This window comes from Christensenella hongkongensis (assembly GCF_000981035.1).
Taxonomy (GTDB): Bacteria; Bacillota; Clostridia; order Christensenellales; family Christensenellaceae; genus Christensenella; species Christensenella hongkongensis.
Map to the genome: position 1 here is coordinate 1 of NZ_LAYJ01000029.1, position 57671 is coordinate 57671.

Here is a 57671-nt window from a genome sequence, read left to right on the forward strand (position 1 = left end):
GAACATCTACATTCTACTCGAAAGGAGTTTTTTGCGCTGTAAGCTTTCTTTTTCCACCCGTTTAACGGGTGGGTTTTTGTTTCGTTCGCTTCGCTCCCTCAACTGGCTAAAGACATACTCAAAAAGCCCGGCACAGCGCCGGGCTTTTTTATATCCTTTTCTTTCCTAAAGCTCTTCGCGGAACAGCTTCATCGTCATTCGGAACAGATCTGAATTTGTGGGCGGTGTGTAAGTGATCGCATCGGCGCCGCAGTCAATCGTTTCACGGATGGTATCGTCCGTCGGCCCGCCAGTCGCGATGATCGGAATATAGGGATATTTGTTTCGTATTCCCTCAATAATCCTGCAGGTATCTCCGGCTCCGGATACATTGAGGATGTCCGCCCCGCTTTCGATGCGGCGCTCTATGTCTTCTTTTTCCGATACTACCGTGACAACCACGGGAATATCCACGCGCTTTTTGATTTTGGCAATGACGTCGTTATCCACCGCGGGCGAGAGTACCGCGCCCACAGCGCCGCGGAATTCCGTTTCGAGCGCAAGGTGTATTACCCGCTCGTCGCTCTTCTCTTCCCCGCCCACGCTGCACATAACCGGCACGTCCGCCGTGCTCATGATCGCCTGGTTAATAGAGGGCTGCGGCGTAAAGGGATACACCGCCATAATCGCATCCGCATTCGTATTTTTAATCAGCGCAACGTCTGTCGTAAACAAAAACGAACGCAGCGTCCTACCGAAAATCCTGATTCCCGGAGCCTCCCGGGTGACTTCCGGAACAGAGATGATCAGATATCTTAATTTACTTTCGTATTCTTTTTCCGGCATGATAAACTCTTTTCTTTTGTGTAATGTAGGTCTATTCATAGTATCGTATATCTACCACCAAAAAGCAACCAAAAAACAAAAAAAGCAGGCTTATACGCCTGCTTTTTTCTTTACTGCCTTATCCGCATTTGGAATAGCCGCACGAACGGCAAATATTGCAGCCGCCTTCAAATTCAAGCTGCTTTCCGCACTCCGGACATTTTGTATCGTCATGCTGTGCTTCCTCGTCCTGCATTACAAGCGGCGCCACCTTCTCGCCCTGCATCTGCGCCACAGTCTGCAATACCCTGCCAATCGCATCCGGGCAGGACAAGACCTTCACGTCGCCGCCCTTCCTGAGCGTGGAATGGCACCTGATTCCGCGCAGCTGTTCCACAACGGATTCCACATCCATCCCGCTTCTCAGGGCCGTTGAAATCAGCCTGCTTGTCGCTTCAGACTGAGACGGGCAGCCTCCTGCGCGTCCCAGGTTCGTAAATACCTCGCAAATACCGTTTTCATCGTAATTCACCGTGATGTAGAGGTTGCCGCAGCCAATCTTCACCTTTTGCGTAATGCCCTGCGTTACCTCCGGGCGCTGGCGGGGCGAAACGCCGACGACGCCTGCCGTTTCTTTGGAAACCGCTTGCGCTTTCGCATCGCCTTCCGCTTTGTTTACCTTGCCGATGTTAAGCACCTGTGCGTCCCTTGAACCATCGCGGTAAATTGTTACACCCTTCAGGCCCAGGTCGTAAGCAAGCTCATAAACCTTGCGAACATCCTCCTTTGTCGCCTCGCGAGGGAAGTTGACCGTCTTAGATACCGCATTGTCCGTATATTTCTGGAACGCCGCCTGCATACGCACGTGTGAATCCGGCGTAATGTCGTGCGCCGTCACAAAAACATCCCTGATGTCCTGCGGGATTTCCTCCATATGCGCTATGGTTCCCTCTTTGGCAATCTTTGACATCAGCTCCTTGCTGTACAGTCCGCGCTCTTCCATCACTTGCTCGAAATAAGGATGCGTCTCCAAAAGCTCGTCGTTATCCATAACGTTCCTGATATAAGAAAGCCCAAAAATCGGCTCGATCCCGGAAGACGCGCCGCAAATGATCGAAATTGTACCTGTCGGCGCAATCGTGGTCACAGTTGCGTTGCGCTGTACGAGCCCCTGGCTTTTAAAAATGCTTTCATCGTAGGTTGGGAAGGTTCCCCGCTGCTTTGCAAGCTCACAGGATTCCTCGCGCGCAGTATCGCGCAGGAATTTCATCACCTTTTCCGCCAGCTCAATCGCTTCGCTGGAGTTATATGGTATTTTAAGCTTATAGAGGATATCCGCAAAGCCCATCAAGCCAAGGCCTATTTTACGGGTGGAAAGCGTCATGTCGCGTATTTCCTGCAACGGATAATTGTTTACCGCGATCACGTTATCAAGAAAATGCACCGCATTTTTGATCGTTTTCCTGAATTCGTCATAATCGAGCTCGTATTCGCCGCCTTTTTTCACCATCAGGGCGTCGAGATTGATCGATCCGAGGTTACAGCTTTCGTAGGGCAGAAGCGGTTGCTCTCCGCATGGATTGGTGCTTTCCACTTCCCCAAGCTTTGGCACCGGGTTATCGCGGTTGATCCTGTCAAGGAACACAATCCCCGGTTCGCCGTTTGTCCATGCCATTGTAACGATTAAATCAAATACTTCGGGGGCGTATAATTTTTTGACTTCCTTTTTGCTGTGCGGATCAATCAGTGAATATTCACGTTTTTCGTTCACAGCCTTCATGAATTCCTCAGTGATCCCAACGCTGATGTTAAAGTTCGTAATTTCAGTTGTATTTTTTTTGCACTGGATAAAATCGATAATATCAGGATGGTCCACCCGCAGGATGCCCATATTGGCGCCACGCCGCGTTCCGCCCTGCTTAACCGCCTCCGTAGCCGAATTAAAGACCTTCATAAAGCTCACCGGGCCGCTTGCAACGCCGCCCGTCGAATTCACAGAAGAGCCCGCCCCGCGTAACCGGGAAAAGGAAAAGCCTGTTCCTCCGCCGCTTTTGTGGATAAGCGCCGCATTTTTCACCGCGTCGAAAATATCCTCCATACTGTCTGCGATTGGCAGCACAAAACAGGCGGAAAGCTGCCCCAGCGGCCTTCCCGCGTTCATAAGAGTCGGCGAGTTCGGCATGAATTTCAGGCTGGACATCATTTCATAAAAAATGTCCTGCGTTTGTTTCACATCCGCGTCAAGGTCGTATTCCTTATCCGCCTGTGCAATCGCCTGCGCAACGCGCTTAAATAAATCATCTGGTTTTTCTGTCGGCTTTCCGTCCGCGTCCTTCTTCAGGTAGCGTCTTTCCAGTACGGTAACCGCATTTTTGCTTAACATCAAAAAATCCCCCTGCGCAATATATTTAGTATTCCATTATAAATTAGAACACTACATATAGTACACCAGTGGGATTTAAAATACCAGTTCTTTTTTATTAAAATTCAATGGAAAAATTACATAATTTGTGCAAAGCGTTCAAAAACCTCTACGTTACGCGCATCTCCACTCGAAAAAAATTTTATATTCCCTTTTTGGGAACAATCGTTTAAAAGCCCGGCGCCTTCAAGCACCGTACGCACGTGGTTCGCCGTGCCGTACTTCCCGTCAAATATTTCGCAGACGCCGCCGCAGATTTTATTTGCCACATCGTGGATTTTATCGCTGATAAACGAATAATGCGTGCAACCCACAACAACGCCCGAAAACTCCGTTCCCCTGTATGGCAACAGCTTTTCGCAGAGATATGCCTTGATGTGCGGATCGCAAAGATTTCCTTCCTCGATCAGCTCCGCAAGCCCCTCGCATTCGATATTCACGATTTGATCCTGCGCTCCCAGCTTTTCCAAAAGATGGCGGTACCGTTTCTGGTGAAGCGTCGCAGGCGTTGCAAGCACTGCCGTCCTGTTGTCCGGATACTTTTCCACTGCCGGCTTTACCGCAGGCTCGATACTGATAACCGGTATTTGATAGCGTTCGCGCATTGTCTGCACGGTGATGCTCGTTGCAGTATTGCATGCGATGACGATCATTTTAATCCCCTGCTCCATTAAAAAATCGCCGCAGGCAAGCGATAGCTCCTTGATCTCTTCCTCTGTTTTGGTTCCATAAGGCGCATTTGCACTGTCGCCATAATAAATATAATGCTCGTTTGGAAGGAGTTTCCTGATCTCGGTGAGCACACTGATACCACCCGCACCCGAGTCGAACACTCCCAACGGCAATTCTTTGTCCTGCATCATATAACTTCCTGTTCCAATCATCTGGTTTCAATGGTTTCCATTATATAACAACCACCTGCGATAGTAAAGCGGGCAAAAATCTCCCCCTATGCCCGTACGCCGCATTTTACCAGAACGCGCCGATATTTCAGCGATTCTTTTTTCCCACCCTTTTTTCTGCTAAAAATAGCTTGCAATGGGTATTGTAATATGGTAGAATAGCTTTTGTTGAATTAAAAAATACGGGGGTGAAAGAATGCCTAATATCAAATCAGCAAAAAAACGCGTTAAGGTTATCGCTAAAAAGACGCTGCACAACAAAATGATCAAGTCTGCTCTTAAGACAGACCTGAAAAAATTTGACGCTGCGGTAGCGGAAGACGCTGCAAACAAGGAAGAGCTCTTCAAGATTGCAGTTGGCGCGGTTGATAAGGCTGCTTTAAAAGGTACGATCCATAAAAACAAAGCAAATCGTACCAAAGCACAACTGGCAAAAAAATTAAACAGCAAAGCTGAATAATTGATTTGCATTCCCCCATTATCATATGATAATCAAAAGACTGGTTTCACCCATCAGTCTTTTTTGTTTGCCCAAAACAAAGCGGGCTTTATTCCGTTTTATTTCAGGAATTCATATAAATATCCACAAGCAGCGCATACAGGTCTGTTTTGAGGATCACAACTCCCTGCTTGGCGTCAAAATCCATCTGTGCCAGCTTATTGATCGCCCGCCGCAGCCGTGGCGCGGGAAAAGACTTGCACTGGCTGAGCGCCCTTTTGGCGGCAAATTCCCACGTTCCTGTCGCCTCCATAATATGTGATATCGTTTTGCTGTCCGAAAATTTTGCGTCCCGGCACGCGCGCGCCACAAGCATCTGCCTGAAATTATTTGAAAGCAGCGTCAAAAAGCCGATTGGGTTCGCATCCTCCGACAGCATCTTTTCAATCAACGCGTAAGCTTCCTTCGCGTGGCCCGCCACCATCATATCGTGTATTTTATACACGTTGTACTGCATGGATTTAATCGTGTATTTTTCAATATCCTGCGCGGTGATATCCCCCCTGCACACGCAGGCCAGCTTTGCAAGCTCATTTTGTATGACGGACAGGTCCCCGTCCGCGAGCGTACTGATCGTCTGCGCATTTTTCGCTGAAATCAAAAGATTCTTCTGCTTTGCCAACTTGACTATATAAGAGACCAGCTCGCTGTCCTTCATTGCCGCACACTCCACAAACATCCCGTTTTTCATTACAAACTTTACAAACGCTTTCCTTTTATCCGCCTTTCCCTGCTGCACAATTACAAAGACGTTTGACGCGGGCATATTGGCGTGTTCGTAAGGCGCGGTGAGGTCTCCCCCCGCCGCCGCCGAAAGAACATCCGTATTTTTGAGTACGACCACCCTGCGTTCCCCCATAAAGGGCAGCGTTTCAATCGACCGTATGACTTCCTTTGGATCGGGACGCTGCTCAAATACCGACAGGTTCAACTCCGGCATTTCTACGTTGAGATGCTTCATAATTGTAGAAAACGCCTGCTGTTTGACCGCCTCGTCCTCTCCTGCCAGTAATATATAGTTTTTGATTTGTCCGTTTTTGATCTGTGTTACCGCTTCGCTTGCTTTCATGCCCTGCTCATTTCATTGTTTTGATATCCGGCCTGTTCCTGTCGTCAAAGCTGATGATTACCGCACCGCTTTGCGCAGTCGTTTTTACATCTACGTTGCATTGCTCCAGTAAGTCCATCGCCAATTCATCCGGCAGGCCCTTGCTGTTATCCCCTTTAACGGAGACGACCGCACATTCCGGCTTCAGCCTTTCGAGCAGCTCCTTTGTAACAGAATTTTCCGCTGCGCCGCCCGCGGGCTTAAATAGCTTCACTTGCCCGGTTTGCTGCGCTAAATCCTGCGCTGCGTTTTGTGCAAACAGAAAAATGTCTTCTCCCTTTCGCGAAAGCGTAAGGGACGTATGTTTTCCGTCTTCTCCTGTTACACGCAGGCCCGTTGTTTTGCTTAGTTCTATTCTATCACATAATTTGTATTCTTTCACCGGATAATCTGCATCGTATTCCTTTGGCTCATAGCCCTGTGGAACAAAGAGCGTTCCAATGCGTTTTTCCTTCGCAAGCTGCTTTAAGTTTTTTGTCTTTGTATTCGTTACGATCACCGCATCGAAAAAAAGATTGTTCTCCTGCGCATATTCATCGATTTTGGAATACTGCAGGTTTCCTCCGTTATCAATCAGATAATCGTTCCCATCGGCGGCAATATGAATCGCGTCGCCGGTTCCCACATCCAGCACCGTCACGCAAAGCTCAGGCGCGTTCGCCGCAAAAGCTGCTCCTGTTAACAAAACTGCGCCCGCAACCAACGCGGCAATCACCGCCTTTGTTTTTCGTTTCACAAGTACGTAATCCGAACAGAGAAAAATTACCGCCATCACCACAAAACACATCCATACCGGAAAACCGTTTACCTCGATATAGCCAAAAGCGCTTTGCGAAATCAACCCGTTGATCCAGGTGAGCGCCCTTACTGCAAGTTCCGCCGGAAATGCAAGCACATATCCCGCCGGCAGCCAAAGGAGCGAGGCCAGCGTCCCGATTCCGGCAAATACCACGATCATTCCCGCAAGCGGTATTGCGAACAAATTTGCAACCGGCGCGGCGAGCGCAATATTATTAAAATAATATGCCGTCATGGGAAATACGGCGGCCGTTGCCGAAAGCGAGGTTGAAACCGGGGAATCCAGCCTTACCCTGTCAAAACAGATTTTGCGCAGCAGGCGCAGGAAGGGCGGATTCAGGCACAATATTCCAAATACCACGCCATACGACATCGTTAGCCCCGCACCAAACAGTTGCGCCGTATTGAAAAGAAGAGTCATTACAAGGGCAGCTGAAAGAAAGGTAAGCGTATCCCTGTCCTTCAGTTTCCATCTGCCGATTACCACGAAAATTGTCATCAGTACGGCGCGCAGGATTGACGGGGCAAAGCCCGTGATGGTCGCATAAAACAGCAACAGGCAGATCAGGATCGAAAACCGCAGCCTGCGTTCTGCACGAAGCTTCTTTAAAAGAAAATTGATCGCGTAGGAAATGACTGCAATATGCAACCCTGAAATTGCAAGAATGTGCGCGATGCCTGTTCTGGAAAAGCTGTCGCGAAGCTCCTGCGGCAGTTCGTCCTTCACGCCCAGAAACATCGCCTTTACGACCGGCGCGCTTTGTTCAGAAAAAATCATATCCATATTTTCCGCAAGCTTTTCCCGCAGCAAAAGCGGATATTGATACCATGCAATGCTGTTCCCCATAACCTCTGCGTCGTTTTGGAAAACGCTGAACCCGGCTCCTTTTCCGGCGAGGTACATTTGTTCGTCAAATGTTCCGGGGTTTCGCGGCGCAGACGGCTGTTCAATTTTACATGTAAAGCTTATCGTATCGCCATAATCAAGCTCCTGTCCTGAGTACAGCAGCACTTTTTTCCCAAAATGCTTTTCTCCGACCGATACGTCCGTAAGAGTATACGTATGTGTTTCTGCGCTCATTTTTGCGCGGTCTGATACAAACGCCTGCACCGTGTATTCCCTGTTTGATTCTATGCCTGTAAAGTCGGTATAAAACTGAACCTGGAACAGAAATGCTCCCAGGAAAAATGCAATCAGGTACAACGCCCAAAACATACGCCTGCCCTGCCTGAAAAAGAATAGCAAAAAAATACCGGCGCTCAACAAAAGCGCTGGTAATAAAATAATTTCCGGAATATCTGCATAATATGCAATGGCAATTCCAACAATAAAGAAAAACGCAAAAAACGTAACCGGCCTTTGATTCAGGACTCGCTTCATCTTTCCCCCAAACAAATCTTATCCTTTTACGGTTGATAAATGAATGCCGCGCATAACGCAGATACAATCATGTACCCTGTATGGCGTTTTTTGGCAAATGCCGTTTACGCAACCATTTACAGGCTTTAATATCTTTATTATCGAGACTTTCAGACCAGAGCGCGGCTTTTAGACGCCCTATACCTCGTACTGCGCAAACTCCTGTACAACCAGTGACTCTGCAAATTCTCCCTTTGCCTCTTTGAGGATTTCCCCTTCGTCATAGGAAGGATTGATGTGCGTAAGCCAAAGCCGCTTCACACCTGCCTTTTTTGCCGTAACGCCCGCTTCCCTTACATACATATGCGGAAGAGAACCCGTATCCTCCTGAGAGCTGAGAAACCCACTGTCGCAAAGCAGCGCGTCAACTCCGCCGCAAAACTCCGTCAGCTTTTCGCTGTAACGGGAGTCCCCTGTAAATACAAACGTTTTGCCTTCGCTCTCCACCTTTACCGCATAGCATTCCACGGGATGTATCGTCCGGCAAAATGAAAGCTTGATATCAGTGTCCGTCCACTGCAGGCTCAGGTCTTCAGAAATCCCCGTAATCTCAAATTTTTTACTGCTGTGCAAAACACCGTATTCCGTTTCGGGCGTGCATGGCATAAAAACCGGCGGCATATGATCTGTCCGAAGATACCGCAGGATAAACATATCGCTGCAATGATCCGAATGCAAATGCGTCAGGATAATGCCGTCAAGCTCTTCGAGCGCACAATATTCCTGCACACGCGAAAGGCTGCCGCTTCCCGCATCGATCAACAGCTTTTTTCCGCCGCATTCAAGGAGATACGAGGTGGTTGCCCCGCCTGCCCCGGGATACGGCCCATATTTTCCCAAAACCGTCAGTTTCATATCGCGCTCCTCAAAGCAAATTTTTTACGCATCATAAGCATCGGATGATAAAGCACAATAGCAAGCGCCGCACCACACCCAGCCTGTATCAGGTTTGGGACCAGCGTCAGTATCGCGCCGCCAATACCCATCAGCAGAGTCTCATAGCCAAAATATCCAAACGCCATTACAAGCGCCGCAACGACGCACGCAATAATATACTGTTTCACCGAGTTGCTCTTTTTGGTCATCGCCCCCACAATAAGCGCCATACAGGCTTTGATCACAATGGTGGCCGGAACGTAAATCTGCGAGCCCACCGTAAGATCCGCAAGCCCGCTTCCAATGCCTGCGGCAATCGCAGCATACGGCCCTCCAAGAATAAACGCGGAGCAGTAAACGATCACATCCCCCAAATTGAAGTAAGCTCCCCTGATGGCCGGTACGGGGATCACCAACACAATCGTCACCACATAGACGAGCGCCATAATAACTGCCGTTGTCGTAATTTTTCTTGTCTTTGTACTCATCTTTCCCTCTCCATGCAAAAGCCCTGGTCAAAAAGCCTGCAGGCCTTTCTATTCGTTGCTTACAATGATCCCAGGATTCCGAAGAAGCGGATCCAGCACATTGATGCTCCCACCGCCAAGACTTTCCACACGCTCACCGTCCAGCAGGAATTGCACGCGCTTAATTCCTTCGATATTGGTCATCGTGTTAACGATAGAATAGATCATCATTACTTCCTCATCCCGGTTGATTCCCTTTATCTTTTCAGAAACCGAGCTTTTGAAATCCACAACCGCTATATCCCCGGCCAGATAGACCGTATTGACATCGTCCATGCTGATGCCCGATAAAAACGCAGGGCTGATTTCCTTTTTGTCCGTTACCACAGGCCCTTTCATAAGCTCTGCGAGCAGCTCGCGCGGATATCCTGCCGCGCTTTGCGATACCATACGTTCTACGCCGGTCAGCTTCGAATAGGCTGAATTGGGAAAATAAAGCTGGATGCTGTTTCCAAGAAGGCTGTCCGCATCCTGTTCCGTATAAACCTTCTGCTCTGCCTGCCTCGGCTCGCCTCCCACATAAATTTCTACACCGTCAAGGTCCGGCATAAACCCGGTTATGGTTTTGGCAAGCGCTTTTGCCGCAAGGTCTTCTCCGTCTTTAAATTGCTCTGTGAGCGCCACAGGCGGTTTGCTGAAATCAAGCCGCGCAATCCGCCTGCCGTCTTCCGTCTGCTCAATGGAGGCTCCCAACAGCTCCATGAGGGATTTATCGATCACAGGAATATGCTGGTACGTATTTTCCGGCCCCCGCATCAACGCCGTTACCACAGACTCCAGCATTTCTTCAGGCGTATTTTCTTTGAACATAATAGAGCGCTCCTCCGGCACCAGATACTGCTCTGTGTTGTCAAGGAAATAAAGCGCCACGTTCATAGTCGGCGTTTCCGACCTTGCGTTCGACCTGTATTTGTTGATTTCCTCAGCAAGCCCGTTTTTCGTCTTTTGCAGAACGCCGACAGGCACTCCCTCAAGCCCTTGCTGCACGCCGTTCACAAACACGTTCACATAATCCACACCGGAATAATCCGCTATCGTCGCCGCGATCGCAATCTTCACCTTGGCAATCTGCACTTCATCTTTTTCTTCCGTCGTGCTTAAATATACATTCACAAGATCCGGCAATATTTCAATTCCATCATATGCAAATCCTTCGGCAATAGGCTGCAGGTCCTCTCCCTGCGGCCCATTGATCAACTCCTCTATGATCCTGCGCTCAGCCCGCTCTCCCTGCTCCACAGAAATACTGCGCGTTTCCGCCGCAAGCAGCTCCGCCTTGGATTTATCGACAAAATACAACACCGGATTGATGACGATGCTCGGTTCGAGCGCCACCTCCTGCTGCTTTTCCGTAATCTGATATGCCGTTGTTTGATTTGTATCCTCGCGCACAATGGAGCAGCCGCCAAGCAGCAGCACTCCTGCGAGCAGGAAGCACAATATTTTTTTCATATTTTCCTCTATGACAAGAAATTCTTCTTAAACGCAGTATAGGTAATTTTCCATACGTCGTTTTCCAATACAAGCTTGACAGGCACGTTGGAAAGCGTCTTAGCGTCTCCATCCTTAAGCTTCACAGAGTAGCTCGCCATCACTACCTCCGTTACCCCGTCAGCGCTTTCCACTTCGTCTCCAATCGTAAAGTCTTCCCCGATGGTCAGCTTTGCCGTGTTGAGCTCACTCTTGAAATCGTCAAGAGAAGGCTTATCCTGCCCATACAGGTTTTTGTAGGCAATGTAATTGTAAAGCGTATCCCATGATTTTGTCTGGATGCACTCCATAATCTCGCGCAGCGTATTTTGACCGGTAAGCTCAAGCTCTCCATTGCGTTCGAACGCGTCGGATGCGCCGGTTCCGTCAAACCCCGCCTCTTCCAGCGTAATCGGCCTGCCGGAACCCGAGCCGGAATCGTCTATCCTGATTTGCACGCGCGAATAATTCCCCTGCTCTATCAGCGTATTGACAATCGAAAAGACCGCGAGCTTTTTGCGCGTTTTTTCATACGTTTCATTTTCCTGTGCGGAGTTGTCTTCCGGCGGCTCCAAAAATTCCTTGCTCAGCGTCACAAACAGGAAATTGCTTTCCGATTGCACGCCCACCACCTTTGTATTCGGATTGATCACCGGCGTGAAGTCCGCGCGCGCCGCAGACGGGCCGCTGATCAGTTCCTTAACGATCGAGGTTTCCACGCTTTCGTTGATCGGCACGGAAAATACGCGCACTTCCCCAATGAGCAGCTCGTCCTGCATATATCCAAAGTAAAGGCGCGCCGTGCTTTTGTCCTGGCTGACGCCCTCCGGCAATGGATTGATCTGCACAGTAGAATCCTGAGACGCCGATGCAGACGCTTCAGGCGTTTTTCCTGAGCAGCCAAAAAGGCCAAAGCACAGGATGCCGCACAGCATCAGGCAAAGCAGCCCTTTCCAACCGTATTTTTTCATAAGCTATCCTCCGTATTCTGCACAACCGGCACCGCCAGTATAAAGGTAGAACCGCGGCCTTCCTCGCTTTGGACCTCTACCCTTCCTCCGTGCATCAGCGCAATTCTCCTGACAATATGCAGCCCAAGGCCCGTACCGCCCGTTTCGCGCGAGCGTGCCTTGTCTACCCTGTAAAAACGTTCAAAAATATGCTCCAGATGCTCTTCGCTCATGCCCACGCCATCGTCTTCGATGATGAAATACGCTTCGTTTCCATGACGTTTGGTGGTCACTTTCACGTGCCCGCCGTCGCCCGTATATTTGATTGCATTTTCGATCAGGTTGTTGAGCGCCTGACGCATTTTGAGCGGATCGCACTCGATTTCGAAATCATCTGCATAATCCGTCCTCAGCGTGATATGGCGCTCCTTTGCAATCGGCATCAATGCGTCCACGCATTTTTTCACCAGTGCCGAAACCATTATTTTATCCACATTGATCATCACGATATCGCTGTCCATTTTGGAGAGCAGCAGAAGGTCTGTGATGAGCCTGTTCATGCGGTCTATCTCGCCGTTGATATCCGACAAAAACTCCTTGTAAACCTCCTCGGGAACGTTATCCTGGTACAGCATAGACTCTACGAGTATTTTCATGGACGCAAGCGGCGTTTTCAGCTCATGCGACGCATCGGACACAAACTCGCTCCTCTGCTGGTCCATATTTTGTATTTTGCCGCACATCATGTCAAAGGTCTGCGCCATTTCTGAAATCTCGCTCTTACCTTTGATATTAGCGCGCTGCGACAGATCGCCGTTTGATATTTTGATGGCTACGTCCGTCAGTTTTTTAATCGGCTTCGTAATAAGCCCTGACGACAGGATACTCGAGGCAATAATAACGCCGCACGCAAACAGGAAAATCCAGAACGTACTTAGCTGCAACCCGTTGGTCGCGTCCACCACGTCCTGAATACTCGTAGCATACAGAACCGTCCCTATTATTTTTCCATTATTGATGATTGCCGATGTGCAGTAAGCCGCCCAATAGTCCCCGCTTTGCGAGGGCGTTTTATGAAACCCGTAGGACGACGAGTTCTGCCCGTACAGGATATCGTTTACCTCGCGCAGGGAAAGCTTGACGCCATTAAGCTGCGAATAACTGTCCGCCTCCACAATGCCGGATTCATTCAGGATAAAAATCTGTCCGCCCGATTCCGTGCCGTTCCTTTTGATGATTTCATACATGGAATTGGCGTCGGAATCCGAAAGATACGGCGCTACCTGCACCGCGGTATTGTTTGCAACGGTTTTTAAATTGTTGATACGCTGAGTGACCAGGTAATTTTCCACGAGGGAAGAAACCGCCACAGACACAATGCTGAACACGATTGCAATGATCACCAGATATATAACGGCAAGCTGCCACCTGATTGAATAAAGCAGCCTGTTTGATCGTGAAGTAATAGCCTACACCCCTCTTCCGGCTCCCGCTGTTTCTTTCAAAAGCAGCATACATAAGCTACTTTTCAGTATACCCTGATATCGGTAAAAACTCAATAACGGAGTTCCTTTCTTTCATCCGGCGAAAAAGAAAAAAGGCTTGACCGGATCAGCCAAGCCTTTCATACTATCCGTGTTGGTCAGACGATCGAAAAACCGCCGTCGACAAAAATCGTTTGCCCGGTTACGTAGCTCGACGCATCCGACGAAAGATAAAGTATCGTTCCGTTCAGTTCCCGCGCCTGTGCCGGGCGGCCAGCAGGATCGAGCATATCATAAAGATTCATGAACTGCTCGTTCGCAAACAACGTATCCTGCGTCATTTCCGTGGGAAACAGGCCGGGGCCAATCGCGTTAACTGTAATTCCATCCTGCATATAGGATGCGGCAAGCCCTTTTGTAAGTCCGAGTACGCCCGCCTTGGACGCATTATATACATGTCTTACAAGCTGTGGTGCTTTATCCGCCACGATTGCATTAATCGATGCGATATTAACGATTTTCCCATATTTTTTCTCACGCATATGCGGGATGACATATTTTGTCGTCAGGTATATGCCCTTCAGGTTTGTATTCATCGCCTTATCCCATTCTTCAGCCGAAAGGGTTTCCACGCTTCCCGGAATTGCGATTCCCGCGGCATTAAGCAGTATTTCGACGCTGCCAAATTGCTCCAATGCTTTTCCCATGGCTTCTTTTACATCTTTTTCATTCGATACGTCGCATTCCAGCGCAAGGGCGTCGCCCTCCGTCTCTTCACGAATCCTTTTTGCCGTTTCTTCCAATTTTTCCTTGCGCCGCGCAAGCAGCACAACGTTTGCGCCCTCTTCCGCGTAGCACATACATGCGTATTTTCCCAGCCCGGAGCTCGCGCCCGTTACCACCGCCGTCTTTCCCTTGATTTGAAACAAATCCAAACATCCCATAGCTTATTGCCTCCTGATTATTCAAATATATTACAACTCTAGTAACCTTGGCATTTTGTCTCTAAACCTTTTTCTCTGTTTGCCACAGAAGAGGCAGGTTTAAAAAACGATATATGAGACGAATAAAAAGCGAGGTACCATGATGAAAGCAATGAGAATCAGCGAATTCAACAAAAATGCAAAATTACAGATGGGGGATGTGCAAATCCCGGAGGTGCGCTCTCTGGATGTGCTCGCGGAAATCCATGCGGCAAGCGTCAATCCCCTTGACATTAAGATACGAAACGGCCTTCGCGCGGGGTATCCCCTCCCTCTCACAATGGGCAGTGATTTTGCGGGTATCGTCGTAAAGACCGGCGATGGTGAAACCAAATTCAAAACCGGAGACAGGGTGTACGGGAGGCCGAATCAAAAAAGGATTGGAACGTTCGCGGAATATATCGCGGCAGATCAAAACGATATTGCCCTTATCCCTGAAAACCTCAGCCTGGAACAAGCGGCGGCGGTTCCCCTTGTGGGCCTCACATCCTATCAGATGCTGACAGAAGTACTGCAAATAAAGCCGGGACAAAAACTGTTGATCCATGCGGGTTCCGGTGGAATCGGTTCGTTTGCGATCCAGCTCGCAAAGGCCTTGGGCGCATTTGTCGCAACAACGACCAGCACGCCGAACGTAGAATGGGTAAAAGCCTTGGGCGCGGATATAGTAATTGATTACAGGCAACAGAAATTCGAAGAAGAATTACGGGATTACAACGCCGTATTCGATACGCTTGGCGGACAAAGCCTGATCGATTCCTTCCAGGTCGTTCAAAAAGGAGGAAAAATCGGTTCGTTGATCGGCCTTTCGGGCGACGGTGCGGAACAAAGGCTCAAAGAGTTACAGTCTGAAACCGGAGTCAGCTATCAATATTACTATATGCGGCCTGACGGCAAACAGCTTTCCAGAATCACGCAATACATCGAACAGGGGCAGATAAAGCCGGTTATCGACCGCATCTTCCCCTTTGAGGAGGCGCAACAGGCAATCGAATATTCCGAATCCGGGCACGCAAAGGGAAAAATTATACTGAAAATAAAATAGCATATGGCAATCATATGAATGATAGCCATACGCTATTGAACCACGATACCGTCAAATCGACCTGTTTCCGGGCTTTCCGGCTATTTGTTCGTGAAGTAATACCCCACGCCCCATTTGGTCAAAATATATTCCGGTTTTGCCGGGTTTTGCTCGATTTTTTCGCGCAAACGGCGGATATGCACGTCCACCGTACGCAAATCGCCCTGATGTTTCCATACGAGCTCCAGTAAGGTATTTCTGTCAAACACCTTTCCACGGTTTGTAATAAACAGGTTCAAAAGGTCAAATTCCTTTGCCGTCAGGTTAATATCCTCTCCTTTGATCTCCACGCTGCGGTTAATGAGGTTCACCTTCATGTCCTTCACTACAATCGTCTGTGTGTCGCCCACCTGCTTTTGCGCTCCCGCGCGACGCAGGATCGTCTTGATCCGCGCCTTGAGCTCAAGCATATTAAAGGGCTTTGTCATATAATCATCCGCGCCAAATTCAAGCCCCATGATTTTATCCATATCTTCGCCCTTGGCGGTCAGCATTATGATCGGCACCTCGGACATACTGCGGATCTTCTGGCAGACTTCCATGCCGTCGATTTTGGGCAGCATCAGGTCAAGCAAAATGAGGTCGTGCTTATTGGGATCAAAAATCTCCAGCGCCTCTTCCCCGTCATACGCGACATCGATCGCATATCCTTCCTGCTGCTCCAGGTTAAAACGCAGTCCTTTGACCAAAGTCGGTTCGTCATCAACGATCAGAATATTCTTCGCCATACGATTGCTCCTTCATTAGACATCATTTTAATTATACCATACATAGCCGCATTTTTGTAACATCTTTTCGCCGGGAGATTCTTCTCAGGCAAACGGCTCTTTCCCGGGCCGGCGGATACAAATTTCATCCACCACGCCATTGGTGTTACGGTGCTCGAGCAGATACAGCACAAGGTCTGAAATATCTTCGGGCAGCGTAAGTCCGCTTGCGTCAAGGTCAGGCCTTGTTTCCTTCACCATTTCCGTATAGACTCCCCCGGGGGAAATCACATGAACGCGGATATTCTCGCTATTGAGTTCGTTTGCCATCGTCTTGGAAAGGCCGTAAAGCGCATGCTTGGAGGCAGTATAGGCCGCCTGGTATGGATAACCTTTGTGCGCCACAACCGAGCAGATATTCACAATCGTTCCGCATCCGGATTCCCTTAAGTACGCAAGCGCGTATTTGCTCAACAAAAAAGGCGCGCGCACATTGGTCGCCATAATCGTATCAAAAAGGTCGGTTGGTATTTGCTCAAAAGGCATATTATGCGCAAGGCCTGCGTTGTTTACAACAAAGTCGATCCCGCCGAGCTGTTCTTTTGCAGCCTGTACTGCGCCCGCAATATATTCCTCTTCCAGAAGATCGCCCGGACATATGGCAAACTTACCGTTCCCGCTGCCTTGTTCCGTGGTTTTTTTCAATTTTTCCTCGCTGCGTCCGCAAAGCATGACATGAACGCCCTGTCCTTCCAGCATCAACGCGATGCTCCGGCCAATTCCGCCGCCCGCACCCGTCACAATCGCACGTTTTCCACGCAAATCCATTTTCATCGGGATACCTCAACCCTCTTTCTTTTTGCTTATTTTACCATCCTGAATATACAAAACGTTGCCATATTTCCAACGCTTTTGCATTGCACGCAAAACCTGTATGTATTATATTTTACCATAGTCTCCTGCTAAAGTCACCGGAACAATGGACGCATTTCCCCCCGCAATCCGTCACTTTTTTACAATCCTGCCGCATCTTGTAGTATAATTAAAATATATATTATCAGGACATCCAAAAGGGAGAATTATTGTGATCGATATTAACCTGCTCCACGATGCCGCATACCGTGAGCATTTTTCAGAAGGACAATCCATACCGCAGGACTCAGACGCCCGTAAAATGTATATTGTGGTCTGCGGTTCTGTGGGTGTGTTTAACGCAGAAAACGACAAAAATGAAGACACATTAACTGCCGGGGATTCGTTTGGCGAGCAGCTTTTATTCACTGGAACCAGTCAACAAAAATTCCGTGCGCTGGACGCCGTCACCGTATATGCAATCGCCGCAGATACGTTCGGTGCAATCGCCCGCACAAATCCAATGCTGTTATATATGCTGCTGCGCGATGCCTATGGGCTGAAGGAAACGCCGCTACCCGCCGGAATAGAACGGCCTGCAGCGGGGAAGCAGGCCACGGTTCCCGCAAACGAAATACCTGCGGCTGCCCCGCAGGCACATGCGCCTTCAAATGAAACCGGAAAAACATTTAAGCTCTCCCCTGAGGCGCTCAAAATACGCGAGTCCCTTCTCCAAAAAAAGGATGAAATAAAAAAGGACGCTTCTGCAAATATACAGCAAACGTCCGCCCAAAGCGCCGCAAATATTATTTTGGAAAAGCACGGGGCGGCCCCCGCCTTGTTTCCTCCGGGATTCCGCGGATATGCAGGGATCGAAAAGCCGGAATATAAAAAATACCTGTTTGAAAAAGAATTTAAATGCCCGAACTGCTCGCAAGCCTTCCGTGGCTATAAAGTGTTTTTGTCCAAATTAGTGCCTTCCTCCCCGATGCGGTACGATCTTCGCAAACGTTACAAGGGATTTCAAGCGGAATGGTATGATATTCTCACCTGCCCGCATTGCTATTTCAGTATGCTGTTTGATTATTTTATCGAACCGGTGCGTTTCCAGAAGGAAAAAATCCAGGAGGCTTTAGCCGCCGCCAAAAATGAAACCGCATTGGATTTCACTGCCGAGCGTGATCTCGACTTCGTTTTTGCCGCCCATTACCTCGCGCTTCTTTGCTCCCCGGCCTTTCCTTCCAAACAAAAACAGCTCGACCTGAAGCTCTGGGCTAACCTGAGCTGGCTTTATGAAGAAGCCGGGGACGAAGAACCGGAGCGCGCCGCCGCCTTAAAAGCCGCTGAAACGGGCGAAGCCCTTTATATGTCCGGTAATTTGAATAAGCTTCAGGAACAGGTTGTATCCCTGCAAATCGCCGGTATGCTGTATCGCACCGGCGAGCTTGAGAAAACGTCCCGCTGGCTGTTCCAGGCCAAAACCGCTAAAACCGGAAAGGGCATTTATACAAACCTCGCAGAAGACCTGTGGGAGATCATCCGGGATGAAAAACATTCCTAAACCGCGTCCGCTACGTCGCCGCCGAGGAGGGATACCACATCGATAATTTTGTCAAAAAACTGTCTTCGTGTCTGCCCTCCCCGCAATAGCTCCGTAAAAATCTTCCCGTCGCGCAAAAAAAGAATACGGCTGCAATAGCTTGCGGCAAATGCGTCGTGCGTCACCATCAGGATGGTCGCACGCAATCTTTTGTTCATGCCCGCAAAGCTTTCCAGCATCGTGCGCGCCGCTTTGGAATCGAGCGCTCCCGTCGGCTCGTCCGCAAGTACCAGCGACGGTTCCGTCACCATAGCCCTTGCCGCCGCGATCCGTTGTTTTTGCCCGCCGGACATCTCCGGCGGATACTTATGCAGGATATCGCTGATTTCAAGCGCATCGGCTACCTGAGCAACCCGCACCCTAAGCTCCTTAAACGGAACATTTCCAATCGTCAGCGCAAGCGCTATATTTTCATATCCGGAAAGCGTATCGAGTAAATTGAACTCCTGAAAAACGAACCCCAGTTTTTCCCTGCGAAATTTTGAAAGCGCCCCGCTTCGCAATGCCGTAATATCAGTCCCACCGATATAGATATGGCCTGTCGTTACGGAATCGATCGTCGAAATGCAATTCAGCAAAGTCGTTTTCCCGCTCCCCGACGGGCCCATGATTCCCAGAAACTCATGTTCCTCTACAGTCAGGCTGACGCCGTCCAGAGCCTTTGTGATGTTTCCCCTGCTTCCGTATATCTTTTCAATGTCCCTGACTTCCAGCAAATGCTCCATCCGTCCCTACTCCCAAATCTGATTTATATTCTTTTATAGTCGGGAATGATTTCAAGCGTGCGCGTTTCGTCCATCCCCGCGCTGACCAAAAAGAATGCCCCTATCACTACCATTACCGCATATAATACTTTTTTCATAAAAATCACTCCCTTTCTTTTAACTGATGCTTTTATTATAATCCCTATTTCTTAACGGCTGTTAAGCAAATCCTTACAAAATTCTTACAATATCCGAAAATCCCTTCCAATGCGAATAAAAAACAAAATAGCGCTTGACTTGGAGTCCGCTCCAGATGGTATGCTTGCAGTAGAACGACGGCGCTGCGGCTGTATCCGGTGAAAAACATAATCACCCTGCTGCGCCGCTGTGTTATACTATAAGAAACAGGAGGCTGAATCTCATGACGATTACAGAAGTCAGTAAAAAATATGCCCTTTCGGCAGATACGCTCCGCTATTACGAACGGATCGGCCTTGTTCCCCCGGTCCACCGCACCAGCGGCGGAATCAGGGATTATACGGACGAGGACTGCAACTGGGTTGGATTTATCAAATGTATGCGCGGGGCGGGGCTTCCCATCGAGGTGCTGATCGATTACGTTGCGCTTTTTGCACAGGGGGATTCCACAATCGACGCAAGGAAAGATCTCCTTACGGAGCAGCGGCGGCTGCTCGCCGAGCGTATCGCAGATATGCAGGCAACGCTTGAGCGTCTGGATAAAAAAATCAAGTCCTACGAAGAAACGATTGTCCCTGCGGAAAAAAGGCTGCGGGATGGAACCGATTCCTGAACAGGCAAAGCATGGCGCATGATTCATATTTCATTCCGTTGCCTGTTCATAGCGATTGGAGTATAACGATTCAAAACCATTTTGTTTTACTGAATACAAAATACAGGAAAAGGAGCTTTGCATGAAGCGGCACATTGTTTTCAGCGATATTGACGGAACATTACTTACCTCCACGCGGAGTATATCTCCCCTTACAATGCAGGCAATCACCAGCCTTCGCAATACACAAATTCCATTTGTGATCGTTTCAGCAAGAAGCCCATCGGCAATCTACCCGATTTTGCGCGAATATGATTTTAACTGCCCGATTATTTCTTACAGCGGCAGCCTGATGCTGGATGCAGACAGGAATGTCCTTTACGATGCCGGAATGACCAAAGAATATGCGGCGAAAATCATACAATTTGTAAAAAACCGGCAGTTCGACTTAAGCTGGAGCGCCTTTTCCATGGATGAATGGCTCGTTGAAGACACAGACGATCCCCGTATTATACGCGAAGAATATTATGTAAAGGCACGGGCGAAACGCGGCACGGTCAACGCTCTTGAGGACGGGGCGAACGTCAATAAAATCCTGTGTATCTGCAATCCCGGCCACATTTTAGAAATTGAACAGGAAATAGGTGCGGCGTTCCCCGATTGTTCCATTGCGAAATCGTCCGACATACTTCTGGAAATTATGGGAAAAGGTATTACGAAGGCGCATGCGGTGCACAGGCTATGCTCTATGTGGGGCTACGACATAAAAGACGCCATCGCGTTTGGTGATAACTATAACGACGAGGAAATGCTTAAGGCGGTGGGATACGGCTTCCTGATGGAAAACGCTCCCCATGCGCTGAAAGAAAGAATAGCAAATCATACTTTGGATAACGACCACGACGGTATCTATCATGCCCTGAAAAAAATGAATCTGATAAAGGATTGAGGCGGCGCCGGAGTATCCCTTCCCGGCAAAACACCCGGGAAGGTCAAACGCCGCTTTTCGTTCCGGCTGTGGTCACGCCTTAATACTGGAAGAGACGGAGCATAACGCTCCGCCTCTTTTACTTTACCTGTTTACCGTTCTTTCTTTTTGACCGGGAACAACACCGCTGTTTCCAGCTCCTCAGGGCTCAGCGCCATCTCTTCATCCTTCAGAAAACGCTCGATTGCCGGGCCGCACACCTCGTACTCATTCTGGTTTTCAAACCAGTTTTGTATTGCTTCATACGCATAGCGTACCGTTTCATATGGGCCAACGTGCGTGACCGCCGCAAACGTACCCGCCGGCAGCGTTTTTACGCCGTCGCCATCCTGAGCGACCTCTACCTGCGCCTCCACGTCCATCGCATCGTAAGAGAATTCGTCTCCCATATACATCTGCTGCGTCACTCCGGTGCGCGTAAACCCGCGATCCTTCATCTCCTTCAAAAGCTCCTGAAACAGCTCGTGCGTTTCGCTCACACTGATTGTTTTCCTCAGGCAAAACACCTTTTGCGGCGGTGCATTCATCACAATTACATGATATTTTTCCATCATAATACCGGTTCCCTCCATTTCGGCAATGTCGGCTTCCATCTGGCGTAATTTTTTGCGCAGCGCGTCAAGCTCTCCCTGCAGCCTCAGCCGCCGCGTATGGATACGCACGGCAAGCTCCTCCTGCGGCAGGGGCAGAAGCCCGCGAATCTCCGCAAGCGAAAATCCGTAGCCTTTCAGCGTCTCGATCTGCTCCGCAACCGCAAGCTGTGCAGGATCATAATACCGATAGCCGTTTTCCGCCACATATGCCGGGCACAGCAGGCCCATGAGGTCATAGTGCCGCAGCATCCGTGCGGAAAGTCCGCCCAGCTTTGCAAATCCGCCAATGGTAAGCATGAATAATCTCCTTCTCAGAACCGGTTCTTTTCTAAGAATACACCTTCACACAGTGTCAAGGTCAAGCATTTATTTTTCGCGGATGATTTTTTTACTGCTGAAATACGTAATCGCAAAATAGATACCGTAAATCACCGCTATGAGCGCAAGTCCCCAGATTACGTCCTGATATACGTTTTCGTACCACATCATATTGATCATGCTCATGATTCCCTGTATCCCAAAGATCGCGTGGACTGCCGCAACGGCGAGCGGTATCAGGAAATAGACCGCGATCTGTTTCAGGAGAGACCGGTTAATCAGCTTTTCATCCGTACCAAGCTTGCGCAGGGTAGCATACCGCCTTTTGTTGTCGTTTGCCGCGGAAAGCTGCTGCAGCGCAAGGATGACCGCCGCAGTCACAAGGAACGTAATGCCCAGGTAAATGCCCACAAATGAAATCGTCACGCGCAGTCCAACGCTCGAATCCTGCTGGCTGAGCGCGGTTGTAAAATAACTGTACGGACGGTCAGGATTTGCTTTTACCAACTCGTTTTGTTTGTCCCAAACCGCCTGGTTTGCCGCCTCGCGGTCAGCGCCCTGCGGGAATATCCCGTTTACAACGGCATCACCGAGCGTAAAACCGGAAACATCCTCATCCGGGTAAACAAGCGTGATCGGGGCAGCTGTCGAGGCCCCTGTGATACGCGTATTCACAACGCCGACAGCATTGCCCGGGACCGTATATTCCTTTCCATTGGAATGGATTGTTTTTCCGTCGTGTGAAAATTTTTGTAATTTCTCACCCATCGCCTCGTTATACGTAAACGCTCCGAGCTCGTTCCCGGAAAGCTCCACCTCCGGTTCTCCGATCATTTTCAAAAAGCTGTTGAACTGGGAAACCGGCACCGCCTCCGCAAATACCTCTTCTCCCATAACCTGCGCTATTTCGCTCATCTGGGACACCTCAAGGTAATCTCCAAACTGCTTCAGGATATCCACGTCGCTTTCGTAGCGCGCATATTCCGAGGTCTGCCCGTAAAGCTCGTCCATAGGGATCCCATAATTTTCAAGCGCCCGAAGACCGCTCCCCTCGCTTTGTACCGCCTCTGCCTTCATCCTGTATTCCGTATCGAACCGCAGCTCGCGGTAGGCCTCTTTGTTGACCGCGGCAGATACGCCGGAGCTTGCCCCCAGCGTTACGATCGTTACAAACAGCATGATGCAAATGAGCGCCATTGACGTATGCGTGGAATTGATCTTGCTTGTTAGCTGGCGCGTCACAAACAGGTTGAGGCCCTTAAAATACCGTTTCTTGTTGCTCGAGGCAATCTTATAAACGAATCCGGACAGCCCTGCGAACAGCAGGAAGGTTCCGGGTATGCCAAACAGCATCACAAACGGCAGGTACATAATCAGCATTCCCTTGATGATCAGGTAATATGCAATGATAATCAGCACGATGCCCGCTATGGTAAGCGCCACCGACACGCCTGTTTTACGGCTGATCACCTTTTCGTTTTCCTCTTCGGCATGCAGCAGCCTGATCACCTTTTGCTTGGATACGCGCACCGCGTTGAAGATCATTACGCACACAAACATCGCGCCAAAGTAAATGACAGACTGCGTCATCGCCTTTGCCGAGAATACAAACACATATTCCTTGAGCTGTACCTCAAACATCCTTGCCGTAATGAGCGACATTCCCTGCGAGAAGAGCACGCCCAGCAGCAGTCCCACGGCAAGCGCGATTACCCCTACCAGCAGCGTTTCCACCATGAAGATCGCGGCCACCCGCCCTTTTCCCATACCAAGCACAAGATATACGCCAAGCTCTTTATTCCTGCGCTTGATGAGGAAGTTGTTTGCATACAGGATCAGAATGCCAAGCGTAATCGCTACGAACGTAGAAAACACCTTAATGCTTTCCAGCATCACCTGTGCGGAAGTCGCTTTACTTGAATTCAGGTCCATAATCGCCTGCTGCGCATCCAGCGAGTTAAACGCATAAAAAAACATGACCGCAAACATCAGCGTAATAAAATAGACCGTATAATCGCCGAAGCTTTTACGTACGTTCCTGAAAGCTAATTTAAACAGCATCGGCTACGTCACCTCCCAGAAGGGAAACCACTTCGATGATCTTGCTGAAGAAATCCTTGCGGCTGTCCGCCCCGCGCAAAAGCTCTGTAAAAATCTTGCCGTCGCGCAAAAACAGAATCCTGCTGCAATAGCTCGCTGCGAATGCGTCGTGCGTTACCATAAGCAGCGTCGCCCCCAGTCTTTGGTTCATATTCACAAAGTTTTCAAGCAGCATCCGCGAGGATTTGGAATCGAGCGCCCCCGTCGGCTCGTCCGCCAGGATGAGCGAAGGATTTGTAATAATTGCGCGCGCGGCGGCTACACGCTGCTTTTGCCCGCCCGACATTTCGCACGGATATTTATAGAGCACGTCATTGATCTCGAGCGTCTGTGCGATATTTTTGATGCGTTCCTTAATCTGCTTATAGCCCACGCCGCAAATCGTCAGCGCGAGCGCGATATTTTCATACCCCGACAATGTATCAAGCAGGTTGAAATCCTGGAAAATAAATCCAAGCTGTTCCCTGCGGAATCCGGCCAGCCGCCCGGCTTTCAGCTCTGTGATATCCGTGCCGCCGATCATAATATGGCCGCTCGTCACGTTGTCGATTGTGGAAATACAATTCAGCAGCGTCGTTTTTCCGCTTCCGGACGGGCCCATAATGCCAAGGAATTCGCCCTTTCCAACGTCAAAATTCACGTCGTTTAAGGCGCGCGTCATGTTCCCCTTTCCGCCGTATATTTTTTCTACATTCCTGACTTTGAGTAGTGTCTCCATTTTTGCCTCCCAATAAATGCTCATTGCAAACTCCATTTGATAAAATAGCGGTTTTCCTCCACCGCAATTTTATTATACAAAGCAGCCCGCATTGCATCTATCGCTCTAGCTTACGCAAACCTTACATTTTTGTAAGGCGGCAAAAATCTATTCGCAGATGCTGCCTTTTTCCGTAACGTCATATATCCGTCATCGAGCTTTTGGGGAATGTAATACTGATCGCAGTCCCCTCTCCTTCCGTAGAAGAGACGGCGATACCGTGCCCCAGCCGGTCGCATAATTTCGCGCAAAGATAAAGCCCCATGCCGGTCGATTTTTCCTTCTTTCGCCCATTGCTTCCGGTGAACCCTTTTTCAAAGATACGCCCAACCTCCGCCGCCGGTATCCCTATTCCGTTATCGCTGATACTGAGCACCACGGAATTTGGGTTCTCCTTTGCGGTAATTATGATTTGAGCGTCCGCTTTATCGCTGTATTTGATTGCATTCCCCAGAATCTGGTTCAAAATGAATTCGATCCATTTTGCGTCCGTATATACGATGATATCCGGCAATTCCGCTTCAAAACGGATCTTCCTTCCAATTAATTGTTTTGCGTTTCTCCTTGCCGCGGCATAAACGATCTCCCTGAGGTTTGCCTTGCGCACCATGTAATCCTTTTCCACAGCGTTGCTCCGCGCATAAAACAGCACCTGCTCTACAAGGTTCTCCAGTGCGGAAAGGTCTTCGCCAAGCCCGTCCGCCCCTGCAAAGCCGTCGCTGTTTTCCAGAATCAGCCGCGAGGACGCAATCGGCGTCTTGATTTCGTGCACCCACATTTCAATATATTCCTGGTATTCTTTTTGCGCCTTACTGTATTTCCTGATTTCCTCAAGCATTGCCTTATTCGACGTCTTCAGCGCATCGTAAAGGATCATTCCTTCCCTGAAATCCGGCCTTTCCACCATTTCCGCAATGAGGTTCTTGCGTTCAAGCGAATCAAGCATTTCAATAAAATTTTCATAAAACGCCTTTCGCTTCCTGTATTCCACAATTAATGGCACGACCATGCAGGCAAGGAAAATACATCCAAAAAACACAATGATCATCGTTCCTACGGAAAGCAGGTAAAACAAAAGTATCACCGCCACAAGCAGGAATGCGTCAAACAATAAAAAAACCGCTTTATCCCTCAGGTATTCCATCCATCTCATTTTAACAAATAACCCTGTCCCCTCTTTGTTTCGATCACATCCTTAAGGCCAGCCTCTTCAAGCTTTTTCCGCAGGCGGTTCACATTTACATTCAGCGTGTTTTCGTCCACAAACATATCGCTGCTCCACAGATCCGTCATCAGGTCGTCGCGCGAAACAATACTGCCCGGGTGCTGCGCGAGAGTGCTCAATATACGCAGTTCATTTTTGGTAAGCTCGATTTCCTGTCCGCCATACTCCACTACGCTGCGCGAATTATTCAGCAAAAACCTGCCGCAGTCCACTTTATCTACAGTATGGTACGCACGCTTCAGAACCGAATTGATGCGCGCCAGAAGAATCTGCGTATTATAGGGCTTTGTTACAAAGTCGTCCGCGCCAAGGTTCATGCTCATCAGCTCGTCCATTTCCGTGTTCCGGCTCGTGACAATAATAATCGGCAGGGACGATTCCTTCCGAACCTCACGGCAAATCGAATATCCGTCCACCACCGGCAGGTTGATGTCCAGCAGCAAAAGATCGGCTTCCTCCTTTAAAATATCCTCAACCACATGGTCAAAGGAATCGACCAAAAAGACGTCGTACCCGTATTTTTGAAGAAACGAGCCAAGCTCGTCCCGTATTTTCTGATTATCTTCCACAATGCAAATTTTCATTTCGAAACACTGTCCTTTCCCATAACATACCGTGAAGCGCGTCTGAAACGGTATGAGACGCTTTTGCACATATGCGGCGCAAAACGCAGGCCAAGCAATGCGAGGCGCCATCAAATGCAAATAACGTTTTTCATTTGATACCAGTATTATAAAACAAAAGCGGGACGCCCACAACGCAATTCACCCAGTCTATTCTTAACATTCCCTTACAAAATAAAAAACGGAAAGCAAACTGCTTCCCGTTTTTAACTTCCTTTTATTCGGCTCTTTCGTTTGATTCCGGCAGCCGGAACCAGAATACGCTTCCCTTGCCTTCCTCGCTCGTTACGCCATACTGCGCGTTGTGCAGCCCCAGCACGCCCTTCACGATGGACAGCCCGAGGCCTGTCCCCACGGCTGCCCGCTTGTGTGCCTTATCTACCTTGTAATAGCGGTCCCAGATATATTCAAGCTTATCCGCCGGAATCCCCTCGCCGTCGTCTTCCACCGATATCGTAACCGAGCCATCCCTGACCACCTGGCGCACAACCACCCTTTTATCTTTGCCCGTATATGTAATGGCATTGTTCACGAGGTTATATACCACCTGCGTGATCTTTACCATGTCCGCCTCCACAAAAACATCGTCCCCATGGATAAATTCAAGCGTATAGCCGTCCTGCTCCACCAGCTTGGTGTACCGTGACAAAATATCACGTATCGCCTGCGTGAGGTTGAAGCGCGTCTTTTCAAGGGTTTGCGTCCCCGCCTGCAGCTTGGAAATGTCCATCACGTCGTTCACAAGCGTCGTAAGCCGTTTTGCTTCGTCTATAATGATTTGGATATTTTGCGGTGTGCTCTCGCCGGGGATATCCCTCATTACCTCCGCATATCCGGTGATCAGCGTAAGAGGCGTACGCAGGTCGTGCGATATGTTTGCAATCAGCTCCCGCCGCAAATTTTCCACCTTGGAAAGCTCACGTGCCGCATAATTGAGCGTATCCGCAAGCTCGGCGATCTCCCTGTAACCCGTATCGTCAAAATGCACGTCGTCATATTCCGCACGCGCAAGCTTTTTGGCGCTCTTGTTGATCCTGACGATTGGCTTTGACACCCATTTTGAGATCATAAAAGCAAGGAACAGCGCGCACGCGATCAAAATAATGGTGACATAGATCAACTGTACTCGAAGCGTTTCCACCGTAGAGCTTACAGGCGTAATTTTGGAATTCAAAAGCAGCATGAGCTGCGTCCCGTCAGCGCCCGTTATGATGTGTGAATAAATGAGGCTTTCGGACATACCAGAGTCCGGCGGCGGCACGTTTCCCTGGAATTTATCCTGGTTATACTGCGAGTTGACAAACTGCGTCCGCGGCATAATCTGGATCATACTCCCGCCGTTTGCAATCGTTTTTTGCTTAATCGCTTCAAGCTCAAATTCCGGCAGCTTGTGGATCACGCAATCCGGCAGGGTTTCCGCCGCGTATACTTCCTGTTCCTGAGCGTCCACCACGCGTACGCATACGTCAAAACGCTGCCCAATCCGGTCAATCAACGACTGGACATCGCTGTTATCGATATTTTGTTCGATCATCTGTGCAATTTTTTTGATTTCTCCCTGCTTGATCGCCTGGTAAAAATCATTCAAAAAAACAATTTGGAACAACCACAAAAGCACGAGCATCGCCGCGGCGAAAATCAGGATATATGAAAATATTTTCCATTTTACGCTTATCTTACTGGATTTCAAACCGGTAACCCACTCCCCTTAACGTCACGATATAATCGCGGTAATCCTTGAGCGCCGTCCTAAGAAGCTTGATGTGCGTATCGAGAGTCCTGTCGTCCCCATAAAAATCGTATCCCCACACCTCTGTAATGAGTTTTTCCCGCGTGAGGGCAATCCCTTTGTTCTTCGCAAGGTAATAGAGCAGCTCGTATCCCTTGGGCGAAAGCTCCGCCTTTTCTCCGTCCACATAGACGATCATCGCCGATGTGTCGATTTTGAGTCCGCCGAAATCCATTACCTCGTTATCGCTTCCGCTCTTTTTGGCGCGCTGCAAAATTGCATTCACACGCATCATCAGCTCTTTTGGAGAAAACGGCTTTACCACATAATCGTCGATGCCAAGCTCAAAACCGTGTATTTTGTCATATTCCTCACCGCGCGCCGATAACATCAGCACAGGGATATCCTTTTCCTCCCTGATTTTACTGCACGCCGAAAATCCATCGAGCTCGGGCATCATGATATCCATAATAATGAAATCATAATCATTGTCCCTGCACATAGTTACCGCTTCCATGCCGTCCGCAGCTTCTGCTACCTCGTAACCTTCAAATTCCGCGTACTTGCGTATCAGAGAACGGATATTATCTTCATCATCTACGACAAGTATTTTATACATCACTTCACCGCCATCTTTTTTTCTCAATTCTATCCTACCCTTCCAGTGTGAACGCCATGTGAAAACAAAACGATTTTTCTCCCCGTCCAAATTAAATTTCGTCTTTCACATTATAACAGTTGTTTTCCCTGAAATGTATTGTTTTTGCATAAAACAGCTTACAAAAATATCCTGAAAATATTGTATTGCTTTTCATGTTATGATAAAATACAAAAAGTCAGTAAAAGGACAATTATGCCGAAGTGGCGGAATTGGCAGACGCACAGGACTTAAAATCCTGCGGGAGTTAAACCCCGTACCGGTTCGATCCCGGTCTTCGGCACCACGTCGGAGCAAAGTTCGCTTTGCTCCGTTTTTTGTTTCACAAAAAAACTTCGCTTGCTTCCTTGCTCCTCCTCTTCCCCACGAAACTCACTTCGTTCGAGTTTCGTGGGGCCACCAATACTTTTGTGCCTATGAATACTCAACCACAGAGCAAAGTAACCTTTGCTCTGTTTTTTATATTCTTTATCCAAATCTGTTTGTATAATTATTCCCTTAATATATTGCCTTCCTTTTGTGAAAGGGCTACAATAAACTCATTAAAATTGATATGGGGATTTTATATGAACCGTTCAAATACCCTGCTTTCATTTCAGGAAACCTGCCAGAAGCTATTGATATCAAAAGCCACCTGCCGCAACTGGATCAGGCTCAAAAGGCTTACGCCTGTTTTTGGCAAAGGCTGCAAAGCGCAGTTTGACCGGGCCCAGGTTGACAGCCTGTTGCAGGATATCCGGCTTGGCAGGAAGACTTCCCTGCGAAGCCGCAGGAATAAAAGACATATTTCCGGCTTTGGATTTTATAAGGATTATATCGGAAGCCAGAGTCATAATATCTGCGCAGCGCAGGAAATCATCGCTTCCGGCCCTTATCCTGAGGCCTGCCTGCCGTATATACTTGCGGGTTATTCCCTTTTACTGCTGTGTCAGGCACATGGCATTCCCTGTCCTCAAAACGATGGCAGCGTCCTTTATGACTTTCTGAACGGAACGCTTGATATTGGGTCTTACGGCGCCCTGATCAACGATCTTCTTGCCGGTTCCGACAAACGGTTTGCATCCCCCAGGCACCTTTGTGCCGCTTTATCCGGCCGATTGAATTACCGTGCCTATGAAGACGTCCTCGGCCTGCTCTATATTTCCCTTAAAAATACAAGCAGCCGAAAATCTTCCGGCATTTATTACACGCCCGCGCACATCGTAGACCAGATGGTTCAGCCGCTTATCAGTCAAACCGGTTCGTCCTGCCCTGACATGATTGATCCGTGTTGCGGAACCGGCAACTTTCTGCTTTCCCTCGCAAAAAGCCCGTATGGCGCCGCACGCCTGCACGGCCAGGATGTGGATCCTGTCGCTGTGACGCTCACGAGAATCAACCTCGCCCTGTGCCCCAAGCGTCCCGACCTTAACACGCTGTATAAGAACATCACCTGCGGCGATACGCTGCACAGTCTTCCCCATAAGGAATATGGCCTGATTGTCGGCAACCCTCCGTGGGGCTCTCTCTCGCTTCATGCCAGGCACGTGGATCACATGGATTCCTGTGCCCTGTTTCTGGAGCAGGCGATCGGGCGGCTTTCTCCCGGCGGCACGCTTTCCTTCGTCCTTCCCGAATCCCTCCTCACCGTCCGTTCCCATAAAAAAATCCGGCAAATTCTTCTTTCCCGGACACAGATCAACCGTATCGATTACCTTGGCAACATATTTGACGGGGTGCAGTGTCCAGCCGTCATACTGACACTGCAACATTCCGGCAAGCCCTGTAGTGCCAAAGGCATCTGTATTCACAGCGCAGGACACGACTTTTTGATTCGTAAGGAACGCAATCTATCCGCAGAACGCATCTGCCTGCGAACCACCGACCGTGAATACGCGCTGCTTCAAAAGCTCGAACATACTCCCGGCTGCATCACGCTCAAAGGAAAAGCCGATTTTGCACTGGGTATCGTTACAGGAAATAACCAGGCTTTGCTTGCGGACCAGAACCACGAAAACACAGAACCCGTTTTAAAGGGAGCGGAGCTTCGCAAATACCGTTTTATGCCGCCCTCCCAATCAATCGTATACCAACCGGAAAAATTCCAGCAGACGGCTCCTGAGCAGCTATACCGGGCTCCGGAAAAATTGTTATACCGTTTTGTCGGCGGCTGCCTCGTATTTGCCTACGACAACCAGGGGACGCTTTCGCTTAACAGCTGCAATATCGTCATTCCCCGTGCGGAAGGATTTTGCATCAAGTACATCCTTGCGGCGCTCAATTCCCGTGCTATGCAGTTTTACTTTACCCAAACATTCTCCTCCGTAAAAATATTGCGCTCCCACATTGAAGCCCTTCCCATCCCCGCTGCCAATGAAAAGGAGCAGAATGAAATAGCATTGCTTGCGGACCGGCTGTTATGCGAAAGCAATCCTGCCGCGTTGCGCGCGTTATACGAAGATATCGACCGAAAGCTGATGCGCCTGTTCCTGCTTGCGGAAGACGAGCAGGAATATATCCGTAATACGCTTCAAAACAAAAATGATTTTTTAATATAATTTCGCCTTCTCAAAAAAATTAAAAAAATTCACCTCAAAGTCTTGACAGCATAAGTTCTTTATAATAAAATAATAGACGCACTGTGAATGCAGCGCTAATGCGTGGGAGTATAGCTCAGCTGGGAGAGCATCTGCCTTACAAGCAGAGGGTCACAGGTTCGAGCCCTGTTACTCCCACCATTATTATTTATGGCCTGGTAGTTCAGTTGGTTAGAACGCTAGCCTGTCACGCTAGAGGTCGAGAGTTCGAGTCTCTTCCAGGTCGCCATTTTTTACAGCGTATTAACATATGGCGTCGCATGGCTGTGCCGCCGTAAAGGTTCGCTGCATAGCAGTTTCTAACAAATGCTTGCTGCGTAACCATTTGACAAACTGCAATAAATATCATGCGGGAGTGGCTCAGTGGTAGAGCGTCGCCTTGCCAAGGCGAATGTCGCGAGTTCGAATCTCGTCTTCCGCTCCATATGGCGCCATAGCCAAGTGGTAAGGCAGGGGCCTGCAAAGCCCTTACCCCCAGTTCAAATCTGGGTGGCGCCTCCATCTTTGCGGCAGTATCCGCAATAAAAAACCTCGTTTTATGACGAGGCTTTTTTATATTCAGATACAAAAAAAGCCCTGCAAAACGCAGGGCCTGCTATTATGACTGCTCCGTATCTTCGTCGTCCCCTTCTTCGTCGCCCTCATAATAGAGCTGCTGGAAGATGTTCCACAATTCATCAAGCTCCTGTTCCGATTCGATGGGCAGGTAAACATCCCCGTCCTCATCCTCTTTGATCCGCATAATCAAAACTTCGCCCACATCAAATTCATCCATTTTCTCGATTGGCGTAAACGCGACATAAAAGTCCTCGTCCACTTCGAATGTCAGCAAATGCTCAAATTTTAATACGTTGCCGTCCTCGTCCTGCATTTCGATCAAGTTTAATTCTTCACTCATTGCTTTTTCCTTTCTACTATTTGGTTTACAGGCTGTCCATATACCCCTGCAAAATATACACCGCGGCAATTTTATCCACAACCGCTTTTCTTTTTTTCCTGCTCATGTCCGCTTCAATCAGCGTACGGTGGGCGCTTTTTGTCGTCAGGCGCTCGTCCCAGTAAATCAGCGGCAGACCGCTTGCCTCCCTGAGCTTTTCGGCAAAATCCTGTACCTTCTCCGCCTGCTCTCCAAGCGTGCCGTTCATATTTTTTGGCAAACCGCAAACGATCTTATCCACATCGTTTGCTTTTATGATTTCGCAAAAATGTCCAATGTCGGCCTGCTCGTCCTTGCGCGTATAGGTTTCAAGTCCCTGCGCCGTAATCATCAGTAAATCGGAAAGCGCGGAGCCAATCCGCACATCTCCCACGTCAAGTCCCAATATTCTTCCCAAATGTTTCTCCTTTTTGCCCTGTCGCCCTTGCCGCTCCCGCCTGGCTGCCGGATGCCGCGTATAAAAAATCACGCCTGAAACAAACAGCGCCAGGCGTGATCTGTATCTTATTACATTTGCTTGATATAATAGCTCACAAGCTCTTCAAGCAGTTCGTCACGGTCAACGCTCGCAATCAAAGAACGTGCGTTTTTGTATCCCGTCACATAGGTCGGATCGCCGGAAACAATATAGCCGATCAACTGGTTCACCGGATCATATCCCTTTTCGCGCATCGCCTCGCTAACAATGCGAATAATTCCGCGCACCGGATTTTCCAGCTCCTTGTCAAAGTTAAACTGCATTGTTTTATCTAAATCTGCCATGCTTCCTCCTCCTTTTTAGCCACTGTCACTCTGGTTTCATTATAGACCAATCCAGGCCCATTGTAAATCAATATTATTTAAAATGCCTTCACAGACGTGTTTTCAAATACAATTTGCCCGTTCCGACAGCCTTACCAGTTCCCTGACCGTGTCGTCCAGCTGCCGCTTTGTGGTCGTATCTCCCATGGTAAAGCGCAGCGCGTTTCTGGCAACCCTCTCCGGGAGTCCCATCGCAAGCAGCACATGGGACGGCTCGAGCGATCCGCTCGCACACGCCGATCCGCCGGAACATTCAATGCCCGCCAAATCAAGGCTCACAAGCGCTGCCTCCGTCTCTACGGATTCAAGCGAGATATTAACATTATTGCACAACCGTTGCGTCGGATGCCCATTAAGCCGTACGCCCGCAATGTGTTTTAACAGCTCGGTTATCATATAATCGCGAAGCATGGTCAATTGCCCTACCGTTTCGTCAAGCGATTTTACCGCCAGCTCAAACGCCCTGGCAAGGCCAACCGCCTCAGGCACATTTTCCGTCCCTGCACGCTTCTGCCGCTCCTGTGCGCCGCCACGCATATATTGTCCTATCTTTACGCCATCGCGGACATAAAGCGCTCCCACCCCTTTCGGGCCGTAAAACTTATGCGCTGAAACCGACAACAAATCAATATGGTCGGCCTGTACGTCAATCGGCAAGTGTCCCGCGGCCTGTACCGCGTCCGAATGGAACAGCACCCCCGCTTCTCTTGCGACTTCGCCAATCTCGCGCACCGGGTTTATTGTGCCTACCTCATTGTTTGCGTAGCATACCGATATAAGCACCGTATTATCGCGCAGCGCATCTTTCACCTGTTCTGCGCCCACCATGCCATATTCATCCGGCTTAAGAAAGGTCACTTCACATCCATTGCCCTGCAGGTATCTGGCCGCTTCAAGCACTGCATGATGCTCCACGGCAGTTGTGATCAGGTGTTTTCCTTTACCTGCCCCTACAATCCCGCACAGCGCCCAGTTATCGCTCTCCGTACCGCCGGACGTAAAATAAATCTCGCCCGCTGTCCCTGCATGGATGCAGCCTGCAACCATCCTGCGCGCTTCATCCAGCGCACGCTTTGCATATCTTCCGCTTTCATATATGCTGGACGGATTTCCAAAGTGCTCCTTGTAATAAGGCAGCATTGCCTCCAAAACCTCATCCTTTACATAAGTCGTTGCCGCATAATCCAAATATATCCTGTCCATGGCACTTCATTCCCCTGTGCTTAAAAGCACAACTTCGTTTCATTGATAAACGTCTCTTTTTTTCCAAAACACCTTTTATGTAATGGCAATGAACGAACCCATTGCGCCGGTATTCCCATTGTCGCGCCGGTGGGAATAAAAGAGTTCACCGTTTGAATAGGTGCACAAATCCGCGCACGTAATATTTTCCGCAGGGATTTTCCTGCCATATAATTGCCGCAGCAGCGCACGTTGCAGGCTTACATAAGTTTTTCCGTTGCGCACGCGCACCACGTCGCCGCCAAATTTATCACAAAACGGCTGTGCAACGTCTGCCTGCACTTCAAAACAGTCCTGCATAATATGCGGGCCGATGCCCACGATCAGATCCTGCGGTTTTGAACCGAATTCGCGGACAAAAACGTCTGCAACCTTACCTGATATTTCCTGATATACACCGCGCCAGCCCGCGTGGCTTACACAGGCAATGCGCTTTTCCCTGTCCGCAAAAAAGACCGGCACACAGTCCGCATGCAGCGTCACCGCTGTAATTCCCTTTTCCCGGATGATCATCGCATCGCACGCAGGAAGATCGCTTTGCCGTGTAATCCCTTTTCCCGCGTCGTCACGCGTCGCGCAATAAATGCCGTCCCCGTGCGCGTAATTAACGAGCGCAAGCCCCTCGTAGGGTACGTCCAGAACACCGCACACGCGGCGGTAGTTCTCTTCTTTATTCTGCGGGGAATTTTCCCTGGTCCTGCTTAAATTAAGCGATTCATAGCAGCCACTGCTCACCCCGCCCACACGTGTCGTGAAGAGATGCTTCTCAAATCCCGCCTGCGTAAAGGAAGGGATCGTCAGGTATTTGACTCCGTTTTTTTCGCACAGCAAAAAACCGCGCTTCACTTTTTCTTCAAACGCGTTCATTTATTTCTCCGTCAAAAGCTTATTCAGTTCTTCCTTGAACGTATTGATATCCTTAAACTGGCGATATACTGACGCAAAGCGTACATAAGCCACTTCATCGAGCTTACGAAGGCCCTCCATTACAATCTCCCCTACTTCGTGCGAGGTGATTTCCTGACTGGGCGCATTGTATACGGAACGCTCGATTTCATTGATCAGATCCTCAATGTCCTGAAAGGATACTTCCCTTTTCTCACAAGCCTTCACGATTCCTTTTTTTATCTTTTCGATATCAAAGACTTCGCGCTTTCCGTCCTTTTTGATTACAAAAACAGGAAGGCTCTCCACTTTTTCATATGTGGTAAAACGCTTTCCGCATTTCAGGCACTCCCTGCGGCGGCGGATAGAGGTTCCTTCGTCCACCGGACGCGAATCCACAACTTTGCTCTCAGGAAAATCACAATAAATACATTTCACACGTTTTTCCTCCGTTGCGATCAAGTTTTATTGTGATAAGTATACCATATTTAGTAGTGTAAATCATTTTTTTTCGTATATTTTGACATTCGGTTCCATACTTTTTTTAATTTTATCCACAATTTTACGTTCTACCTTGGATACGCATGACTGGGTTACGCCCAAAATATACGCCACCTGCTTTTGCGTTTTGGCTTCCAGTCCGCTCAAACCAAACCTGTTCCTCACGATTTCCTGTTCCCGCGCCGGCATCTCTTTGATGATTTCTCTGACGTCCTGCGCAAATTCCTGCCGCTCCAACCGTTCCAGAATCTCCTCATCACCCACCGTCAAAACTTCCTTGAGTTGCCTGCCCACAGTTTCCCCGCCGCCAATCGTCGCTTCAAGGGAAACTTCTTTCTGGCGGTACGCCCTGCGAAGATACATCAGCATCTCGTTCCTGATGCACTGGGATGCAAATGTCGCAAATTTAATTTTTTTCGAGACGTCAAAGTGATTACTCGCCTTAATCAGGCCAATGCTGCCAACAGACATCAAATCGTCAAAATCCGCTTTTGCGCCTGCATATTTTCTTGCAATAAAAAATACAATACGCAATGTCCTTTCCACAAGAAAATTCCTGATGTCCGGGTTCCCCATTTCCAGTTCCCTGACAGCGGCTTTTTCTTCCTCTACGCTCATTAACGGCGGATAATTTTCGATGCTATGCTGGTCTACTTTGTTATTTTTCATAATAATCATCTCGAAATACTAATAATATTTTTATCATATCATCTGATATTTCATTCTTTTTGTCGGTTTATGTAGGTTTTTTTATATTTTTTAATATTTCTCGTTGATTGTTACAGCACTTTCACCGAAAGCAGGTTATGCAATGCTTACAATAAACTGCTTGCATTTGCAATTTGTGCCAAAAGCCTGTAACCGGCCTTTTGACAAATTGCTGTAACAGCACATAAAAAAAGGCCCTTTTTTTCACAAAAAAGGCCTTTTTATGCTCTGTTTTATATGCCCGGCTTCAACACCGGGAATCGTCCAGGCGATCAGTAATCGCTTCTGTTCCTTCTCGGCTTCTTTTTCAGGAAGGACGGGATTTCCAAGTCCTCATCGCCAAATACTTCAAGCGGTTCCTGCTTATCGGTTGCTTCCTTCAGGTCGGAACCGGATGATTTTTCACGATAGGACGGCACCGGATCAAGATCAAGCGCTACCTCGTCGGTAAACTCAATTTTCTCCTCAAGCTTCGCTTTTCCGCCCACCTTGTTCGGCACTGTTCCCGGAGCGTCAAAGCCGGTAGCAATCACCGTGATGCGCACCTCGTCGTCAAGCGAAGGATCTATGCACACGCCGAAGAATACATCCGCTTCCGGATCTGCGCCTTCCTGTATGATTTTTGCCGCTTCCTGGATTTCATACATGCCAAGCGACGGATCACCCGTTACGTTGAAGATAATCCCGCGTGCGCCTTCAATCGTCGTATCAAGCAGAGGACTGTTGATCGCCTGTTTTGCAGCTTCGACCGTTTTGTTCTCTCCATAGCCGATACCAATTCCCATATGTGCAACGCCGCGAAGCGTCATAACCTTTTTTACATCCGCAAAGTCGAGGTTGATGAGCGCAGGTTTTCCAATCAGGTCGATGATCCCCTGGATTCCCTGACGTAATACGTCGTCCGCCACGCGGAACGCATCTACAAGCGGAGTATCCTTACCTACCGTATTGAGCAACTTATCGTTGGGGATCGTAACGATCGTATCCACAACGGATTTCAAGTCCTCAAAGCCAACGTCAGCCGCTTTTGCGCGGGGATGGCCCTCAAACCAGAACGGCTTTGTAACAAACCCGATCGTCAGGCTGCCTTCCTCCTTGGAAATTTCAGCAATCACGGGTGCGGCGCCTGTGCCGGTTCCGCCGCCCAGGCCACAGGCAACAAAAACAAGATCCGAGCCCTTTACCGCCTGCTCGAGATCGTCGCGGCTTTCCTCAGCCGCCTTCCTGCCCGTATCCGGATCCGCCCCGGAACCAAGACCTTTTGTCAGCTTTTCGCCGATCTGAATTTTTTGATCTGCCTTTGACAGAAACAACGCCTGCTTATCGGTGTTTACCGCAATCAGCTCCGCGCCCTTCACGCCAAACTCAATCATGCGGTTCACCGCATTATTTCCAGCTCCACCTACGCCAAAAACACGAATCTTAGCAAAGTTTTCACTGTTATTATCAAATTCAAGTGACATTTATTTTCCTCCTTAGAGTATGGGTAAATTATTCAAACAGTACATCCTGTCCCCGTCCGAAAAGGCCTTTCCTTCTGGCCGGAGATTTACTTTGAATGTAACCATCATACGCATATTGCATAAGCGCATAAGCCGAGTGCATATCCGGCGGCTGCAGCTTGGTATTCTGAACGCGGATCAGCGTCGGCGTCCTTCCGGAAACAGCCCGGAAAAAGCTGTCCGAGCCCTTCATAAACGCCAAGCCCCCGCCTGTCAGGTACATATTAATTTTGCGGCTGACACTGATCTCCGACTTGTTCAAAAGCTTGCAGATATATAAGATCAGGTGCTCTACCCGCGCGTCAATGATCTCCTTTAAGAGATCGTAGGGATATTTTTTCAGTTTTCCATCCGAGCCTTTTGCAAAGAGCTGCGAAATGCTGTTATTGTCGGAAAGTCCAAACGTATACCTTCGCTTCAGCTGCTCTGCCGTCTCATCGTCCACCTTCATGGCGTAAGCAATATCATGCGTGATGTGCCCTCCGCCCATTGGTATCGTTGTGAAATGCAAAAGGGAGTCCCCGTAAACAAGCGATACATTTGTGCTGTAATAGCCAATATCAATAATCGCCGCAATCGCGTCGCGTTTTTCGGCAGGCAGAAGATAGAGCGCCTCCGCAAGCGGTTCCGGGATAAAATAATCCACGCGCACGCCCAAATGGTTTAACAAATCCATAACGTCTTTCAGGAAAAACTTATTTGCAAAGGTAAACGATATACAGCCGCGCAAACGCTTTGTGGGTATATCGTAAGGATCAAGATAGATATTGTCGTCATCCATCAAAAACCAGGCCGGCCATTCATGCACCAGCGTCAAATCTTCCGGGAAATCAAAACGGCGCGCCTTCTCGATCAGAAGATCGACGTCTTTTTCCGTTACGCGCCCTTTTACCGGCACCTGTGCGTTCTGGTTGATTACATTGATAAAGGAACCCGGAATGCCGACATCCGCATTCCTGATACGCGTACCCGTCTGCCTTTCGCAAGCTTCCAGCGCATGCTCAAGGGCATAGATCACATTTTTCGGTTCCACCCATTTCGAATTTTTGATTCCTTCGTATGGAACCTGGGCGTACCCTAAAACCTCCAGCCCCATTCGCTGCTTTTTTTCAGCGACGGTGCAGGAGATTTTCGATGTTCCAAATTCAATCACCGTTTTGAAATCTCTCATTCAAAAACCAACCTTAAGCATCCTATTTCTTCATGGATACAAAAAACCATTGTGTTTATCATAACACATCCATAGAAAAAACAAAATACTTTTATCCGATTTTGTCACATTTTTGTTACATTCAAAGGTCTATTCGGCCGCTGGCTCCTGTGTAGGCTCCGCAGGGGCGTCCTGCCCGCCTGACGCATAAATCGAGGCGGACGTACCGGAAGAAACGTCAAGCGTACCGGAGGTTCTGTCCGTATCCGTAAGCTTTGGAAGCGTGCGCTTGATCCACTTTACCTTATCTACAAATTTATCGCCCTGGCCAAATTTAATATTCATGCCTTCCCGCGTCTTCAGCTTGATGCTGTTAATATCCGTCAGGTCGATCGACGCAATCGAGTCGATCATTTCACGCTCCTTAAGCGCATTCAAAAGATCGGTGTAAACCGATATCTTAAAGGTATCGTCTGTTGAAATCTGCTTTCCGAGATTCGCTGCGGTCAGTATAAAGCCCTCCACCACCGGATACTGCGTGCTTGGCTCGACAGGCTGTATTTCCAGTACGTTTGCGTTGATGTCAGCGAGCAGATACTGGTCGGAATAGTATATCAGCGCTTCCGGCGTGCGTTCCTTAACGTTAATTACAAGCGTCTTGGGATAAGACTTTTCTATGCTTTCCACCTCAATATACGGTTCAGTTTCAATGTTCTCCTTGATTTGCTCCGTATCCACAACAAACATATGCGTTTTGGGCGGTATATTTGCAAGCTTGGAAATATAGCCTGCGTCATAGCTTTCGTTCCCCTTCACTTCCAGATTCTCCACCTGAAAATACGCATATATAAAGTAGCCCGCTCCTGCCAGCAGCAGGATCGCGATTACGATCGATACAATTGTTCTTCCCGCACCACGTCCCTTGTGCGGATTGCTTCTATCTCTCATCTTTCCTCCGGAAATTATTTTTATTCATGTTCGCCAGATGCAGATGCCATCATGATCCGTCTTGATTGCTTCGATATATTGAGCAAAATACCGATCATGGCCATAAATATGACAAGCGACGAACTGCCATAGCTGATAAACGGAAGGGATACGCCGGTTGGCGGCAGCAGGCTTGTAACTACGCCTACGTTGATTACTACCTGCAGCCCAATCAAAACAATGATGCCTGTGGCAACCATTGTTCCGAACAGGTCGGGCGCTGTCGCCGCCACCTTGATTCCCCTGTAAATCAGGAAGATAAACAGCAGCAGCAAAACAACAGCGCCAACAAGTCCGAGTTCCTCCGCAATAATCGAAAATATAAAGTCCGACTCGCCATACGGCAGCCAGGACAATTTTTGCGTGCCGTTACCGATCCCCTGCCCAAACAGTCCTCCTGAGCCAATCCCGTACAAAGACTGGATTACCTGATATCCGTCCCCGGTAGGATTTTGCCACGGATCCAGAAAAGAAGTAATACGGCTGACACGATAAGACTCGCGCATCATGAGCACCACGCCGCCAACAACGCCAACGCTGCCAAGCGCAGCGAGGTGCCACCCTTTCGCACCGCCAATAAAGATCATAATAAAGGCAAGCCCGCACAACACGATGATCGCAGAATAGTTCGGCTGGAAATACAGCAACGCGCAGATTGGCAGCAGCACAAATAACGACGGTAATATCCCATACCGGAAGGTATCCATGCGGTTTCTGTTCACGTAGATGGTCGCCGCGATAAAAATAATCAATGAAAATTTTGCGATCTCAGCAGGCTGTACGCTGATCCCCGCAATGCGAACCCAGCGGCTGGAGCCATTGAGGTTCGTTCCTACACCTGGCACGAGCACTGCAATCAGAAAAACGATGGCAATCGCCAAAAAAACATATTTCAGCTTGATCAGCTTCTTATAATCAAAAAACATAAAGAAGATCATTACCGCAAGCCCAAGGCCCGCGCCAACAAGCTGCTTTTTAAAAAGCGACAACCCGTCGTAATCATAAAGCGCAGAGGACTGCGCCATATAATAACTGGCGCTGAACACCATAATAAGCCCGTAAGCCACCAATATTAAAGTCACAATCAGCAAAGAGTAATCAATCGAGCCCTTCGGCAGACTGCTCTTTTTTCTTTTCATCATCAAAGGCCCTTCACAATTTCTTTAAAGATACGTCCTCTTTCTTCGAAGTTCCGGAACATATCCCAGCTTGCACACGCCGGTGAAAGAAGTACGTTATCGCCTTCATCGGCAATGCTGTAGGCCTTCAAAACCGCATCCTCAAAGCCCGTAGCCCTGATATAATTCGGATAGTTACATTCCTGTGCCGCCGCAATGATTTTTTCCGCAGTATCGCCCAGTACGATCACCGCCTTGATCATCGGCGTAAACTCTTCAAATAAAGGTACAAAGTCGTTTTTCTTATCAAATCCACCCAAAAGCAGTACCGTCGGCGCTGTCATTGCTTTAATTGCATTGATCGTAGCGTCAGGATTGGTTCCCTTGGAATCATTGATGAACGAAACGCCGTTCACCGTCCGAACAAATTCGATCCTGTGCTCAACGCCCGGGAAAGTCCTGAGCGTTTGCGCAATCACCTCCGGCGCGATTCCATAAAGGCAGGCAAGCGCGCTTGCCGCAAGCGCGTTTTCAAGGTTATGCCGTCCGGGTATCCTGACTTCCTTCGCAGGCAGGATGATAGTCTCTTTTCCTTCCAAAGAAAAACAGATATTTCCTTCCTTTATATATGCCCCGTTTTGCGGGATCATATCAATGCTGAACCAAACCACCTTCGCTTTAATCTGCGGGGCAAGCGCGCGCACCAGCTCGTTATCATAATTTAAAACGCAATAATCTTCCGCCGTTTGGTTTTTGAAAATTTTTGCCTTCGCGGCAATATAATTTTCCATTGTTCCATAACGGTCCAGATGATCCTCCGTAATATTGAGGATTGCGCTTTCCCGCGGCCTGTAATCAGAGATCGTGTCCAGCTGCAGCGCAGCCGTTTCCGCAACCACTACATCGCCGGCCTTCGTTTGCATCGCTTCCTGTGTGATCGGTACCCCTATATTGCCAAGTACATGCGTAGGTATTCCCGCACTTTTGAAAATTTCCCCTGTGAGCGCCGTTGTGGTCGTTTTACCGTTTGTCCCTGTGATTGCAATAAAATCCGCCTTTGAGACTTCAAAACCAAGCTCAATCTCCGCAATTACACTCTTGTTAAGCTCATAAGCCTTTTTGATAAAAGGCAGGCCAAGCGGCACGCCGGGACTCAATACCAGAATATCCATTTCAGGTATCAGGTCTATCGGATCCTTCCCAAGCATATCGTGATACTTGTACCCCTCCAGCTCGTCAAGAAGGTGCTCCGGCAAATGCTGTTTTGGCTTTATGTCGTAAATCGTTACATCCGCGCCAAGCCTGCAAAGCAGCACGGCGGAAGAAACGCCACTTTTCGCCATTCCAATGACTAAAACCTTTTTATTTTTGTAATCCATGCAAGCTTCCCCCAAATTCGTTTACATTGAAACGAAAAACAATATCAATCCTCCGATGCACAGCAGCATCGTTGCAACCATATATCCTGACACTACCTGTGTTTCTGCAGCCCCGCCAAGCTCAAAGTGATGGTGCAGCGGCGCCATTCGAAACACGCGTTTTCCGCGCAGCTTGAAGGAACCGACCTGTATAATCACAGAGATTGCAGACAGTACGAACATAAAGCCCATAATCGGCAGGAAGAGCTGCATATCCGTTGCAATTCCCATCGCAGTCAGCGCCGCGCCCAGTGCAAACGAGCCCGTATCTCCCATAAATACCTTTGCAGGATGGGAGTTGAAGCACAAAAACGCGATACAGGAACCTGCTACAGCTGCTGTAAACATCGTCATATTCGACATATCCGAAGCGATCTCCGGCGTTACAACCGCCGCGCCGACTACACTCAGAATAAATATCAACAAAAACGTCACGGAATTGATGAGCGTAATGCCAGTTGCAAGCCCATCGAGGCCGTCTGTCAGGTTCACGCTGTTCACCATCGCAATCAGGATAAACATCGTAAACGGAATATACCCTGCGCCAAGCTCCCAAAGCTGTCCTGAACCGGGGACAAACGCCATATCGAGTCCGAGCCAGTAGTATGCAAGGCAAGCCACCACTGCAGCCGCGATCAGCTGAAGCACAATTTTCTGCCATGCCCGCAGGCCGAGCGAACGCTTCATAAATAATTTAAGGCCGTCGTCCAGAAACCCGATCAACGCAAACGCAAGTACGGTGATCACAGAGAAAACCGTGTATCGCAAATCATCTCCCGCAAAAATAAAACTCGATGCAACAATGCCAATCAGCATGATGACGCCGCCCATTGTTGGTGTGCCTTCCTTTACAAGATGCGTCTGCGGGCCGTCGTCCCGTACGTGCTGTCCCGCTTTTGCCCTTCTCAGGATCGGTATGATGATTTTCGCCGCTACGAACGTAATCGCAAATGAGATCAGTATCGTCAGCAGCATATTTAACGTAAAATTCATTGAGCGTTTTCCCCTCGGTTCTGCTTATTTATGATATCCAAGCTTATTTAAAAGTTCTTCCACGACAACCTTTTCATCAAAGTCGTGCTTTTCACCTTTTATTTCCTGATAATCCTCGTGCCCTTTTCCTGCAAGCAGGATCACATCGTCTTTTTTTGCAGTGCGGATCGCGTGTTCGATCGCATCCCTGCGGTTAACAATACAGACATATTCCCCGCTTGTCTGGCGCATACCCTCTTCGATCTGCGCGATGATTGCCACCGGCTCCTCATATCTGGGATTGTCAGACGTGATGATCGTAAAATCAGACATCTCTCCCGCGATTTTCCCCATCACTGCGCGCTTTGTCGCATCCCGGTTGCCGCCGCAGCCGAAGATTGTTACCACGCGCCCGGGCGCAAACTTTTTGGCCGTGGCGATCGCATTTTTAAGGCTGTCCGGCGTGTGGGCGTAATCGAGTATGATGCTAAAGCTTCCGCCATGTGTGTCCAGCGGTTCAAACCGTCCCGCAACAGGCGGCATCGCTTTCAGGCCCTGTTCGATGCAGTAGCTGTCTATCCCAAGCGCATTCGCCGCAACGATCGCGCCCATTGCATTGTATACTGTAAAATATCCGGGAATACCGATCTCCACATGGAGAGTATGCCCGTTAAGGTCAATGTCAAACTGTGTGCTTTCATGCGTGATTTCAATTTCCTTCGCCGCATACTGCACCGGCTGCATCACGCTGTATTTGATGATTTCGCTTCTTGCCGCCGCCATCATATTTGCGGCGCTGTCATCGTCTATGTTGATCACCGATATCCGCGATTGCTCAAAAAGCATACTTTTGGCGGCAATATAGTTGTCCCATGTCTGGTGAAAATCCAAATGATCCTGCGTCAGATTTGTAAAAATCCCCACATCAAACTCAATACCAAACACCCGCTTCAAAACAAGCGAATGCGAGGACACCTCCATCGCAACGATATCGCAGCCCTCTTCCGCCATTTTTTTAAGCAGGCGCTGCAGATCAACCGATTCAGGCGTCGTGCGCTCCGTGTGGATCACCTCGTCGCCGATCATGTTCCTGATGGTGCCGATTACTCCCACCTTCATACCCGCCTGCTCCGCAATCGCCTTGAGCATATAGGTCGTCGTCGTTTTGCCGTTTGTACCGGTGACGCCCACCATTTTCATGCGTTTTGCGGGAAAATCAAAAAAGCGGCAAGCCGCGAGCGCCATTGTCTCACGGTCGTTTTTTACAATTACCTGCGTCACATCAAGGTTCGGCTGGAACTCGGTCACGACAACCGCAGCCGCTCCCTTTTTGACCGCCTCAGGCGCATATTTCAGGCCGTCTTCCGCAAATCCGGAAATGCAAAAAAACAGATCGCCGCGTTTCACGCCACGCGAATCGTATTTTAAATCTTTGATTTCGACCGTTTCATCGCCATGAATCTCGCAAATCATTCCGCGAAACACTTCATTCAGCTTCATTTTTTGCACCTCCTGATTTTTTATCTTTGATTATACCACAAAATGTTGTGCCATTCTACTATTCGGACGCAATCGGTAGTTTAAACTCTACGATAATGCTGCTTCCCTTTTCCACCGTTGAATTTGCAACAGGCGTCTGCTTTTGCACCGTTCCCTCGCCGAGCGCGAAGAATTCCAGTCCGGCCTCAAGGGCCTTGTTTCTGGCTGAAATCAGATCCATTCCTGTAAGGTCCGGAACCGTGACCTTATCCGCCGCGGGCTGCTGTGTGGTTTTGTTTTCCATAGACAGAACAACAATCGAATTTTTATTAACCTGCTCTCCTGCTGCCGGCACCTGTCCCTGAACCGTTCCGCTGCCGTCAAGGGATACCTGCAGGCCGGCGTCGGAAAGTTTATCCTTTGCTTCCTGCATGGGAAGCCCCATTACATCCGGAACCGAAACCTTTTCCTCCGTACCTGCCGCGCTGCCCGACGGCGCGATCTTTCCGTTCATCAGAACGCCTGAAAGAACCTGTTTTGCGTAAGGCGCGCACACCGCGGCGCTGTTCTCCGTCGCCGAAGCGCCATTCGCTGTGATCATAACCATATATTTTGGATTGTCTGCCGGGGCATAGGCGATGAAGGTTGAAACCACCTTTCCTTCCACCGCTATGTTGTCCTCATACTGCTGCGCCGTTCCGGCAAAGCAGCCGATGGTGTAACCGTCTACCTGTGCGCTTGAACCTTCGCCCGTAAGCGCCACGTTTTCCATCATGCCCCGCAGCTGAGCCGCCGTGTCTGCCGAAACGGTTGTGCCCGTTTCCTGCGCTTCGTATTCCTCTGTCATGTTGCCGTTCGCATCCGCAAGCCCGAGAACCAGCCGCGGCACATACAGCGTACCGCCATTAATAATGGACGCCGCCGCGCTTGCAATCTGCATTTGGGATGTTTTTATTTCCTGCCCTGCGCCCATTTGCGCGATATCCGAATTGCGCGCATATCGCTTCTGGAGCATATCGCCCGCAGTATCCGTTGCAAAATCGATGCCTGTTTTTTCTCCAAACCCAAATGCCTTCATATATTGATAGAACAAATCCTTGCCAAGCGTATCCGCCTGCTGCGCGGAGCAGACGACACAGTGCTGCTCTGCGGCCTGCAACGGGTTCAGTGTCCCATGAGTACCGGTACAGGAAATGATTTCTCCGTCGATATCCTTGGATCCGTCGCAGGTATAATCCTGCGGATCGATATTTGCGTCAAGCGCAGCTGCCGCCGTAAACAGGCTGAAAATGTTACCCGGCTCATAAGCTGCCGCTGTAATATTGTTCGTCGAAAGAGCAGCCAGCGTTGCAGAGTCGTCCCGTGGCGGCGAGTTCAGGTCAAACTCAGGAATATTTGCCATCGCTATGATCTCACCGTTTGTCACATCCATCACCAGCCCCTGCACGCTGTCCAGTTGCTGTGCGTCGTACAGCTCCTTGCACGCCGTTTCAAGAAAGCTCTGGTCTATTTCGTCAATCGTGAGCACCACACTTTTCCCATCCTGCGGCTGTATCAGCATCTCCTGTCCGTTAGGAACCCCGCTGCCGTCCTTTGCCGTTTCAGAAACCTGCCTGCCAGACCTTCCCGCAAGCGTAGAATTGTAGCGTTTTTCAATTCCCGTTTGCCCTTCGCCATCGAGTGTCGTATAGCCAATCACCTGGGATGCAAAATCCTTATTGGGATAAAAGCGCTTGGTGTCGTCGATAAAGGATACGCCCGTAAGGTTCAGGGCTTTTATCGCTTCTTCTTCCTCTGTTGATATCTGGCGTTTGATCCAGATTTCCTTTTTTTCCGGATCCGTAGCCTTTTTGTAGATTTCATCCCTGTCCATTTGCAGGGCGTTTGCCAGACCGTCGGCAACTGCGTCGGCATTTCCGGCCTTCGCAATTTTTTCCGGAAGGATCACCACAGTGTCCGCAGCCGCGCTTTGCGCCAGCACATACATATTGCGATCCAGTATCGCTCCGCGTTTCGCCTCCACCACCGCATCCTTCGTCCACTGGTTTTCCGCCTGTGCTTTCAGCCAGTCGCCCTTCCATATAGACCAATATCCCACTCGTGTCATGAGCAGGATAATGAGTGAAATCAATATGATCAATATGACTAAAAGTCTCTTTCTTGTAACCAGTACGCGTGACGTTGACAACTTATTTTACTCCTGCCTAATTTTGAAACAGGCTCTTAACACCTTGGACGATGCTGTTCAAAAATCCCATAATACCCGCGTCGGACTGATCTGCAGCCTGCTGCTGTTCCACCGTTTCCGGCTCGCTGACTGCTGCCCCGCCGGACTGCGCTTCCTCCTGCACAGTTGCTACCGGCGGGTCGTCAGCCGGATCAACGTAAACGATCTGGTCTTCTGTCGGATAGCTCATGCCAAGCTTTGTCGATGCTGTTTGCTGGATGCTGTTGAGGTCGTCCTTCAGTGCGATGTCCATTTTCAGCTTATCAAGCTCTGCTGATAATTCCGTAATATTTGACTCGATCTGTGTGTTGGTATTATTGGCGCTGCTGATTGCCGCATAACGGATGACGATTCCCGAAAGGATTGCAAATACAAAAGCAATGAGCAGTATCGTTGAAACAACGCCCTTTCTTTTCTGTCCTTCATATTCCACTGCGATCGGCTTTACTCCACTGTAGTTTGCCGACTGCTGCGTGTTGCTTTCGTCCATATCAAAGCCGTGGATGATCTTTCGTTTGGGGGCAGGCTTATAGCCCGCATAATTTGCCGCCTTGCGCGGCTTTTCATCATAATAGCCCCGCTGATAATCATTGCCGGCCGTGCCGCCATACCTGCTGCGCGGACGGGTGGTTGCTTCGTAACGCATTCCATCGTTATAGCGATACCTTCCGTCGTACCGATACCTGTCGTCATAGCTTTCCTGCCTGCTTCTCAGGCTGTTGGGATTAGGCGTATTATAATACTCCTCCACTTCCCTTGCGCGCTGCGCATAGGACTGCTGATAGCTCCTTTGCGTTACGCGCGCCCCTTCGTAGGCCGGCGTAAGATTTCTCCCGCCCACCATGTTTTTTACGCCGGTCTGGCGGATCGACGTAGGGCGCTCATATGTTTTTGTCGGCGATACCGATCTTCTCTGCTGTTGTCTTTGCTGTGGCCTTGCAGTTTTCTTCCGCTCGTAAATGCGGACGTCTTCTTCTCCAAGCCGCCTGCGCTCAGCCGCAACTTTTTGCATACGATAAGCTTCCATATCGGAAATCTGCCCGTTATGGTTTGCTGCCCGGCCCTGTCCGCCGCTGCGCGGAAGAGGAATTCTTTCATAATTATGTGCTCTTTGCGGTATTGCGTTCATGATGCAATCCTTTCGTTATCTCTTCTCAGCTACCCTTAGCTTAGCGCTTCGAGCCCTCGGATTTGTCTCAAGCTCCAATTCTGTCGGAAGTACCGGTTTTCTTGTGAGTATCCTGACCTGGCTTTCCTTGCCGCATACGCAAACCGGAAAGTCCTTTGGACACTCGCATGGATCAAACAGCCGCTTAAACGTCTGCTTCACAATCCTGTCCTCCAGCGAATGGAAGGTTATGACTGCAAGCCTTCCTCCGCTTTCAAGAACCGATACATAATCGTCTATAGCCTGCGAAAGCCCTGTAAGCTCCGCGTTCACCTCGATGCGTATTGCCTGAAACGTTCTTTTTGCGGGATGCGGGCCGTTTCTTCTTGCCCCTGCCGGTATTGCGCTTTTGATAATTTCTACCAGCTCCAGCGTTGTTTCTATCGGCTTCTTTTTGCGTTCCGCCACAATAAACTGTGCAATGCGCGAAGCCCATTTCTCTTCGCCGTAATCCCTGATTACCTGCCTCAGGGCTTCTTCGCCATACTCATTTACGACTCGCTGTGCCGTCAGGAGATTGTTTCTGTCCATCCTCATGTCGAGCGGCGCCGGTTCGTTATAAGAAAACCCGCGTTCCCCCTCGTCAAGCTGGAAAGACGAGACTCCAAGATCCAGTACGGCCCCGTCTATTTTTTCAATATCCAGGCGGTCTAAAATCTGCCTGATATTTTTAAAATCGTCATGTACAAGCGTGATCCTGTCTTTGTAACCGGCAAGCCTTTCCCCGCAACGCCTGATCGCCGCCATGTCCTTATCGATGCCGATCAGCTTTCCTCCCGGCGCGCTCGCCTCGAGAATTCCCGTCGAATGTCCCGCTCCGCCGAGCGTTCCATCTACGTAAAGGCCGCCGTCCTGCAAATTCAGTGCTTCAAGCGTCTCCCGGTACAGTACCGGGACGTGCCCCTGCGCCGTCATATTCCAAGCTCCGCAAGTTTGGCAAGCGTTTCTTCATAGTCTTTGTAAGCGCTGTCATTGTATTCCGCCCAGCCTTCCTTCGACCAGATTTCCGCTCTTGTCATCACACCGATGATTACAGTTTCCTTCGTGGCGCCGATGTGATCCCTCAGCCTTTGCGGCAAAAGGATTCTTCCCTGCTTATCTCCTTCGCATTCGCACGCGCTCGCAAACAGCATACGCGTAAAGCTCTGCGCCGCAACATCGGAAACCGGCAGGTCTTTGAGTTTTCCGGCAAAGTTGTTCCACTCGTCCATGGAGAACACAAAAAGGCATTTGCCAACGCCCTTCGTCACGATGAAGCTTTCGCCCAAATCGTCACGGAATTTGGCCGGCATGAACACCCTGCCCTTGGCGTCTAAATTGTGTGTGTATTCTCCAATCAGCATCGCCGCGAAAACTCCTTTCCCCACTTTTAACCACTTTGCGCCACTTTTAATCAAATTTTATCATTTTCCCCACCATTATGCAAGCTTTTTTCTGACAAAACAAAAAAAACCGCGAATTGTGTAATTCGCAGTTTTTTGGCTTTGTTATCGCTTTTTTAAATTGTGTTTAGCATATTTTCTTCAATTTGAAGTCCAGGTAGTCCGCAGATACCAAATTATAGTTGACCGAACCGATTTTAAGATTTGTAAGGTGCAGGTTTTTTAGCACCTCGCCATGAAGATGCCCAAAAACGACTTCACTGACGCCTCCGCGCTCCAGGATCTCTGCAAAATCCGTGTTTTTTATATTCTCATATACGGGCGGAAAGTGCATCAGGGCAATCTTTTTTTTGTCCTGATACTTTTTTGTGGTATCAAGCGAAAGCTGCAGCCGCAGCTTCTCCCTCTCGAATATTTTTTTATCATTTTCCGAAAATCCGTTATCGCCGGGGAGGCTCCAGCCCCTCGTGCCGCAAAAAACATAGTCCCCCACAACCAACGAGTTATTTTGCAAAATATAGGTTTCGTTATACAAAACAGCATTTATTTTCGACATCGATCCCCACCAGTAGTCATGATTCCCCTTGATCATAATTTTTTTCCCGGGGAGGTCGCAAATCGCGTCCAGATCACAGACCGCATCTGCGATATTCATTGCCCAGCTGATATCGCCGGGGATAAGTACTATGTCGTCTTCCTTTACCCGCGCGTTCCAGTCCGCGCTGATCTTTTCAAAATGGTTTTTCCAGTGGTCTCCGAAAATATCCATTGCTTTTGGCTGCGCGTTCGATAAATGAAGATCACCGATTGCGTATATATTCATTCGCCATCCTCCGGGCCGAGCATTTGTTCGATATAATCCAATACTTTTTCCTTTCCCAGCTTGCTGGAAGCCGAGACCGGCACGATCAAAAATTCCATATCCAGGTCAACTGCGGCTTCGATGTGCTTTGCCATCTGCACAGCGTAGTTATAGCGTTTGGATTTTGCAATTTTATCCGCCTTGGTTGCCGCAATCATAAACGGCACGCCGTAACGGGCCGCCCATTCGATCATCTGCAGGTCATCCTGCGTTGGTTTGTGGCGGATATCCACCAGAATCACGAGCGCGCGCAGATTTTTCGCCACTGCAAAATACTGCTCCATCATCCTGGCCCACGATTCTTTTTCCGTCTTTGACACACGCGCAAAGCCGTATCCCGGAAGATCTACAAGATAGAAGGAATCGTTCACCAGAAAATAATTGATAAGCCTCGTTTTCCCCGGCTGCTTACTGACGTATGCCAGCTTCTTATTGTTCGTCATATAGTTGATGAGGGAGGATTTTCCCACATTCGACTTTCCGGCGAACGCAATCTCCGGCCTGCCCTCCTCCGGATAATCCTCCGCCCGTTTCATGCTGGTAATAAAGGCCGCTTTTTTGATCTCCACTATTTTTTCTCCGTTACAAGCGCATTTTTAAGCACATCGCCAATTTCCGTTGCAAAGATAAAGTTCAACTGGCTTCTGACGGACTCCGGCAACTCTTCCAGATCGGCTTCGTTGTCCTTTGGCAGGATAATCGTGTGGATACCCGCGCGAAGGGCGGCAAGCGCCTTTTCTTTAATCCCGCCTATTTTAAGCACCCTGCCTGTCAGCGTGATTTCTCCCGTCATGGCGATATCATGGCGCACCGGGCGCTTTGTAAGCGCAGATACCAGCGCCGTTACCATCGTAACGCCCGCCGAAGGGCCATCCTTGGGGATTGCCCCTTCCGGCACATGGATGTGCAGATCCGTTTTTTCGTTGATATCCTTGGGAAATTTCAGCTTGCCGCTCATCGCGCGCACAACAGAGATTCCTGTTTTTGCCGATTCTTTCATCACGTCGCCAAGCTGCCCCGTAAGCTCCATCTTGCCCGTTCCGGGAATCACGGAAACCTCAATGGGCATCGTCTGTCCGCCGACAGCCGTCCATGCAAGGCCCGTCACCACGCCGACAGTATCTTTTTTCATCACATTTGTTTCGCTGCGCCTCGGAAGCCCCAGATAATCCTTCAGGTTCTTCTGTGTGACGGAAATCTTCTCGTCTCCCTCGCCTACGATCTGCGCGGCAGATTTACGCATAATAGTCGCTATCTCGCGCTCCAGGTTCCTTACTCCGCTTTCAGCCGTATATTTATGGATCATATCCATAATCGCGCCGTCGCTGATCCTGACAGTACGCGGCTTGAGGCCATGCTCCTTCGCCTGCTTTGCGATCAGGTGTTTTTTTGCAATGTTAAGCTTTTCCACATCCGTATAGCTATCGATGTTAATGATTTCCATCCTGTCGTAAAGCGGACGCGGAATGGTGCTGATATCGTTTGCAGTCGTTATAAACATAACCTTTGACAGGTCAAATTCAATGTCAAGGTAATGATCGCGGAAGGTGTTATTGATCTCCGGATCGAGCACCTCCAGCATCGCAGAAGCAGGATCTCCGCGGAAATCGCTGCTCATCTTATCGATCTCATCCAGTAAAAACAGAGGATTCATGCTGTCCGCCTGCTTGATTGACGTAATGATACGCCCGGGAATCGCGCCGATATATGTACGCCGGTGCCCCCTGATCTCCGCTTCGTCGTGCACGCCTCCAAGGGACATCCGCACAAATTTTTTCTCAAGCGCATTTGCAATGGAATGCGCGATCGACGTTTTTCCTACGCCTGGAGGCCCCGCAAGGCACAGGATCGGCCCGTGCATATCATTTTTCAGTTTCCTGACCGCCAAAAACTCGATAATACGGTCTTTGACTTTATGGAGGCCGTAATGCTCCTGATCGAGAACCTTGCGCGCATGTGCAAGATCCAGATCGTCCTGTGTGTATTTACCCCACGGCAAACTCACAATCCAGTCGATATAGCTTCGAATGACGCTGATCTCCGGCGAACCCGAAGACATCCTCGTCATTCTGGCAAGCTCTTTTTCCGCCTTCGTGCGCGCTTCCTCAGAAAGCGGCAGCTCTTTGATTTTCCTGCGAAGCTCGTCTACCTCGTCCTCGTCGTTTTCCGTTTCTCCAAGCTCCTTCTGGATGACCTTCATCTGCTCGCGCAGAAAATATTCACGCTGGGATTTATCGATCTGCTGCTTTACCGAGGATGCAATTTCCTTATCGATTTCAAGGATATCGATCTCTTTTTTCAATATTTCCATCACAAGCTGCAAACGCTCGAGCTCGCTGACGCAGTTGAGCACCTTCTGCTTATCGTCCAGCTTTATCGCCACATTGGAAGCAATCATATCCGCGAACTTGCCCGGCTCCTCCACCTCGCCGATCGTAAAAAGGGTTTCTCCGGGAATGCGGGCTCCAAGCGCCGCAAACCGCTCAAAGAGATCGGTCACACGCCGCATATAAGCTTCCTTTACAACCTCTTTGGATGGATCGTCGTGGGACTCCTCCGGAATCTCTTCGACCTCTGCCCGAAGGAACGGTTCCTTGCCGGCATAACCAATCATACGCGCGCGGCGCTCTCCTTCTACCAGCACCCGAAGCGTATCGCCCGGCAGCTTCAGCACCTGCTTCACCTTGGCGATTGTTCCTATGCCGTGCAAATCCTCGATTTCCGGCATTTCGATCTTGAGGTCTTTTTGGGTTACCAAAAAGATTTCCTGCCCCTGCGTGACGCATTCCTCCACCGCGGCGACGGACATTTCCCTGCCAACATCAAAATGCAACACCATATAGGGGAAGATAACAAGCCCCCGTAACGCCACCATCGGCATAACTAATCTTTCCAATTTATATTTGCTCCTTTTCCAGTCTGTCTGTATGTTTGATTATACATGAAAATCAATCCTAGTTCAATCAGGACATCCCCGCAGCCTTTAGAGATTCCCCTGTTTCTCCTGTTTTTTCCCTTATATCCCCCCCTGTTTCCACGCTGTTTTACAGCCAACAGGTAAAACACAGCGCATAGCGCAGATGCAATAATATATGCTGCCTGAACAACCATTTGATAAACTAAAACAAATGCAAAAACACTTCTTTCTTCTTTCCCCGCCCGTGGCATACAATAATAAGAAAGCCTTCCCTTGACAATCAAAGGAAGGCTTTCCTGCTATCGCGCGTTTTTACAGCCCATACAGTTCATCCTGGCAAATGAGCTTAATGTCGTTTTTCGTCAGCACATCGATTGCTTTGTCATTATCCTCCACGCGGAAGATCATATATGCAAGATCCTTTTTCCGCGTGATAAACGCATACGTATATTCAAGATTCACACCGTTATCCCCAAGGATATCGAGAATACCCGAAAGAGCGCCCGGCTCATCTGAAATTGCGACTGCAAGCACAGGCGTGATCGAGCACACATATCCCGCTTCCTTCAGCACGCATGCGGCCTTATAGGTGTCGTCGACAATCAGCCTCAGTATGCCAAAGTCACGCGTCTCCGCCACAGAAAGCGCCCGCATATCGATCTGATTCTGGTTGAGGACTTTAACCAGCGCCGACAACTGCGCGGGTTTGTTCTCCAAAAATACAGAAATCTGTTTTACCGTCATTGTGCACTCCTCCTTACCTTAATAAAGGTTGCGTTTGTCGATGACGCGCACAGCTTTGCCCTCGCTGCGCGCAATCGATTTTGGTGCCACCAGGGCCACCTTTGCATAAATGCCAAGCATCGCCTTCATCTCAAAGATCAGTTCGCGTTCACGCTCCGCCACCTGGCTTACGGAGTCGGAGAACATTTCCTGCGTCATCTCCACCTGGACTTCCAGTACATCGCTGTTCTTCTCCCTGCTGACGATGATCTGGTAATTTGCTGGATACCCCTTGTTGAGGAGCACCGTCTCTATCTGTGACGGAAATACGTTTACGCCCTTTACAATCAGCATATCGTCGCTGCGTCCCATTGGCTTGCACATTTTGACGTGCGTCCTGCCGCAGGAGCATTTTTCCCTTGTGAGCACGCAAATATCGCGCGTACGGTAACGAAGCAACGGAAACGCCTCCTTGGTAATACTTGTAAATACCAGTTCGCCCTTTTCCCCGTCCGGCAACACCTCGCCTGTTACAGGATTGATGATCTCCGCGATAAAGTGGTCTTCATTTATGTGCATCCCGGTTTGCTCGCTGCATTCAAACGAAACGCCCGGACCGGAAATCTCTGTCAATCCATAAATGTCGTAAGCCTTGATGCCCAGCTTCTTCTCAATATCCCTGCGCATTTCCTCGCTCCACGCTTCCGCACCAAAGATACCCGCCTTTAGCTTGATCTGGTCCTGCAGGCCTTCTTCGCAGATCGTTTCTCCAAGGTATGCCGCATAGGAGGGCGTACAGCAAAGGATCGTCGATCCCAGATCGCACATAAATTGTATCTGGCGCTGCGTGTTACCGGATGACATTGGCAGGGTCAGCGATCCAACCTTGTGCGAGCCGCCGTTAAGGCCCGGTCCGCCCGTAAAGAGGCCGTAGCCATAGGAAACATGCACCACGTCATCCCTGGTGCCTCCTGCCGCCACAATCGCACGGGCGCAGCACTCGTCCCACAGGTCAATATCGTGCTGTGTATAAAAAGCGACAACCCGCCTTCCTGTCGTCCCGCTCGTAGACTGTATCCTGACAGCATCGCTAAGCGGAACCGCCAGCAACCCGTATGGATATGCGTCGCGCAAATCATCCTTCGTGAGGAAGGGCAGCTTGCATAAATCATCTACAGATTTCACGTCATCGGGCTCCACGCCCTGCTTCTCCATCAGGTTCCTGTAATACGGCACATTGTCGTAAACGTGCTTCACCGTTTTCACGAGCCGTTCATCCTGCCACTTCCTGATCTGCTCAGGCGAAGCGCATTCGATTTCAGGCTGGAAATAATTCTCCATTGCAATCGATCCTTTCTGTTTGTTTCCGGACGCCCGGAAAATATCATAATATAATGTACGTTTCTATCATACCATTTTCCCGCGCCTGAGCAAATACCAAAATAACGCAATTCAGAAAAAAAGCGGCGTTTCCTTATACAGCTGGAACGCGCCGCGATTTCTCAATTCAATATACGTTAACGCCCGCAGGCCGCCTTATGCCAAAATTTCAAGCAGCTCGCCAATACTTCCGATTACATATTCCGGTTTATGCGTACGAATGACCGCTTCCTTATCCTGCGCCCACGCAATATCCGTATTTGCAAAACACGCATCGCAGCCAAGGGTATGCGCTACCTTCATATCGCCGTTTGTATCCCCCACATAAAGCACGCGTCCCGGGTTTATTTCATTTCGTTCCAGCAGCGCACGGAAACGTTCCAGCTTCTCTGCCTGTTCTTCCTTTGCGCCTTCAAGCTCAAAGAAATAATCCTGCAGGCCAAGCACTACTACCATGCGCTCCAGAAGCTCCTGCATGGAATTTGAAATCAGGGCCATGCCATACCCTTCCTTATGCAGCGCGCCCAGCGTCTCCCGTGCGCCGTCTGCAAGCCTGATCCTGCCAATCATATCGTCCGCGCCCGTTCCGTAAAAACGACGCAAATAGCGGAAAACTTCCTCTTCCTCTTCTTCGTCCTTCACACCTGCGTCGCGCAGAACGTCCCTGATCGAAAGCGTTTTCTGCAAGCCGTTCGTGATTTTGTCCGGATCAAAAACCTTTCCGCATTCCGTAAAATAATCGATAAACACCTTACAATGAAAATCCGGCGTATCTGCAAGCGTTCCATCCAAGTCAAATAAAATATGATCGTACCGTCTCATCTGCTCCTCCGTTCGGATATCCTTTGTCTAACGTTCTTCCTGCCAATCCCCCGAAAAGCACCCTTTGATCATACCCTTTTTGGACGTATTTTGTCAATGAGGCGCATTACAGAAAACGACAGCAATACCGTAAGCATTGCTGTCATTTTTTAATTCATTCCCAACCGAACCTCAAGCCCCTTTGTATCTACAGATTCAATGAGCTTTTCAAGCTCTTCCGTAGTCATCGGTTCTGCAGCCGGGTATTCGTAGTCGAGCCCCAGGTTGTGGTATTTGCTCATGCCGTACGTATGGTAAGGCAGGAAACGTATCATATGCGCGCCGCTTTCTGCGGCGGCGTCCGCAATGCTTTGCAGCTCCGCGGGCGTATCGTTAAAGCCGGGCACCACCGGAACGCGAACCTCCACCGGCTTTTTCGCCGCCAGGTAAGCAAGGGTTTCCAACGCCTTTCCGGCGCCGCTTCCCGTATATTTTTTGCTTTTTTCATTGTCCGTATGTTTGATATCGAGCATGACGTAATCAAGCAGCGGTTCGATGCGCCTGCGCGTCTCGCCACTCATATTCCCATTCGTTTCGATTGCGGTATGGATGCCTTCCTCCCTGCATTTTTGCAGCAGCTCCACAAGGAATTCCGCCTGTTGTGTGGGTTCCCCACCGCTTACAGTAATACCGCCGCCCGATTCCTCATAGTAATCCCCGTCCTTGCGTACGGTATCCATCACCTCATCCGCGCTGTATTCCCTGCCGCTGATCCTGAAACAGTTTTCAAAGCAGGTGAGGGCGCATGTACCGCACAGCGTACAAAGGCTGTGATCCACAAGATACCGGCCCTCCTTTAAGCTGATTGCGTGGGAAGGGCACGCAGCCGCGCMCCTCCCGCACATAGAGCAGCTTGAATCCGTGCGAATAACGACAGGTTTCCTGCCGATCGATTCCGGATTGT

At 49.3% G+C, this 57671-nt stretch carries 54 protein-coding genes and 5 tRNA genes (1 of these 59 running past the window's edge); 11 read left to right on the plus strand and 48 right to left on the minus strand.

What is annotated here, in order from left to right:
• Nucleotides 1-165: 165 nt before the first annotated feature.
• The 3 genes from CHK_RS00800 to murI form a co-directional block, all read right to left on the minus strand.
• Nucleotides 166-864: a beta/alpha barrel domain-containing protein gene (locus CHK_RS00800; RefSeq protein WP_046442049.1), complete on the minus strand. Its 699-nt coding sequence runs from the start codon at nucleotides 862-864 to the stop codon at nucleotides 166-168.
• Between the two features lie 79 nt (nucleotides 865-943).
• On the minus strand, nucleotides 944-3190 hold the full coding sequence (locus tag CHK_RS00805; RefSeq protein WP_046442050.1) for a vitamin B12-dependent ribonucleotide reductase: 2247 nt from the start codon (nucleotides 3188-3190) through the stop codon (nucleotides 944-946).
• 113 nt (nucleotides 3191-3303) lie between these two features.
• Entirely contained in the window at nucleotides 3304-4089 is a 786-nt protein-coding gene (murI, locus tag CHK_RS00810; protein ID WP_160295561.1) for a glutamate racemase, read from the minus strand.
• A gap of 235 nt (nucleotides 4090-4324) precedes the next feature.
• Here murI and rpsT point away from each other — a divergent pair, with 235 nt between their 5' ends.
• Entirely contained in the window at nucleotides 4325-4588 is a 264-nt protein-coding gene (gene rpsT / locus CHK_RS00815) for a 30S ribosomal protein S20 (protein WP_046442053.1), read from the plus strand.
• 103 nt (nucleotides 4589-4691) lie between these two features.
• On the opposite strand, the gene holA is transcribed toward rpsT, so the two are convergent.
• From holA to CHK_RS00855, 8 genes are all read right to left on the minus strand, one after another.
• Complete coding sequence (gene holA / locus CHK_RS00820) at nucleotides 4692-5696, minus strand: DNA polymerase III subunit delta (RefSeq protein WP_046442055.1); 1005 nt, start codon at nucleotides 5694-5696, stop codon at nucleotides 4692-4694.
• A 7-nt stretch (nucleotides 5697-5703) separates the two neighbouring features.
• Nucleotides 5704-7914 carry a ComEC/Rec2 family competence protein gene (locus CHK_RS00825; protein ID WP_046442057.1) on the minus strand — a complete coding sequence of 737 codons (2211 nt, stop codon included), beginning with the start codon at nucleotides 7912-7914 and terminating at the stop codon, nucleotides 5704-5706.
• Nucleotides 7915-8091: 177 nt separating this feature from the next.
• Nucleotides 8092-8808, minus strand: a complete 717-nt coding sequence (locus tag CHK_RS00830; protein WP_046442059.1) for an MBL fold metallo-hydrolase — start codon at nucleotides 8806-8808, stop codon at nucleotides 8092-8094.
• Nucleotides 8805-9317, minus strand: a complete 513-nt coding sequence (locus CHK_RS00835) for an ECF transporter S component (RefSeq protein ID WP_046442061.1) — start codon at nucleotides 9315-9317, stop codon at nucleotides 8805-8807. The genes CHK_RS00830 and CHK_RS00835 overlap by 4 nt, the downstream gene beginning before the upstream one ends.
• Before the next feature lie 48 nt (nucleotides 9318-9365).
• Nucleotides 9366-10808, minus strand: coding sequence for a GerMN domain-containing protein (locus CHK_RS00840; RefSeq protein WP_046442062.1), 1443 nt, complete (start codon nucleotides 10806-10808; stop codon nucleotides 9366-9368).
• A gap of 8 nt (nucleotides 10809-10816) precedes the next feature.
• Nucleotides 10817-11797, minus strand: a complete 981-nt coding sequence (locus CHK_RS00845; RefSeq protein WP_046442064.1) for a GerMN domain-containing protein — start codon at nucleotides 11795-11797, stop codon at nucleotides 10817-10819.
• Nucleotides 11794-13179 (minus strand): HAMP domain-containing sensor histidine kinase, encoded by a 1386-nt coding sequence (locus CHK_RS15435; RefSeq protein WP_052740095.1) that lies wholly within the window; start codon nucleotides 13177-13179, stop codon nucleotides 11794-11796. The genes CHK_RS00845 and CHK_RS15435 overlap by 4 nt, the downstream gene beginning before the upstream one ends.
• A gap of 239 nt (nucleotides 13180-13418) precedes the next feature.
• Entirely contained in the window at nucleotides 13419-14204 is a 786-nt protein-coding gene (locus CHK_RS00855) for an SDR family NAD(P)-dependent oxidoreductase (protein WP_046442065.1), read from the minus strand.
• 142 nt (nucleotides 14205-14346) lie between these two features.
• On the opposite strand from CHK_RS00855, the gene CHK_RS00860 reads away from it, so the two are divergent.
• The gene (locus CHK_RS00860) at nucleotides 14347-15288 is read left to right on the plus strand and encodes an NADP-dependent oxidoreductase (protein WP_046442067.1); all 942 of its coding nucleotides are present in this window, start codon (nucleotides 14347-14349) and stop codon (nucleotides 15286-15288) included.
• An 80-nt stretch (nucleotides 15289-15368) separates the two neighbouring features.
• Here the strand turns inward: CHK_RS00860 and CHK_RS00865 are convergent, their stop codons facing one another.
• Together CHK_RS00865 and CHK_RS00870 are read right to left on the minus strand one after the other, a co-directional pair.
• Nucleotides 15369-16055 (minus strand): response regulator transcription factor, encoded by a 687-nt coding sequence (locus CHK_RS00865; protein ID WP_046442069.1) that lies wholly within the window; start codon nucleotides 16053-16055, stop codon nucleotides 15369-15371.
• A gap of 84 nt (nucleotides 16056-16139) precedes the next feature.
• Nucleotides 16140-16868, minus strand: coding sequence for an SDR family NAD(P)-dependent oxidoreductase (locus CHK_RS00870; RefSeq protein ID WP_052740098.1), 729 nt, complete (start codon nucleotides 16866-16868; stop codon nucleotides 16140-16142).
• Nucleotides 16869-17118: 250 nt separating this feature from the next.
• Here CHK_RS00870 and CHK_RS00875 point away from each other — a divergent pair, with 250 nt between their 5' ends.
• Entirely contained in the window at nucleotides 17119-18447 is a 1329-nt protein-coding gene (locus tag CHK_RS00875) for a DUF2225 domain-containing protein (protein WP_046442071.1), read from the plus strand.
• On the opposite strand, the gene CHK_RS00880 is transcribed toward CHK_RS00875, so the two are convergent.
• Nucleotides 18444-19211, minus strand: coding sequence for an ABC transporter ATP-binding protein (locus CHK_RS00880; protein WP_046442072.1), 768 nt, complete (start codon nucleotides 19209-19211; stop codon nucleotides 18444-18446). The two genes, CHK_RS00875 and CHK_RS00880, sit on opposite strands and share 4 nt — an antisense overlap.
• Before the next feature lie 400 nt (nucleotides 19212-19611).
• Between CHK_RS00880 and CHK_RS00885 the strand changes: the two genes are divergently transcribed.
• The gene (locus CHK_RS00885) at nucleotides 19612-20001 is read left to right on the plus strand and encodes a MerR family transcriptional regulator (RefSeq protein WP_046442074.1); all 390 of its coding nucleotides are present in this window, start codon (nucleotides 19612-19614) and stop codon (nucleotides 19999-20001) included.
• A gap of 121 nt (nucleotides 20002-20122) precedes the next feature.
• Nucleotides 20123-20929: a Cof-type HAD-IIB family hydrolase gene (locus CHK_RS00890; RefSeq protein ID WP_046442076.1), complete on the plus strand. Its 807-nt coding sequence runs from the start codon at nucleotides 20123-20125 to the stop codon at nucleotides 20927-20929.
• Between the two features lie 131 nt (nucleotides 20930-21060).
• Here CHK_RS00890 and CHK_RS00895 read toward each other — a convergent pair whose 3' ends face one another.
• The 7 genes from CHK_RS00895 to CHK_RS00925 form a co-directional block, all read right to left on the minus strand.
• Nucleotides 21061-21858: a MerR family transcriptional regulator gene (locus CHK_RS00895; protein WP_046442079.1), complete on the minus strand. Its 798-nt coding sequence runs from the start codon at nucleotides 21856-21858 to the stop codon at nucleotides 21061-21063.
• A 69-nt stretch (nucleotides 21859-21927) separates the two neighbouring features.
• Nucleotides 21928-23940 carry an FtsX-like permease family protein gene (locus CHK_RS00900; RefSeq protein WP_046442081.1) on the minus strand — a complete coding sequence of 671 codons (2013 nt, stop codon included), beginning with the start codon at nucleotides 23938-23940 and terminating at the stop codon, nucleotides 21928-21930.
• Nucleotides 23930-24697, minus strand: a complete 768-nt coding sequence (locus tag CHK_RS00905) for an ABC transporter ATP-binding protein (protein ID WP_046442128.1) — start codon at nucleotides 24695-24697, stop codon at nucleotides 23930-23932. The genes CHK_RS00900 and CHK_RS00905 overlap by 11 nt, the downstream gene beginning before the upstream one ends.
• Nucleotides 24698-24875: 178 nt before the next feature.
• On the minus strand, nucleotides 24876-25889 hold the full coding sequence (locus CHK_RS00910) for a sensor histidine kinase (protein WP_046442082.1): 1014 nt from the start codon (nucleotides 25887-25889) through the stop codon (nucleotides 24876-24878).
• On the minus strand, nucleotides 25886-26545 hold the full coding sequence (locus CHK_RS00915) for a response regulator transcription factor (protein ID WP_046442129.1): 660 nt from the start codon (nucleotides 26543-26545) through the stop codon (nucleotides 25886-25888). Before CHK_RS00915 ends, CHK_RS00910 begins: the two co-directional genes overlap by 4 nt.
• 256 nt (nucleotides 26546-26801) lie before the next feature.
• Nucleotides 26802-28274, minus strand: a complete 1473-nt coding sequence (locus CHK_RS00920; RefSeq protein WP_046442083.1) for a sensor histidine kinase — start codon at nucleotides 28272-28274, stop codon at nucleotides 26802-26804.
• On the minus strand, nucleotides 28261-28932 hold the full coding sequence (locus tag CHK_RS00925; protein ID WP_046442086.1) for a response regulator transcription factor: 672 nt from the start codon (nucleotides 28930-28932) through the stop codon (nucleotides 28261-28263). Before CHK_RS00925 ends, CHK_RS00920 begins: the two co-directional genes overlap by 14 nt.
• Before the next feature lie 236 nt (nucleotides 28933-29168).
• Here CHK_RS00925 and CHK_RS00930 point away from each other — a divergent pair.
• Nucleotides 29169-29257, plus strand: a tRNA-Leu gene (locus tag CHK_RS00930).
• A gap of 337 nt (nucleotides 29258-29594) precedes the next feature.
• On the opposite strand, the gene CHK_RS17080 is transcribed toward CHK_RS00930, so the two are convergent.
• Entirely contained in the window at nucleotides 29595-29756 is a 162-nt protein-coding gene (locus CHK_RS17080; protein WP_407923513.1) for a hypothetical protein, read from the minus strand.
• 312 nt (nucleotides 29757-30068) lie between these two features.
• On the opposite strand from CHK_RS17080, the gene CHK_RS00935 reads away from it, so the two are divergent.
• The 5 genes from CHK_RS00935 (at nucleotide 30069) to CHK_RS00955 (ending at nucleotide 32048) form a co-directional block, all read left to right on the plus strand.
• A complete protein-coding gene (locus CHK_RS00935; protein WP_407923514.1) occupies nucleotides 30069-31508 on the plus strand; it encodes a TaqI-like C-terminal specificity domain-containing protein in 1440 nt (479 codons plus the stop codon).
• A gap of 104 nt (nucleotides 31509-31612) precedes the next feature.
• Nucleotides 31613-31688, plus strand: a tRNA-Val gene (locus CHK_RS00940).
• A gap of 11 nt (nucleotides 31689-31699) precedes the next feature.
• A tRNA-Asp gene (locus tag CHK_RS00945) sits at nucleotides 31700-31776 on the plus strand.
• A 120-nt stretch (nucleotides 31777-31896) separates the two neighbouring features.
• Nucleotides 31897-31971: transfer RNA gene (locus CHK_RS00950), tRNA-Gly, on the plus strand.
• Between the two features lie 3 nt (nucleotides 31972-31974).
• Nucleotides 31975-32048, plus strand: a tRNA-Cys gene (locus CHK_RS00955).
• Between the two features lie 97 nt (nucleotides 32049-32145).
• On the opposite strand, the gene CHK_RS00960 is transcribed toward CHK_RS00955, so the two are convergent.
• The 26 genes from CHK_RS00960 to CHK_RS01085 form a co-directional block, all read right to left on the minus strand.
• The gene (locus CHK_RS00960; RefSeq protein WP_046442087.1) at nucleotides 32146-32445 is read right to left on the minus strand and encodes a DUF1292 domain-containing protein; all 300 of its coding nucleotides are present in this window, start codon (nucleotides 32443-32445) and stop codon (nucleotides 32146-32148) included.
• Nucleotides 32446-32470: 25 nt separating this feature from the next.
• Complete coding sequence (gene ruvX / locus CHK_RS00965) at nucleotides 32471-32881, minus strand: Holliday junction resolvase RuvX (protein ID WP_046442088.1); 411 nt, start codon at nucleotides 32879-32881, stop codon at nucleotides 32471-32473.
• Nucleotides 32882-32991: 110 nt separating this feature from the next.
• Nucleotides 32992-33246, minus strand: a complete 255-nt coding sequence (locus CHK_RS00970) for an IreB family regulatory phosphoprotein (RefSeq protein WP_046442090.1) — start codon at nucleotides 33244-33246, stop codon at nucleotides 32992-32994.
• A gap of 102 nt (nucleotides 33247-33348) precedes the next feature.
• Nucleotides 33349-34488: a cysteine desulfurase family protein gene (locus CHK_RS00975; protein ID WP_046442092.1), complete on the minus strand. Its 1140-nt coding sequence runs from the start codon at nucleotides 34486-34488 to the stop codon at nucleotides 33349-33351.
• Between the two features lie 75 nt (nucleotides 34489-34563).
• Nucleotides 34564-35394: a purine nucleoside phosphorylase YfiH/LACC1 family protein gene (locus CHK_RS00980; protein WP_052740103.1), complete on the minus strand. Its 831-nt coding sequence runs from the start codon at nucleotides 35392-35394 to the stop codon at nucleotides 34564-34566.
• Nucleotides 35395-35850, minus strand: coding sequence for a transcriptional regulator NrdR (gene nrdR / locus CHK_RS00985; protein ID WP_046442094.1), 456 nt, complete (start codon nucleotides 35848-35850; stop codon nucleotides 35395-35397).
• Between the two features lie 63 nt (nucleotides 35851-35913).
• Nucleotides 35914-36582, minus strand: coding sequence for a sigma-70 family RNA polymerase sigma factor (locus tag CHK_RS00990; protein WP_052740105.1), 669 nt, complete (start codon nucleotides 36580-36582; stop codon nucleotides 35914-35916).
• Between the two features lie 311 nt (nucleotides 36583-36893).
• Nucleotides 36894-38084 (minus strand): cell division protein FtsZ, encoded by a 1191-nt coding sequence (gene ftsZ, locus CHK_RS00995; RefSeq protein WP_046442098.1) that lies wholly within the window; start codon nucleotides 38082-38084, stop codon nucleotides 36894-36896.
• Nucleotides 38085-38112: 28 nt separating this feature from the next.
• On the minus strand, nucleotides 38113-39294 hold the full coding sequence (locus CHK_RS01000) for a cell division protein FtsA (RefSeq protein ID WP_046442099.1): 1182 nt from the start codon (nucleotides 39292-39294) through the stop codon (nucleotides 38113-38115).
• Between the two features lie 129 nt (nucleotides 39295-39423).
• Nucleotides 39424-40221, minus strand: a complete 798-nt coding sequence (locus CHK_RS01005; RefSeq protein ID WP_046442100.1) for a cell division protein FtsQ/DivIB — start codon at nucleotides 40219-40221, stop codon at nucleotides 39424-39426.
• A gap of 20 nt (nucleotides 40222-40241) precedes the next feature.
• Nucleotides 40242-41402, minus strand: coding sequence for a putative lipid II flippase FtsW (ftsW, locus tag CHK_RS01010; RefSeq protein ID WP_052740108.1), 1161 nt, complete (start codon nucleotides 41400-41402; stop codon nucleotides 40242-40244).
• Nucleotides 41402-42757, minus strand: coding sequence for a UDP-N-acetylmuramoyl-L-alanine--D-glutamate ligase (gene murD / locus CHK_RS01015; protein ID WP_046442102.1), 1356 nt, complete (start codon nucleotides 42755-42757; stop codon nucleotides 41402-41404). Before murD ends, ftsW begins: the two co-directional genes overlap by 1 nt.
• A 21-nt stretch (nucleotides 42758-42778) precedes the next feature.
• Nucleotides 42779-43789, minus strand: coding sequence for a phospho-N-acetylmuramoyl-pentapeptide-transferase (mraY, locus tag CHK_RS01020; protein ID WP_046442103.1), 1011 nt, complete (start codon nucleotides 43787-43789; stop codon nucleotides 42779-42781).
• 24 nt (nucleotides 43790-43813) lie between these two features.
• Nucleotides 43814-45268, minus strand: a complete 1455-nt coding sequence (locus CHK_RS01025; RefSeq protein ID WP_046442105.1) for a UDP-N-acetylmuramoyl-L-alanyl-D-glutamate--2,6-diaminopimelate ligase — start codon at nucleotides 45266-45268, stop codon at nucleotides 43814-43816.
• A 58-nt stretch (nucleotides 45269-45326) separates the two neighbouring features.
• Nucleotides 45327-47435, minus strand: a complete 2109-nt coding sequence (locus CHK_RS01030) for a penicillin-binding transpeptidase domain-containing protein (RefSeq protein WP_131925052.1) — start codon at nucleotides 47433-47435, stop codon at nucleotides 45327-45329.
• A 16-nt stretch (nucleotides 47436-47451) separates the two neighbouring features.
• Nucleotides 47452-48603 (minus strand): FtsB family cell division protein, encoded by a 1152-nt coding sequence (locus CHK_RS01035; protein WP_046442108.1) that lies wholly within the window; start codon nucleotides 48601-48603, stop codon nucleotides 47452-47454.
• 15 nt (nucleotides 48604-48618) lie between these two features.
• Nucleotides 48619-49557: a 16S rRNA (cytosine(1402)-N(4))-methyltransferase RsmH gene (gene rsmH, locus CHK_RS01040; protein ID WP_046442109.1), complete on the minus strand. Its 939-nt coding sequence runs from the start codon at nucleotides 49555-49557 to the stop codon at nucleotides 48619-48621.
• Nucleotides 49554-49985: a division/cell wall cluster transcriptional repressor MraZ gene (mraZ, locus tag CHK_RS01045; protein WP_046442110.1), complete on the minus strand. Its 432-nt coding sequence runs from the start codon at nucleotides 49983-49985 to the stop codon at nucleotides 49554-49556. The genes rsmH and mraZ overlap by 4 nt, the downstream gene beginning before the upstream one ends.
• A 166-nt stretch (nucleotides 49986-50151) precedes the next feature.
• Nucleotides 50152-50847, minus strand: a complete 696-nt coding sequence (locus tag CHK_RS01050) for a metallophosphoesterase (protein ID WP_046442112.1) — start codon at nucleotides 50845-50847, stop codon at nucleotides 50152-50154.
• Complete coding sequence (gene yihA, locus CHK_RS01055; protein ID WP_046442113.1) at nucleotides 50844-51455, minus strand: ribosome biogenesis GTP-binding protein YihA/YsxC; 612 nt, start codon at nucleotides 51453-51455, stop codon at nucleotides 50844-50846. The genes CHK_RS01050 and yihA overlap by 4 nt, the downstream gene beginning before the upstream one ends.
• Nucleotides 51455-53767, minus strand: coding sequence for an endopeptidase La (lon, locus tag CHK_RS01060; protein ID WP_046442115.1), 2313 nt, complete (start codon nucleotides 53765-53767; stop codon nucleotides 51455-51457). The genes yihA and lon overlap by 1 nt, the downstream gene beginning before the upstream one ends.
• A 2-nt stretch (nucleotides 53768-53769) precedes the next feature.
• Nucleotides 53770-54087 carry a hypothetical protein gene (locus tag CHK_RS01065; protein ID WP_046442116.1) on the minus strand — a complete coding sequence of 106 codons (318 nt, stop codon included), beginning with the start codon at nucleotides 54085-54087 and terminating at the stop codon, nucleotides 53770-53772.
• 28 nt (nucleotides 54088-54115) lie between these two features.
• Nucleotides 54116-54547 (minus strand): acetolactate synthase, encoded by a 432-nt coding sequence (locus tag CHK_RS01070; protein WP_046442117.1) that lies wholly within the window; start codon nucleotides 54545-54547, stop codon nucleotides 54116-54118.
• 18 nt (nucleotides 54548-54565) lie between these two features.
• Nucleotides 54566-55867 carry a phenylacetate--CoA ligase family protein gene (locus tag CHK_RS01075; protein WP_046442118.1) on the minus strand — a complete coding sequence of 434 codons (1302 nt, stop codon included), beginning with the start codon at nucleotides 55865-55867 and terminating at the stop codon, nucleotides 54566-54568.
• A 195-nt stretch (nucleotides 55868-56062) separates the two neighbouring features.
• Nucleotides 56063-56728, minus strand: a complete 666-nt coding sequence (locus CHK_RS01080) for an HAD family hydrolase (RefSeq protein ID WP_046442119.1) — start codon at nucleotides 56726-56728, stop codon at nucleotides 56063-56065.
• Between the two features lie 149 nt (nucleotides 56729-56877).
• On the minus strand, nucleotides 56878-57671 hold the 3' portion of the coding sequence (locus CHK_RS01085) for a glycyl-radical enzyme activating protein (RefSeq protein WP_046442121.1). Its footprint extends 103 nt past the window's final position; the window shows 794 of its 897 coding nt (coding positions 104-897); its start codon lies beyond the right edge, outside the window; the stop codon is at nucleotides 56878-56880.

What these genes read in the sequence shown, in the direction of transcription:
- CHK_RS00800 (WP_046442049.1), bottom strand. Translation starts at nt 864, where the DNA reads ATGAATAGACCTACATTACACAAAAGAAAAGAGTTTATCATGCCGGAA.
- murI (WP_160295561.1), bottom strand. Translation starts at nt 4,089, where the DNA reads ATGATGCAGGACAAAGAATTGCCGTTGGGAGTGTTCGACTCGGGTGCG.
- rpsT (WP_046442053.1), top strand. Translation starts at nt 4,325, where the DNA reads ATGCCTAATATCAAATCAGCAAAAAAACGCGTTAAGGTTATCGCTAAA.
- holA (WP_046442055.1), bottom strand. Translation starts at nt 5,696, where the DNA reads ATGAAAGCAAGCGAAGCGGTAACACAGATCAAAAACGGACAAATCAAA.
- CHK_RS00825 (WP_046442057.1), bottom strand. Translation starts at nt 7,914, where the DNA reads ATGAAGCGAGTCCTGAATCAAAGGCCGGTTACGTTTTTTGCGTTTTTC.
- CHK_RS00830 (WP_046442059.1), bottom strand. Translation starts at nt 8,808, where the DNA reads ATGAAACTGACGGTTTTGGGAAAATATGGGCCGTATCCCGGGGCAGGC.
- CHK_RS00835 (WP_046442061.1), bottom strand. Translation starts at nt 9,317, where the DNA reads ATGAGTACAAAGACAAGAAAAATTACGACAACGGCAGTTATTATGGCG.
- CHK_RS00840 (WP_046442062.1), bottom strand. Translation starts at nt 10,808, where the DNA reads ATGAAAAAAATATTGTGCTTCCTGCTCGCAGGAGTGCTGCTGCTTGGC.
- CHK_RS00845 (WP_046442064.1), bottom strand. Translation starts at nt 11,797, where the DNA reads ATGAAAAAATACGGTTGGAAAGGGCTGCTTTGCCTGATGCTGTGCGGC.
- CHK_RS00855 (WP_046442065.1), bottom strand. Translation starts at nt 14,204, where the DNA reads ATGGGATGTTTGGATTTGTTTCAAATCAAGGGAAAGACGGCGGTGGTA.
- CHK_RS00860 (WP_046442067.1), top strand. Translation starts at nt 14,347, where the DNA reads ATGAAAGCAATGAGAATCAGCGAATTCAACAAAAATGCAAAATTACAG.
- CHK_RS00865 (WP_046442069.1), bottom strand. Translation starts at nt 16,055, where the DNA reads ATGGCGAAGAATATTCTGATCGTTGATGACGAACCGACTTTGGTCAAA.
- CHK_RS00870 (WP_052740098.1), bottom strand. Translation starts at nt 16,868, where the DNA reads ATGAAAATGGATTTGCGTGGAAAACGTGCGATTGTGACGGGTGCGGGC.
- CHK_RS00880 (WP_046442072.1), bottom strand. Translation starts at nt 19,211, where the DNA reads ATGGAGCATTTGCTGGAAGTCAGGGACATTGAAAAGATATACGGAAGC.
- CHK_RS00885 (WP_046442074.1), top strand. Translation starts at nt 19,612, where the DNA reads ATGACGATTACAGAAGTCAGTAAAAAATATGCCCTTTCGGCAGATACG.
- CHK_RS00890 (WP_046442076.1), top strand. Translation starts at nt 20,123, where the DNA reads ATGAAGCGGCACATTGTTTTCAGCGATATTGACGGAACATTACTTACC.
- CHK_RS00895 (WP_046442079.1), bottom strand. Translation starts at nt 21,858, where the DNA reads ATGCTTACCATTGGCGGATTTGCAAAGCTGGGCGGACTTTCCGCACGG.
- CHK_RS00900 (WP_046442081.1), bottom strand. Translation starts at nt 23,940, where the DNA reads ATGCTGTTTAAATTAGCTTTCAGGAACGTACGTAAAAGCTTCGGCGAT.
- CHK_RS00905 (WP_046442128.1), bottom strand. Translation starts at nt 24,697, where the DNA reads ATGGAGACACTACTCAAAGTCAGGAATGTAGAAAAAATATACGGCGGA.
- CHK_RS00910 (WP_046442082.1), bottom strand. Translation starts at nt 25,889, where the DNA reads ATGAGATGGATGGAATACCTGAGGGATAAAGCGGTTTTTTTATTGTTT.
- CHK_RS00915 (WP_046442129.1), bottom strand. Translation starts at nt 26,545, where the DNA reads ATGAAAATTTGCATTGTGGAAGATAATCAGAAAATACGGGACGAGCTT.
- CHK_RS00925 (WP_046442086.1), bottom strand. Translation starts at nt 28,932, where the DNA reads ATGTATAAAATACTTGTCGTAGATGATGAAGATAATATCCGTTCTCTG.
- CHK_RS17080 (WP_407923513.1), bottom strand. Translation starts at nt 29,756, where the DNA reads ATGTCTTTTATTCCTGCGGCTTCGCAGGGAAGTCTTCCTGCCAAGCCG.
- CHK_RS00960 (WP_046442087.1), bottom strand. Translation starts at nt 32,445, where the DNA reads ATGAGTGAAGAATTAAACTTGATCGAAATGCAGGACGAGGACGGCAAC.
- CHK_RS00970 (WP_046442090.1), bottom strand. Translation starts at nt 33,246, where the DNA reads ATGGCAGATTTAGATAAAACAATGCAGTTTAACTTTGACAAGGAGCTG.
- CHK_RS00975 (WP_046442092.1), bottom strand. Translation starts at nt 34,488, where the DNA reads ATGGACAGGATATATTTGGATTATGCGGCAACGACTTATGTAAAGGAT.
- CHK_RS00980 (WP_052740103.1), bottom strand. Translation starts at nt 35,394, where the DNA reads ATGAACGCGTTTGAAGAAAAAGTGAAGCGCGGTTTTTTGCTGTGCGAA.
- CHK_RS00990 (WP_052740105.1), bottom strand. Translation starts at nt 36,582, where the DNA reads ATGAAAAATAACAAAGTAGACCAGCATAGCATCGAAAATTATCCGCCG.
- ftsZ (WP_046442098.1), bottom strand. Translation starts at nt 38,084, where the DNA reads ATGTCACTTGAATTTGATAATAACAGTGAAAACTTTGCTAAGATTCGT.
- CHK_RS01000 (WP_046442099.1), bottom strand. Translation starts at nt 39,294, where the DNA reads ATGAGAGATTTCAAAACGGTGATTGAATTTGGAACATCGAAAATCTCC.
- CHK_RS01005 (WP_046442100.1), bottom strand. Translation starts at nt 40,221, where the DNA reads ATGAGAGATAGAAGCAATCCGCACAAGGGACGTGGTGCGGGAAGAACA.
- ftsW (WP_052740108.1), bottom strand. Translation starts at nt 41,402, where the DNA reads ATGATGAAAAGAAAAAAGAGCAGTCTGCCGAAGGGCTCGATTGATTAC.
- murD (WP_046442102.1), bottom strand. Translation starts at nt 42,757, where the DNA reads ATGGATTACAAAAATAAAAAGGTTTTAGTCATTGGAATGGCGAAAAGT.
- mraY (WP_046442103.1), bottom strand. Translation starts at nt 43,789, where the DNA reads ATGAATTTTACGTTAAATATGCTGCTGACGATACTGATCTCATTTGCG.
- CHK_RS01025 (WP_046442105.1), bottom strand. Translation starts at nt 45,268, where the DNA reads ATGAAGCTGAATGAAGTGTTTCGCGGAATGATTTGCGAGATTCATGGC.
- CHK_RS01035 (WP_046442108.1), bottom strand. Translation starts at nt 48,603, where the DNA reads ATGAACGCAATACCGCAAAGAGCACATAATTATGAAAGAATTCCTCTT.
- rsmH (WP_046442109.1), bottom strand. Translation starts at nt 49,557, where the DNA reads ATGACGGCGCAGGGGCACGTCCCGGTACTGTACCGGGAGACGCTTGAA.
- mraZ (WP_046442110.1), bottom strand. Translation starts at nt 49,985, where the DNA reads ATGCTGATTGGAGAATACACACACAATTTAGACGCCAAGGGCAGGGTG.
- CHK_RS01050 (WP_046442112.1), bottom strand. Translation starts at nt 50,847, where the DNA reads ATGAATATATACGCAATCGGTGATCTTCATTTATCGAACGCGCAGCCA.
- lon (WP_046442115.1), bottom strand. Translation starts at nt 53,767, where the DNA reads ATGCCGATGGTGGCGTTACGGGGGCTTGTTATCTTCCCCTATATGGTG.
- CHK_RS01070 (WP_046442117.1), bottom strand. Translation starts at nt 54,547, where the DNA reads ATGACGGTAAAACAGATTTCTGTATTTTTGGAGAACAAACCCGCGCAG.
- CHK_RS01075 (WP_046442118.1), bottom strand. Translation starts at nt 55,867, where the DNA reads ATGGAGAATTATTTCCAGCCTGAAATCGAATGCGCTTCGCCTGAGCAG.
- CHK_RS01080 (WP_046442119.1), bottom strand. Translation starts at nt 56,728, where the DNA reads ATGAGACGGTACGATCATATTTTATTTGACTTGGATGGAACGCTTGCA.